Raw genomic sequence first — 55,652 nt, forward strand, 5'->3', positions numbered from 1 at the left:
GGTGGCTGCGGACGACACGCCCTGCACTCTCGCACTGGTGTTCGGAGATGAAAAGTCGGGCGGGGGGTAAGGAGGAGCTTCCGTTGGCGACCGCAGGGTGGCCAAGCGGTAATGGTTAGATGCCCAGGAGAGTTTACGGCTCTGGCGAGGAGGACCGATGGAGCTGTCGCTGGCGACCCGCACCGTGGGCGAGCACACGGTGCTCGAGGTCGGCGGTGAGGTGGACGTCTACACCGCGCCCCGGCTCCGCGAACGGCTCCTCGAACTGATCGACGGCGGCGCCCGGCACGTGGTGGTCGACCTCGGTCGGGTGGACTTCCTCGACTCCACCGGGCTGGGCGTGCTGGTCGGCGCGCTCAAGCGACTCCGCACGGCCGGCGGCTCGTTCGCCCTGGTCTGCGACAAGGAGCCGCTGCTCAAGATCTTCCGGATCACCGCGCTGGACCAGGTCTTCCCGCTGCACCCCACGGTCGACGCGGCGGTCGGCGCGGAACCGACCGGTGCCAGCGCGTGATGGCGACAGTCAAGCTCTCCTTCTCCCCGGCGCCGGTGCACGTGCGTACCGCCCGGTTGGTCGGCGTCGCCGTCGCCCGGCGCGCCGGGGTCCGCGAGGACCTGCTGGACGAGGTGCGCCTGGCCATCGGCGAGGCGTGCACCCGGGCGGTGGCCCTGCACCGCCAGTACGGCCTGGCCGACCCGGTGCTGGTGGAGATGTCCGACGCCGGGTCGTACGCGGTGCGGGTGGTGGACCGGGCGCCGATCGAGGCCGGCATCGGGCTGGCCGCGCTGCCGCCGGACGAGCTGGCCAACGAGTCGCTCACCGATGAGGCGCTGACCACCGGAGTCGGTTTCGCCCTGCTCGCCGGCTTCGTCGAGGACCTTCAGGTGCGTCCGGTCGACGAGGGCGTCGGCACCGAGGTGCGGATGGTGTGGCCGGTCGGCCGCTGACCCGTTCTGTTCCGTTCCGCAGGCCGCATCCCGCTGGGGGTGCGGCCTCCTTGTCATGGACCGCGCCCTATATCAGATTTCGTTTCATAACACAGCGACGAAGATCATCGAGACACGGTGCCACCTCGGTGTGACCTCCGACACTGTGGAGGGCTACAGTACCCGGGTTGTCAGCAAGTGATCCATCCCGCAGCCAGCGGGTATGGGTGTTCATCGCTGGTCCGCTGGGGTGGGTTGGCGCGCGCTTGCGAGTCCGCGTTCAGGCGCCGGTCGGTGCGTCTCCACTCACCGGCGCGAGTGTTCGGTAACAGGAGGACACAGATGTCCGAGACCTTGGCCGCCGATGGCGGCGGGCTTTCCCTTACCGGAAGCAATGTCACGTACGTCGTCATCGCCGCGGTAATCGCGCTGGTGGCGCTCGTCTTCGCCGCCGCCCTGACAAAGGCGGTGCTGGCAGCCGGCAAGGGCACCACCAACATGCAGGAGATCTCGGGGGCGGTCCAGGAGGGCGCCTCGGCCTACCTGCTCCGCCAATTCCGCACCCTGGCGATCTTCGTCGTCATCGCCGTGGTGCTGCTCTTCCTGCTGCCGGTGCACGACACCGACGGCAGCGAGACCGCGGTGAAGTTCGGCCGCTCGCTCTTCTTCGTGGTGGGCGCCCTGTTCAGCGCGTCCATCGGTGGGGCCGGCATGTGGCTGGCCACCCGCGCCAACCTGCGCGTGGCCGCCGCCGCCCGGGAGCGACAGGGTGGCCGCGAGGCGGCCATGAAGATCGCCTTCCGCACCGGCGGCGTGGTGGGCTTCCTCACCGTCGGCCTCGGCCTGTTCGGCGCCGCGCTGGTCGTCCTGGTCTACCGGGGCGACGCACCGACCGTGCTGGAGGGCTTCGGCTTCGGCGCCGCGCTGCTCGCGATGTTCATGCGGGTCGGCGGCGGCATCTTCACCAAGGCCGCCGACGTCGGCGCCGACCTGGTCGGCAAGGTCGAGCAGGGCATTCCGGAGGACGACCCGCGCAACGCCGCCACCATCGCCGACAACGTGGGCGACAACGTCGGCGACTGCGCTGGCATGGCCGCCGACCTGTTCGAGTCGTACGCGGTCACGCTGGTCGCCGCACTGATCCTGGGTCGCGCCGCGTTCGGCGAGGACGGCCTGGTCTTCCCGCTGATCATCTCCACCATCGGCGTGCTGGTCGCGATCTTCGGCGTCTTCATCACCCGGCTGCGCGCCTCCGACCGCAGCGGTCTGACCGCGATCAACCGGGCCTTCTACATCTCGGCGGTCCTCTCCGCGGTGCTGGTGGCGATCGCCGCCTACGCCTACCTGCCGGCGACCTTCGCCGAGCTGGAGGGTGGGCTCACCGACGTCGACCGCAACCCGCGGCTGGTGGCCATCGGCGCGGTGATCATCGGTATCGTGCTGGCCGCCGCCATCCAGGCGCTCACCGGTTACTTCACCGAGACCAACCGGCGCCCGGTGCAGGACATCGGCAAGAGCTCGCAGACCGGTGCGGCCACCGTCATCCTGGCCGGCATCAGCATCGGGCTGGAGTCGGCGGTCTACTCGGCGCTGCTGATCGGGGCCGGCGTCTTCGGCGCGTTCCTGCTCGGCGGCAGCTCCATCACGCTGTCGCTGTTCGCGGTGGCGCTGGCCGGCACCGGCCTGCTCACCACGGTCGGCGTGATCGTCGCCATGGACACCTTCGGGCCGATCTCCGACAACGCCCAGGGCATCGCCGAAATGTCCGGTGACATCGACGAGCACGGCGCCCGGACGCTCACCGAGCTGGACGCGGTCGGCAACACCACCAAGGCGATCACCAAGGGGATCGCGATCGCCACGGCCGTGCTCGCCGCGACCGCGCTGTTCGGCTCGTACACCGACACGTTGCGCACCGCGTACGCGGACGCGGGCGTGGGCGACGTCGGGACGGAGATCCTGAACTCGCTGAACGTGGCCAACCCGCGCAACCTGGTCGGCCTGATCATCGGTGCGGCGGTGGTGTTCCTCTTCTCCGGGCTGGCCATCAACGCGGTGTCCCGCTCGGCGGGTGCCGTGGTGATGGAGGTCCGCCGGCAGTTCCGTGAGCTGCCCGGCATCATGGACCGCACCCAGCGCCCGGAGTACGGCAAGGTCGTGGACATCTGCACCCGGGACGCGCAGCGCGAGCTCATGACCCCGGGTCTGCTCGCCATCCTGGCGCCGATCGCGGTCGGCTTCGGCCTCGGGCCCGGCGCGCTCGCGGCGTACCTGGCCGGGGCGATCGGGGCCGGCACGCTGATGGCGGTCTTCCTGGCCAACTCCGGTGGCGCCTGGGACAACGCGAAGAAGCTGGTGGAGGACGGCGCGTACGGGGGCAAGGGCTCCGAGGCGCACTCCGCGACGGTCATCGGCGACACCGTCGGTGACCCGTTCAAGGACACCGCCGGCCCGGCCATCAACCCGCTGCTCAAGGTGATGAACCTGGTCTCGCTGCTGATCGCGCCGGCCGTGGTGGCGTTCAGCATCGGCGACGACCGGAACACCCCCGTGCGGGTGGGCATCGCGGTGGTGGCCACGCTGATCATCGTGGCGTCGGTGGTGTTCAGCAAGCGCAAGGGCATCGCGATGGACGACTCCGACACCGGTGCGGGCAGCACGGACCACCGGCCGGAGACGGTCAACGCCTGACCGTCCTCGGCACCGGGTCCCCGGTCGGCGTGCCACGCCGGCCGGGGACCGTCGGTTCCTCCTCCGGGCCGTCTGACCGGTGCCACGCCTGGCCGGAGGTCGTACGCTGCAACGCATGCGTACGTGCCAGGCGTCTGCCGCCGGAAAGCTCACGGTGGTCCTGGCCACGTTCGTCGTCGTGCTCTCCGGCTGCGGTGGCGGCCCCAGCCCGCGGGCCTGGGCGGCCACGGTCTGCGGCGCGCTGACCCCCTGGCGCTCCGAGATCAGCAAGTTGACCAGCAGCACCGATGAGCAGATGACCGCGCAGACCACGCCGGCGCAGGCCAAGGAGAACCTGGTGCGGCTCTTCGATGGGGCGGAGCAGGCCAGCGAGACCGCGCGCCGCAAGGTGGAGCGGGCCGGCGTTCCGGAGACGGACAACGGCGAGGCCATCTCCGCCGGTTTCCGCAGCTCGCTGGGGAAGATGCGGGACGCCTACGGCCGGGCCCGGGACACCATCGACGGGTTGGGCACCGGCGAGCCGACCGTCTTCTACGACGGTGTGCGGGCTGCCGTGGACACGCTCAACAAGGAGTACGACGCCAGCGCGCTGGACACCAGCCGGCTCAACTCCGAGGAGCTGAAACAAGCCTTCGACGAGGTGCCGGAGTGTCGCTGAGCGGGCTCGGCGACACCGGAGCGGCGCAGCCGCCCCCGGCGCTGTTCCCCGCGCCCGAGCCCGACGCGCCGGCATCCGAGCCCGCGCGACGGCGGAGCGGGCCGACCCGGTCCGGGGCGAGCGGGACGGCGCAGACCGACGATACGCGGCGCCAACTGGTCTTCTTCGGCGCGGAGGCGGCCGAACCGACGGTCGCCGACCTGGCCGGGCTGCTCGCCGGGCCGGGCGAGGTGGTGCGGATGGGCGGCACCGCCCGCCTCTCGGTGCAGGTGGACGCCGCCTGGCGGGTGCACGTGCTGGTCGCTGAGCTGGCGCTGCGCGGGTTGGCGGCGAGCTGGGAGCCGACCGGGGACGCGCGACACGCCGTCCGTACCTCGTACACCCGGGTCCTGAAGCCGCTCGCGGTCGCCTGGCTGCACGGCCCGGCGAAACGCCCACCGGCCACCTTTCACCTGACCGGCCGGCGGCTGCGGCTGTGGCTCGCCGCCGCCGGGTCGCCGGAGCCGCCCGGCGGCTTCCTGCTGCGGCTCGGCGAGGGCGACCAGGAGTGTTGGGAACCGGTCGGCGCGGCGCTCGCCGCCGCCGGGCTCGCGGGCACGCTGCTCGGCCCGGACGAGGGTGGCCCGGGGTACCGGATCACGGGCCGGCGCCGGTTGGGCCGGCTCGCCGAGCTGGTCGGGGGGCCGCCGCGGGCGGCGCCGACCGACGCCTGGCCGACCTGACCACCAGGGGGACGAACCGGGCCATTCCGCCCACGGCGGAGGGGGAGTCCGGGTCCCCGTCGGCTGTCCGGTCCCGGACAGCCGGCAAGCTGATCCGGGCGGAAAACGGGCGGGTCGGACCTCGGCCGAGGGTCCGCCATCGTCACAGTGACCCGCTTCGAGCCCTACCCACGGTGTACGGTGGCGCCGTCCGGCAGTGCCGAGCGCGGCGGGGCGGGAGTGGACCGCCGCGCCGGAGCGGATTGCCGCCCGCGAAACCCGAAACGCGGACGGCGCGTTACGTTGGACATCCGGACCGCCGGTGCGACGGCGGGGCCGAGGGCGGTCGCTGACCGGGCGCCGGCAGGCCACGAGCAGAAGTGAGGTCGGGGAGAGACGTGCCGAGTAACGCTGGAACCACCCGTCTGGTCATCGTCGAGTCTCCGGCGAAGGCCAAGACGATCTCGGGCTACCTGGGCCCGGGGTACGTCGTGGAGGCCAGCTTCGGTCACGTCCGCGACCTGCCACGCAACGCCGCCGACGTGCCGGCGAAGTACAAGGGCGAGGCGTGGGCCCGGCTCGGGGTGGACGTGGACAACGGCTTCCACGCGCTCTACGTCGTCTCCGCCGACCGGAAGCAGCAGATCAGCAAGCTGGTGAAGCTGGCCAAGGAGGTCGACGAGATCTTCCTGGCGACGGATGAGGACCGCGAGGGCGAGGCCATCGCCTGGCACCTGGTGGAGACGCTCAAGCCCAAGGTGCCGGTCAAGCGGATGGTGTTCCACGAGATCACCAAGCCGGCGATCCAGGCGGCGGTGGCGAACCCCCGGGAGATCGACCGCGACCTCGTCGACGCGCAGGAGGCCCGGCGCATCCTCGACCGCCTCTACGGCTACGAGGTCTCCCCGGTGCTGTGGAAGAAGGTCATGCCGAAGCTCTCGGCCGGCCGGGTGCAGTCCGTGGCGACCCGGATCGTGGTCGAGCGGGAGCGTCAGCGGATGGCCTTCCGCACCGCCGAGTACTGGGACATCCTGGCCTCTCTCGCCGTGGCGAACGCCGGCGAGGGGCCGCGCGCGTTCAACGCCACCCTCATCGCGCTGAACGGCGACCGGATCGCCACCGGCAAGGACTTCGAGCCGACCACCGGCCGGGTGAAGCCCGGGGCCGGCGTCGTGCACCTGGACGAGGGCGGCGCCCGTGGGCTGGCGGCCCGGCTCGAGGGCCGGCCGTTCACGGTCACCCGGGTCGAGGAGAAGCCCTACCGCCGCCGCCCGTACGCGCCGTTCATCACCTCCACGCTCCAGCAGGAAGCGGCCCGCAAGCTGCGCCTGTCGTCGCAGCAGACGATGCGCACCGCGCAGCGCCTGTACGAGAACGGCTACATCACCTATATGCGTACCGACTCGGTGAACCTGTCGGAGACCGCCATCTCGGCGGCCCGCCGGCAGATCGTCGAGCTGTACGGCGAGCGCAGCGTGCCACCGGAGCCGCGCCGCTACACCGGCAAGGTGAAGAACGCGCAGGAGGCCCACGAGGCGATCCGCCCGGCGGGGGACAACTTCCGCACCCCGGGCGAGGTGGCCAAGGAGCTGTCCGCCGAGGAGTTCAAGCTCTACGAGCTGATCTGGCGCCGCACCATCGCCTCGCAGATGACCGACGCGGTCGGCTCCAGCGTCTCGGTGCGTATCCGCGCGGTCTCCACCTCGCAGGAGGAAGCCGACTTCGGCGCCACCGGCAAGACCATCACCGACCCGGGCTTCCTGCGCGCGTACGTCGAGTCCAGCGACGACGAGAACGCCGAGGCCGAGGACGCCGAGCGCCGGCTGCCCACCCTGGTGAAGGACCAGCCGCTGACCGCCGATGAGCTGGCCGCGCAGGGCCACCACACCCAACCACCGTCGCGCTACACCGAGGCGTCGCTGGTCAAGGCACTGGAAGAGCTGGGCATCGGCCGCCCGTCCACGTACGCGTCGATCATGCAGACGATCCAGGACCGGGGGTACGTCACCAAGCGCGGCCAGGCGATGATCCCGACCTTCCTGGCCTTCGCGGTGATCGGCCTGATGGAGCGGCACTACCCCCGCCTGATCGACTACGACTTCACCGCCACCATGGAGAACGAGCTGGATGAGATCGCCGGCGGTGACCACGCCGCGGTCGACTTCCTCACCGCGTTCTACTTCGGCGGCGCCAACGGCGCCGGCGACCAGGGCATCGCCCGCTCCGGCGGGCTCAAGAAGCTGGTCACCGAGAACCTCAGCGACATCGACGCGCGCAGCGTCAACTCCATCCCACTCTTCACCGACGACGACGGCCGGAAGGTCGTGGTCCGGGTGGGCCGGTACGGGCCGTATCTCCAGCGGGAGATGCCCGGCGGCGAGCCGGCGGCACCGGCCGAGGGTGAGGAGGGTGGCGCCCAGGGCGACCGGGCCCCGATCCCCGAGGGGCTGGCTCCGGACGAGCTGACCCCGGAGAAGGTGCACGAGCTGTTCCTCGGTGGCAGCGGCGAGCGCAAGCTCGGCGACGACCCGGGCACCGGCGAGCCGATCGTGCTCAAGGCCGGCCGGTTCGGCCCGTACGTGTCCAGCGGCGAGCGGAAGTCTTCGCTGCTGCGCTCACAGACGCCGGACTCGCTGACCCTCGAGGACGCGCTCAAGCTGCTCAGCCTGCCCCGGCTGGTCGGCGTCGCGCCCGACGGGGTCGAGGTGTTCGCCAACAACGGCCGCTACGGCCCGTACGTCAAGCGGGGCGAGGAGTTCCGGTCGCTGGAGTCTGAGGAGCAGATGTTCACGGTCGGCCTGGACGAGGCGCTGGCTTTGCTGGCCGCCCCGAAGGCCCGCGGACGGCGGGCCGCGGCGCCGCCGCTGCGGGAGATGGGCGTCGACCCGCTGACCGAGAAGCCGCTGGTGATCAAGGACGGCCGGTTCGGCCCGTACGTCACCGACGGGGAGTTCAACGCGTCGCTGCGGCGTGGACAGACGCCGGAGGCGCTGACCATCGAGGAAGCCTCGGAGATGCTGGCCGAGAAGCGGGCCAAGGGTCCGGCGCCCAAGAAGAAGGCGGCGGCGAAGAAGGCTCCGGCGAAGAAGGCCACGGCCACCAAGAAGACGGCCGCCGCCAGCAAGTCCACCGCCGCGAAGAAGACCACCACCGCCAAGGCCACCACCACGGCCAAGAAGACCCCGGCGAAGAAGGCGGCCCCCCGCAGGGCCGCCACCAGCACGGAGTAGCCCGGCCTACCGAGATCTTGGAAGGAAACCGGCCCCTCCGGGGGCAGCTTCCTTCCAAGATCCCTCAGGGCGAGCTGTCAGGCGCCGAGGATGTGGGTCAGGTGGGGGTTGGTGAAGACCCGGTCGGGGTCCAGGCGGTCGCGGAGGGCCTGGAAGTCGGCGAAGCGCGGGTAGGCGGTGGCCAGCGTCGCGGCGTCGCGGTAGTGCAGCTTGCCCCAGTGCGGGCGCCCGCCCAGTCCGGCGGCCACCTCCTCGAAGGCCCGGAAGTACGGCTCGTACGGCATCCCGACGTACTGGTGCACGGCGATGTACGCGGAGTCCCGGCCGTAGCCGTGCGACAGCCAGATGTCGTCGGCGGCGGTGAACCGCACCTCCACCGGGAAGAGCACCTTGAACGGCAGCCCGTCCACGATCCGCCGGAGTGCCGCCAGCGCCTCGGGCAGCGCCTCGCGGGGCAGGCCGTACTCCATCTCCACGAAGCGGACCCGGCGCGGGGTGCAGAACACCCGGTCGGAGCGGCCGGTGTACCGGCGTTCGGTGAGCGCGCGGGCGGAGACGGCGCTGATCCTCGGGGCCAGCGCCGGCACCGCCCGGCCGAGCCGGCAGGCGCTGGCGAAGACGGTGTTGGCCAGGAAGTCGTCGTCCAGCCAGCCGCGCCATCGGGGCAGCGGCCGGTCATTGGTGGGTACCCGGTCGTTGGTCTTGACCTGGACCCGTGCGGTGTAGGGAAACCAGTAGAACTCGACGTGGTCGTGGTTGCCGATCAGTGCCGGCAGTTCGTCGAGCACGTCGGCCAGCGCGGCCGGGCGTTCGTGGGCGTGCAGCACGAAGGCGTCCACGCAGCGCAGGGTCACCTCGACCAGTACGCCGAGCGCGCCGAGCGACACCCGGGCGGCGGCGAAGACGTCGGGGTGCTCGTCGGCGGAGCAGCGCAGCACCTCCCCGGTGCCGGTGACCAGGGTGATCGCCTCGACGAAGGTGGACAGGCAGCCAAAGCCGGCACCGGTGCCGTGGGTGCCCGTGGAGATCGCCCCGGCGACCGTCTGGGCGTCGACGTCGCCGAGGTTGGGCAGGGCGAGGCAGTGTCGGGCGAGCAGGCCGTTGAGGGCGTGCAGGGTCATCCCTGCCGGTACGGTGACGAGCCTGCGCTCGACGTCGACGCTGACGAGGGTGTCGAGCTCGGACAGTTCCATCCGTCGGTCGTCGGCGAGCGCGATGGCGGTGAACGAGTGGCCGCTGCCGGCCACCCGGATCCGGCCGCCGGTGGTGGCGGCGGCCCGGACGGCCTCCGCGACGTCGGTCGGCGAGCCGGGGCGGAGGATTGCGGTGGCGCTGCCACGCTGGTTACCGGCCCAGTTGGACCAGCGGGCGGTGAGCGGTGCGGTGCCGACCATGCGCGCTCCTCGAAGATGAATATGAACTGACTTCATATCAGGAACGTTGTAGCTGGTAAATACCGCAATTGCGGTCCGCTCGTTGTACCGGTAGTCACGGACTCGTGACGTGGAGATATGTTCATCCGTCGAAGGGGGGTGGCGCCGAGTGTCCACACCAGCCGCCACGACCGGGCCGCTGCGCCGCGTACCGGTGCAGGGTCGAAGTGTCGCGCGGGTACAGCGCATGTTGGATGCCTGCGCCGAACTCGTCGACGAGGTGGGGTACGAAGGGCTGACCACGACCCTGCTCGCCGAGCGCGCCGAGGTGGCGATCGGGTCGGTCTACCAGTTCTTTCCGGACAAGCGGGCGATCGTGCAGGCACTGACCCTGCGCACGATGGAGTCCTACCTCCAGCGGCTCGACGAGCGGTTCGCCTCTGACGAGATGACCCACTGGTGGGACGGCGTCGACGCGGGGATCGATGAGTACATCACGATGCACCGCACCGTCCCCGGCTTCCGCACCCTGCACTTCGGCGACGTGGTCGACCTGCACCTGCTCGATGAGCAGCGGGACAACAACGGCGTGATCGCCGACCAGTTGGCGCGGGTGCTCACCGAGCGCTTCGGGCTGACCGACGTCCCGAAGCTCCGCTTCGTCCTGGAGATCGCGGTGGAGGCGGCCGACGCGCTGATCAAGCTCGCGTTCCGGCGGAGGTCCGACGGCGACGAGCGGGTGCTGCTCGAGGCGAAGGCGCTGATCCGGGAGTACCTGCACCGCCAGGTCGACGGCCCGGAGAGTGCGCGGTCGACCGCCGAGCAGCCGGCAGCGGCCACCCAGCCCGCCTGACCCGGTCCGCCGGGCGGGCGGACCGGGCAGCGGGGGGGGGGGGTCAGAGGAACGCCTGCCCCTCGCCCCGGTACGTGGGCACGGTCGCCACGATCGCGTCCCCGTCGACCAGGTGCACCTCGTTGACCCGTTCGCACAGCTCACCCGCCTTGGCATGCCGGAACCACACCCGGTCGCCGATGCGCAGGGTGGCTGCCGCCGCGCCGGCCAGCGGGGTCTGCACCTCGCCGGCGCCCTCGGTGCCGACCAGCTTCAGGCCGGTCGGCAGCCACGGTCGGGGCAGTCGGCTGTCGGCGGCGGGGCCGGAGGCGATCCAGCCCCCGCCGAGCACGGTCGCCAGCTCCGGCGTCGGTCGACGGACCACCGCGCAGGCGAAGAACGCGGCCGGGGTGGGACGCCAGGCGCGGTAGGCGTCGAACAGCGTCGGCCCGTACAGGCCCGATCCCGCGGTGACCTCGGTGACCGCGGGATCGGCGCTCGTCGCGGCCACGCTGCCGGTGCCGCCACCGTTGACGAACTCCAAATCCGCGTGCTCACGGACCGCGTCCACCGCCGCGCTCCGGCGGGCCAGCAACTCGCGGTACGACCCGCGCTGGGCCAGCCGGATCGCGCCGGCCAGCAGCGCCTGCCCCGGCGGGGCGTCGCCCAGGCCGGCGATCTGCGCCTCGTACGACATGAGGCCGACCAGCCGGAAGCCGGCGCGGCCGGCGACGGCGGCGGCGAGCGCGCCGGCCGCTCGGGCGCTGTGCACCGGTGAGCGGCGGACGCCGACGTGCACCCGCCCGCGCAGCGGTCGCCAGGAGGCGTCCAGGTCCAGGCAGAGCCGCAGCTCGGCGCGCTGCCCGGGGGCCTGTACGGCGTCGATGAGGTCGAGCTGCCCGGTGCCGTCGATCATCAGGGTGATCGCGGCGGCCAGCGCCGGGTCGGCGGCCAGCTCGGCGAGCGCCGAGCGGTCCGCACTGGGGTACGCGACCAGCACGTCGTCGCTCACTCCGGCGCGGACCAGCCAGATCGCCTCGGGCAGGGTGAACGCCATCACGCCCCGCCAGCCGGGCCGGGCGAGCGCCCGGCTGATCAGCTCCCGGCTGCGGACCGACTTGCTGGCCAGTCGGACCGGTTTGCCGGCGGCGCGGTCGGCCAGGGCGGCCGAGTTGGCGTCGAAGGCGGTGAGATCCACCACCGCGTACGGCGGGTCGAGGTGGGCGGTCGCCCGATCCAGGCGCTCGCGAAGTTTGTCGCTTTCGATGGCCACGTGTGCACGCTAACTGTCTGACGGCGAATGCGAAACACCCTCGCGTACGGCCCGGGCTGCGGTCGGTGCCTTCGGCGGCCTAGGCTCAGCGAGCAGGAGAATGTCGCGAGTGGGGTGGCTCCCCACCGGGTCTAGAGTGTTCCACCGGGGGTGCCCAGCGATGGGCCGGCACGTGGAGGTACGGCCATCGAAAGCCAGAACAGCGGCGAGTCGCGCGGCGTGTCGCGCTCGGGCGACCAGTCGGGCAACGCCGCCAAGCAGCCCAACGGCGGCCAGGTTGATCCGTCCGGTTATGCCGCGATCCGCTCCGTGCTGCGCATCCGGCCGTTCCGGCGGCTCTGGATCGTGCTCGGCGCGGCCTCCTTCGGCGACTGGTTCGGCCTGCTGGCCACCTCGGTCTTCGCCGCCGCCCAGGTGCAGGGCAGCACCGCGAAGGGCGCGGCCTTCGGTGGCGTCATCGCGATCCGGCTGCTCCCCGCGCTGGTGCTCGGGCCGATCGCCGGCGTGCTCGCCGACCGGTTCGACCGCCGCTGGACGATGGTCATCTGCGACGTGCTCCGGTTCGTGCTCTTCGCCTCGATCCCGATGGTGGCGCTGGCTGGCGCGAGTGGCGCGGTGGTGGTCCTCTGGGCGACCGTCGCGACCTTCCTGATCGAGTCGATCACGCTGATCTGGATTCCGGCCAAGGAGGCGGCGGTCCCCAACCTGATCCCGCGGACCCGGCTGGAGGCGGCCAACCAGCTCACGCTGATCACCACGTACGGCCTCACCCCGATCCTCGCGGCGCTGGTGGCCGCGGCGCTCGACCGCAGCGTCCGGGCCGTCGCCGGCGGCGACCTCGGCTGGGCGGAGCCCGCCCAACTCGCGCTCTGGGTCAACTCCTTCTCCCGGCTGGCCACGGCCCTCGTGGTGGCGTTCGGGATCAAGGAGATCAGCCAGGCGCAGACCGGCGAACGGCAGCGCACCGAGCAGAGCATGCGGCACCAGTTCGCCGAGGGCTGGAAGTACATCAGCCAGACTCGGCTCGTCCGCGGCCTGGTGCTCGGCATCTTCGGCGCGTTCGCCGGCGGCGGCATCGTGATCGGCACGGCCAAGTTCTTCGCCGCCTCGCTCGGTGCCGGTGACGCCGCCTTCTTCCTGCTCTTCGGCGCCATCTTCGTTGGCCTGGCGCTCGGCCTCGGGCTCGGCCCGATGATCGTCAAGGAGATGTCCCGGCGTCGCTGGTTCGGCATGAGCATCGTGCTGGCCAGCGCCGCGGTAATGACCCTCGCATTCGCCATCCACCTGTCCATGGCGATCGTCGGCGCGGTGCTGGTCGGCGCCGGTGCCGGGATGGCCTTCCTGGCCGGCACCACGCTGCTGGGCGGCGAGGTGGCCGACGAGGTGCGCGGCCGGGTCTTCGCGGTGGTGCAGATCGGCACCCGGCTGGTGCTGATCCTGGCCATCGGGCTGAGCAGCGTGTTGGTCGGCGTCGGCGGCTCCCGCCAGCTGACCATCGCCGACCTCGGCATCTCCGTCTCCTCCACGCGACTGCTGCTGCTCGCCGCCGGGGTCGCCGGCATCTTCGCCGGGATCAGCGCGTTCGGCCAGATGGACGACAAGAAGGGCGTTCCGGTCCTCGCCGACCTCTGGGGCTCCATCCGGGGTCGTCCGCTGATGCCGGCCGAGCCGTTCGTCTCCGCCGGGCTCTTCGTGGTCTTCGAGGGCGGGGAGGGCGCCGGCAAGTCCACCCAGCTCGCCGCTCTCGCCGAGCGGCTCCGCGGCCAGGGGCGCGACGTCGTGGTCACCCGCGAGCCGGGGGCGACCACCGTCGGGCAACGGATCCGGTCGCTGGTGCTGGACAACTCCGGCGACGAGGCGCCCTCGCCGCGCGCCGAGGCGCTGCTCTACGCCGCCGACCGGGCGCACCACGTGGCCGCCGTGGTGCGGCCCGCGCTGGTCCGGGGCGGTGTGGTGATCAGCGACCGGTACGTCGACTCGTCCCTGGCGTACCAGGGCGCCGGGCGGACCCTCCCGGTCGACGAGGTCTCCTGGCTCTCCTCCTGGGCCACCGGTGGGCTCAAGCCCGACCTGGTGGTGCTGCTGGACGTCGAGCCGCAGACCGGCCTGTCCAGGGTGGCATCGCGCAGCGAGGGCGCCGACCGGCTGGAGGCCGAGTCGATCGCGTTCCACGAGCGCGTCCGGTACGCCTTCCTCGACCTGGCCGCCGCCGACCCGAAGCGTTACCTGGTGCTCGACGCGTCCCGGCCGGCCGAGGAGATCACCGAGCAGGTGGTCCGGCGGATCGAGGAGACGCTCGGCAAGCCGGGTGGCATCGTGCACCCCCGGCCCGCGCAGGGCCCGGACACCTCGGTGCAGCCTGAGTTATCCGACGCGGAGCTGGTGACGATGGAGCACAAGACCTGATGCCGGACGTCTTCGCCGACCTGGTCGGTCAGGACGAGGCGGTGACCGAGCTGCGCCGGGCCGCCGCCGCAGCGGCATCCGTGCTGCGCGTGGGCGCCGCCGACCGTGCGCCCGCGCTGGTCGCCGCCGGCACGGACGACGGGACCGGTGTGCCGGCCGGGGTCGACCCGAGCGCCGGGATGACCCACGCCTGGATCTTCACCGGGCCGCCCGGCTCCGGCCGTTCGGTCGCCGCGCGGGCCTTCGCCGCCGCCCTGCAGTGCGTCCACGGCACCGGCTGCGGCGAGTGCCCCGGCTGCCACACCACGATGGGCGGCACCCACGCCGACGTCCGGATGGTGGTGCCGGAGGGGCTCTCCATCGGCGTCGGCGAGATGCGCGCGCTGGTGCTCCGCGCGGCCAGCACCCCGTCCGGCGGGCGCTGGCAGGTGGTGGTCATCGAGGACGCCGACCGGCTCACCGAGGCGGCCGGCAACGCGCTGCTCAAGGCGATCGAGGAGCCCCCGCCGCGTACCGTGTTCCTGCTCTGCGCCCCGTCCACCCACCCGGACGACATCTCGGTGACCATCCGGTCGCGCTGCCGGGTCGTACCCCTGCGGCAGCCGCCGGCCGCGGCGGTGGCCGAGGTGCTGGTCCGTCGGGACGGCGTGGCGCCCGACGTGGCGCAGTGGGCGGCGGCGGCCGCGCAGGGGCACGTGGGCCGGGCCCGACGGCTGGCCCGCGACCCGGAGGCCCGCAAGCGGCGCGAGGCTGTGCTCGCCGTGCCGCGCCGGCTGACCGGCGTCGGCGCGGCGTTCGACGCGGCGTCCGCGCTGATCGAGGCGGCCGAGGCGGAGGCCGAGGCGTCGGTCAGTGAGGCCGACACGGCCGAGCGGGCGGCGCTGGAGACCGCGCTCGGTGCCGGCGGCACCGGCCGGGGCGCGGCCGGCGCCATCCGGGGCGCGGCCGGGCAGCTCAAGGACCTGGAGAAGCGGCAGAAGTCGCGGGCCACCCGGGCGCAGCGGGACGCGCTGGACCGGGCGCTGGTCGACCTGGCGGGCTTCTACCGGGACGCGCTCACCATGGCGCTGCGTGCCCCGGTCGCCGCGGTGCACACCGACACCGCCGCGCTGGCCGGCGCCGGGGCGCAGAAGTGGGACGCCGAGGGGTCGCTGCGCCGGCTGGAGGCCGTGCTCGCCTGCCGGGCGGCGATCGAGGCGAACGTCAAGCCACGGATCGCCGTCGAGGCGATGATGCTCGCCCTCTGGAAGGGCTGACCCGCAGCTTTCCTGGCACGGTCCCGTGCGGCGGACCGGTCATCCACAGGCATCGACACGCACGATTGCTGTGCGGTACGGTCCGGTGTGCTGTTGTGACGGTGACGGCACGCTCAGTGATGGGTCATCCGGGAGGAGTCGGCCGATGCCGCGGGGGGAGATCGACGAAGCCTGGATCGAGGAGGCGGTGCGGCGCTACCGCCGGATCGAGTCGCTCCAGGCCGAGTTCGACCAGGCGGTGTCGACCGTCGAGGTCACCGTCCGGTCGCCGGACGGGCTGGTCGAGGTGGTGGTCACCGCCGGTGGGCGGATCACCGACGTCCGGTTCCTCGGGCCGCTGCACAGCCGCAGCCCGCGGGACGTGGCCGGCTCCGTGCAGGCCGCGGTCACCGCCGCGGCCGACGCCGCCGAGTGGGCCCGGGAGAAGCTGCACAACGAGACGTTCGCCGCCTACCGACCGCTCGCGGGGGCCTGAGATGGACGCACTGCGCACGCTCTCCGCCCGGCTGGACGAGGCGAGCGCCACGCTCACCGCCCTGTCCCGCACGGTCACCGCCAGTGATCCGGCCGCGGCCGCCTTCGGCACGGACGCCCCGGGGCGTCCCGGCGAGATCGGCCGCGCCCTGCACCGGCAGTGGACCGCCGCCACCGACGACCGGGCCCGCGAGGCACGCGCCGCCGCCAATCGGCTGGCCGCCGCCGCCTCGGCCGTGCGCGAGGCCGCCGACCGCTACGGCGAGGTCGACCGGGCCGCCCGCCGCCGCATCACCGGGGAGCCCTGATGGACCCGCTGGACCGGCTCGCCGAGCCCGGCCTGGACCTGCTGCGCCGGGTGGACACACTGCTCGCCGCCGGTGTCCCGGAGGGCCACCGGGTGTGGCCGCTGCTGCGCCGGATGCAGGTGCTCCCGGGCGACGCGGTCCGCGGCTTCCTCGACCTCCATCCGGCACCGCTCGCTGGCGCCGGGCACGCGGTGCGCCGGCTGGTCCGGGGGTACGACGACGTCTCCGCCGCGCTCACCGACCCGGTTTTCTGGTCCGGCCCGGCCGCCTCGGCGTACGGGCAGGAGCGGGCTGCGCTGCTGCGCCACCTCGACGAGGGGCCGGAGAGCCTGGTCGGGCGCCTGGAGTCCACCGCCGGATACGCCGACGCCCTCGCCGACTGGGTGGATGGCACCCGCCTCGCCCTGGCCCGCACCCTGGCCGACATTCTTCGCTCGGCCGAGGCGGTTGCCGTGGTCGCCGCCACCGCCACGGGCACGCCACTCCGGCCCGGCCCGGTGGGGCCCGGCGTGGCCGATGCGGCCGAGATCGCCGCCCGGGTGCTGGCGGTGCTCTGCGTCGCGTACGACGGTGCGGAGACGCTGCTGCGCCAGTGGGCGCCGAGCCTGGCCGAGTCCGCCTGGCGGCCGCCGGTGGACGGTCGACCCCGGTACGACCAGGCCACCCGGGTCGGCTGGTAGCCGGCCGCCGCGCCACCGGACAGGCCACGGCGTCGCCCGCGGGCGCTCGGCCTGAGCCGGCACCGGCGGCGACGCCGTGGTCTTCCCCCTGCACCCCCCGCAGGTCTGCCTCCACTCAACGCCGCCCGGACGCGTTTGTCCCCTACCGCGGCCCGGATTCAACCGTCCGGGCGAGGAGTAACGGCACGACGGGTGGCTCGGCAATCGGTCAAGTCGACGGTCATGGATGGCAGCGGGGGGTAGTCGTCCGGCGACGGCCGGCGCGCCCTTCGGCGGGGATCCGTCGTAGGGTGGGTGCATGGGCATGCTCTGCGCGGTCAGCTTCAACCGGTACGGGCGCCTCTACTACCTCGACCCCGGTGAGTTGCGCCCGCAGGTCGGCGACAAGGTGCTGGTGCCGACCGACGACGGGCCCGAGGTGGCCGAGTGCGTCTGGGCCGCGCAGTGGGTGACCGAGGAGACCGAAGGCTTCCCCCGGCTGGTGGGGCTGGCCGGCGACGACGATCTGAGCCGGGACGAGGCGCTGCGTCGGCGCAAGGCCGAGGCCAAGGTGGCCGCGAAGCGGCTGATCCGCGCGCATGGCCTGCCGATGAAGGTGGTGGCCGTCGACCACGTGCTCGGCTCCGCCGAGGGCGGCGGCGAACGCAGCACGGTCTACTTCACCGCGCCGCACCGTGTGGACTTCCGCTCCCTGGTCCGTGACCTGGGCGCCACCCTGCACTGTCGCGTCGAGCTGCGGCAGCTCTCCGCACGGGACTCGGCGCGGGTGCAGGGCGGCATCGGCTCGTGCGGCCGGGACCTGTGCTGCGCCACGTTCCTCACCGACTTCGAGCCGGTGACCATCCGGATGGCCAAGGACCAGGACCTGCCGCTGAATCCGCTGCGCATCTCCGGGGCGTGCGGCCGGCTGATGTGTTGCCTGAAGTACGAACACCCGCTCTACCAGCGCTTCCAGGAGACCGCCCCGGCCGTCGGCAGCCGGGTCTCCACGCCGGAGGGCGAGGGCCGCGTGGTCGGCCACAGCGTCCCCCGTGACGCGGTGACGGTCCGGCTCGACGCCGACGGCTCCCGCTGCTCCTGCTCCCGCGCCTCCGTCTGCGCCCCCCGCCAGGCCCACGACCAGCACTACACCCCCTGACCCCGCCGGCCCCGGCCCCGCCTTCCCCCGGTTGGCCTTCCCCCCGTTGATCATGAATTTATTGCGCGCCGGGGCGGCGCGTCGCCCGCAATAACTTCATGATCAACGGGGCTGTGGGTCAGGGCAGGACTATCGGGGGTTCGGCCAGGCGGGGGGTCAGCGGGGTTTTCGGCGTCAGCCAGCTTGCGGTGGGGGACTGGTCGGGGTTGACCTGCCAGTCGCGGGAGACCCGGTCGACCGCGATCGGATAGATGGTGAGGGTGCCGTCGGGGTCGATGCGCAGCCGCAGGAACGCCTTGGAGTCCTCGATGCCCTGACCGGCGAAGAGCTCGTTGACGTTCACCCCGAACGACCCCGCCACCAACAGGTACGCCGCCACCAGCTGACTGGCCACCAGCCCGCTCACCGGGCCGTAGAGCACCGCCGCGGCGACCACCGGCAGCGGCCACGGCCAGTCGTAGAACGGCAGCGCCAACCAGGCCCAGGTGCCGGCGGCGGCCAGCCCGACGTGTGCCAGGCCGTGGCTGACGCCGAGGATCCAGTGCCGGGCGTGCCGCTTGCCGTTCGCGCTGGGTGGCTTGGCGAACAGGGCCGCCGCCAGCACCGTCACGAGCAGCATCATCACCAGCGGGACGGTGAACAGCCGCTGCTCGGTGGTGTCCGCCCAGTTCGCGGCCGCGCCCGCCATGGCCAGCATCAGGAGCGTGTGCAGGGTGCCGAGCAGTGTGGTGAAACCGGGGTTGCGGAACGGCAGCCGGGGGAAGATGCCCCAGCCGTAGCGACGGGAGCGGGCCGCGTCCGGATAGCGGGCCACCAGGTCGTACGGCTGGGCGCGGCTGGCCCGCCGGGCCAGGGTGTCCCGCGGCGGCACCTCGATGCGCTCCGGCAGCTTGTGCGTCGGGTAGAGGTACGCCCCGCCGCCGCCACAGGTGATCAGCTGCCGGTCCGGTCCCGCGTAGCGGGCGTAGTGGTGCAGGTCGCCCGAGAGCAGCAGCCGGACCTGGGCACCGGTCGGGTCGATGATCGTCCGGATGAAGTAGTCGACCGAGTCGTACGCCGTCGGATGGTCGGCGGCCTTGACCCAGGTCGGCGCCGGCGTCGCGATGATCACCTTCGACTCGGGGCCGAGCCGTCGAGCCACCTCGTCGAAGTACGCCAACTGCGGGTCGTCCAGGTACGAGCCGGACTGGTCGTCCACGCCGAGCAGCCACCAGCCGGCCGGCAGTTCCACCGCGAAGTACGAGCGCGACTGCCCGGTGCCCCAACCGCCGAAGTGCCGGTCCCGGGAGCGGACGAACAACCGCAGGAAGGCGGTCAGGCCGTCGTACCAGTCGTGGTTGCCGGGCACCGCGAAGAGGGTGGGCCGCTCCGGCGGGGTCCCCGGCAGCGCTGCCTGGTAGGGGCCCTTGCACCGGTCCTCGTACGAGGCGTACGCCGCCGACGGGTACACCTGGTCGCCGCCCATCACCAGGGTCTGCGCCCGGGGCAGCCGGTGCCCGTCCAAGGCCAGCTCCGGCTGTGCCAGCAGGTACGCCACCGAGTAGGTGGCGTTGAAGCCGTCGCCCAGGTCGGCCACGTAGTCGAGCCACAGCCCGCCGTCCGGCCCGGCCTGGCGGAAGGCGTCGTCGCCGAACGCGTTCTGCAACTCGCGCTTGTCCAGGTACGCCCCGAAGAGCATCGCCAGCAGCGTCCGGATGCCGGTGCTGATCAGCAGGAAGGGCGCCAGCCACGGGACCGGCTTGCGCGGGGTGAAGCCCAGCTCCAGCGGGTCCGTGGTGCGGGGTCGATGGGCGACCCGCTCGCCGGCCGGCGGGCCGTCGGGACGCCCGTCCGCCGGGTCCTGCTGGTCGGGGGTGTCGAGGGGGGCGTGATCGTCGCTCACCCGCCGCAGCGTAGTACCGACACCTCTGATCCGCTGTCCGGTAAACGTCCAGATGGCGGCCGATGTCCGGTTGGTGGCAGCGGCCGGGGAGGGGGTATCCCGTTCGGGCGACCGCCGTGGGGTGCCGTACACTTGACGATCGTTGCCGCCTTAGCTCAGTCGGCTAGAGCGACGCACTCGTAATGCGTAGGTCGACGGTTCGATTCCGTCAGGCGGCTCGGTACGGAAGCCCAGGTCAACGACCTGGGCTTCGCCGTTTCCCAAGGTCAATCACGCCGCCGTCTGTGGTGCCGGTCCTTAGATAGTCCTTGTCCCGTGCAGTGACCGCCTCGTCCAAGCGGTTGGCGACCGCGTCCAGGTCGTCACCGAACAGGCCGGCATACACGTCCAGGGTCATCGACGCCGAGGCGTGGCCGAGCATCCGCTGCACCGCCTTGACGTTAGCGCCCGCCGCCACGGCCAGACTCGCCGCCGTGTGCCTGAGATCGTGCGGAGTCAACCCGGCCAGCCCGACCGACGCCGACGCCGGCGCGAAGACCCGCGACCGGAAGTTGGTGTTGCGCAGCGGCCCGCCGTTCGGGGCGGTGAACACCAGCGCGGCCCGGCCCTTACCGACGATGTGCGCGGCCAGCTCGTCGACGAGGAAGCGCGGGATCGGCACAGACCGGCGTTGGTGGTTCTTCGGCGTCCCCTCGACCAGGTTCCCGCCGACCTCCGCGAAGGCGACCGCCACTGTCAACCGCCGCCGCAGCAGATCAAGGCGGCCCGCAAGCGGGCCGCGCCGGCCCGGCCCCGGCCTGCTGGCGACCTCCGGCCGGCATCGGCCGGGCCGGCCGGCCATGCTTACGAGCTACAAGAGCTTGAAGACCTCGGGGCTCCGCCCCGAGCCCCGACCCTCCTCAGAGATCAGCCGGACGCGGATCACCTCATCGGGCACCACAAGGGCTACCAGCCTCCCGGGACGGGGACAAGGTGGAGCGCCCTACCGGACGAACGACCTTGGCCCCGTCCCGGGAGGCTGGACGGTCTACGACTGCCCGACGAGGACATCCGCTGGCAAGGCTGGTTCCACCTAACGCCGTCTCATTGATGCACTTGCAGATGGCGGCTATCCTGCCAAAATGCCAACTGCGCGTGATCCGAGGCAGGAAACCTCTCAACGCGGTTCACTCGCTATCTTCGGAGCCGTCGTGATGCTTGTCGGATGCGCGGTCCCTGGTCCTAGTGCGCCTGCTGCGAAAGAGCCGATTCCCATGACGGAATCGGAGCTGGTGGGGACGTGGATCGAAGAGCGGGACGACTCAGTGCTGGTCTTCAAGTCGGACCACCTGTTCACGGCCACGAATTTGCCGCATCACATGTTCGATGCGTTTCCGGAGGATCTTCCGCCGGGATTCCAGCCAGGGCGAGACAAGCTACCGGCGGAAGGTCGTTGGTTTCTAGCGAATCCGGGCCGAATACACGACATCGGTATTGACATCGACGCTCTTGCCGGCAGCGCCAACGGCGGGCGTTACATCTTGAGATGGGAGAGGTCGGACGGCGGTTTAACCGTCAACTACTATGTCGGTGATCCGGACTTGGAAAATCGGATCACGTATCGAAAATGTCAAAAGGACTGCCCCGTAGCCTCCTCCTGACAGTGCCGCCGCAGGCTACGACGGCTTCGCGAGCGTCGCAGCCCGACAGGAGCCTTGATCTTTGCAAGGCAGAGGTCTGCGGCGTGCCATTAGCGTGCCATTCGTCTGGGACAACAGGGGCCAGCCGAGGCCACGCGAGACTACCGAGACCAGGCCGTCAAGCCCGGGGCCTGCCGGAGATCGACAATTCCCAAGCTGACAGTGCGAGGTGGATCCCTGCAGAGCGATCGTCGCCGCCACGGAGACGTTGGGCACGCAGGCCAGGGTCTATGGTGTCGCGGTGGATGATCACACCACCGAGACCTCCGGACACTCGGACCAGCATGAGATGTTCAGATCCCTGCCCTTCCCCTTCAGCGGCGGCCGGTTCCCCGACAATCTGGGGGCAGTGGTACAGCGCACGGTGCTGGAGGGTAGAGAGCCGGCGCGCGAGGTGATCCACAACGACGACAACTCCTGGATGGTCGGCGATGGCGTCAACGATCCGAACCAGCCTGGCGCAGTAGTCGCGACATGCATCAGGCATGTCATCGAGCTGAACTCATCGGTGGCTCAACTCGCCAGCCTCCCGCTTGGTCAGTCGGCTTTCCGGAAGAACCCAGGCGGGCCATGGGTGATCGAACCTCACTCCTGGTCGGAGGAGTAATCTACCGACCACCACATGCCCGCACGTGTGGCCTGCCTCAGTCCTCATCCAGTCCTTAAGAGGCCGGACCGCGACCACCGGCATTGAGAGATGTCGAGAGACATATCAGCAGCTCGGGCGGGGTTTTGCCAGGTAGGCAGATGTAGGCAACTTGATCTCGTAATGCGTAGGTCGACGGTTCGATTCCGTCAGGCGGCTCGGTACGGAAGCCCAGGTCATCGACCTGGGCTTCGCCGTTTCCCGAGGTCGATCAGGGCGGCGCTGGCGGGTCGAGGCCGAAGACCAACGTCGCCCGAAGGTTCACCCATTTGTCCGTGCAGGCAATAGCCGGCCAGCGGCGCGACACGGGATTACGCGACGAGCAGGAGCACGCTGATCGCCAGCATCACCGCGGCGGTGGCCCCGTGGATACCGTAAACGGCCGACTTGGGCCCGTTACTGCGCAGCACGATCAGTGCGTCGCCGACGGGTATGCCGGTGGCGGCCAGCATGAACCAACCCAGCAGGTGGGGTGTCGCTCCAGCCAGCAGGATGAGGATGAAGAGCCCCGAGGCGATGTCCGCGCACGGCCTTGACGGACAGCCAGGCCTGGAAGTTCCGGTCCTCGGTCGGCGTGCCGGGGATACCAAAGCCCGCTGCGGCCTGCGGTGCCCAGAACGCTCGAGCGCCCATGAAGATGATGCCTGCGCCGATCAGTCCGGCGAGCACGTTGGCGACGTTGGTGAGCATGGATTGCTTCCCCTCTCGGCGGCAGCACCCGGAGCGATTCCTGTCGGCGCTAGTAGTGATAGCGACGATAGACCTAGCTTCGAAAGGATGTCTAGCCCTGCTAGGATTCCGTCATGTCCGCCGTCAACGAGCGCCGTGAACGTGAACGCGCCCACCGCCATCAGCTGATCATCACGGCCGCGCGCGAACTCGCGGAAGCCGAAGGCTGGGAGGCGGTGACGACGCGACGACTGGCTGAACGCGTGGAGTACAGCCAGCCGGTGCTGTACAGCCACTTCACTGGCAAGGACGCCATCGTGAGCGCTGTTGCCATCGACGGCTTCAGCGAACTCGCCGCCCACCTGCGGCGCGCGCGGCAGGCCGCCCCGGAGCAGGGGCAGACCCTGCGCGCCGTCTGCCGCGCCTACCTGAATTTCGCGGTCGAACGACCTGCCCTGTACCAGGCCATGTTCGTCCTGCACACCGACTTGAAGTTCGCGAGCGCCGAGACACCGCCCCCGCTACGGGCCGCTTTCGACGAGTTCGTCAGCTGCTTCCGTCCGGACAGCCAGCGCCGTGAACTGTTCGCCGAGGTCACCTGGAGCGCGTTGCACGGCATGGCTGTCCTGTCCGACAGCGGCCGCATCCTCCCGGACGGCCAGGAGGAACGGCTCGACTTCCTCGTCACTCAGATCGCTGACAGCGGGGCGTCAAGGGACGATTGAAAGGTCAGGGATCGGAGCCATGCCCTAGGGCTGGCGGCGTCCGAAGATGATCCCGCCGAGCGAACTCTCGGCCGAGGTGAGGGTCATCTGCGCCTCGACCGCGAATCCGGCCTCGCGCAGCCAGGCCGCCACCTGGGCGGGCTGGCGTCTGTGGACGTGAACCTTCATCGGGTGGCCGCCGTACCCCTGGGTCTTGAGCCTGGTTTCGTCGCCCACGTGGAAGCTGAGCAGAAGCGGGCCGCCGGGCCGCAACACCCGCCGGAAATGCGCGAAGACCGAGTTGACCTGGTCGTCGGGGATGTGGATCAGCGAGTACCAGGCGACCAGGCCGGCGACCGACGCCTCGGCCAGGTCGAGGTCGGTCATGGAACCCACCTCGAACCGCAGACCGGGGTGATCGCGCCGAGCCACATCGATCATTCCCGGCGACAGATCGATCCCGAAGGCGTCGACGCCGAGCCCATGCAGGTGTGCGGTGATCCGCCCTGGTCCGCAGCCCACGTCCGCGACCGGACCGCCACCGGCGGCGTGGACGAGGTCGGCGAACAACGCCAGAGTCGCTCGTTCGTAGGGTGTTTCGGCCAGGAGGTTGCCTACCATACGGGCATAACTGACAGCGACTGTGTCGTAGGAGGCGCGGGTGTCTGCCAACCAGCCTTCAACGTTCATGCGGCAACGCTAGATCAGGAACGTGTTCAGCCGACAGCAGCAGCGCGCCGGTGATCACGATGAAGAGCACGAGCAGCACCCACGGGCCGGCGGGTCCGATGACTTTCGGTGCCCGGCGCCGTCCATCCTGGAGACAGCGTCCGCCCGAAACCCTGGAGCCCGTTCCATGCCCTTCGCGCCCGTGATCATCAGTCTTCCCATCGCCGACCGCCCCACCTCACACCGCTTCTACCGTGACGGCCTCGGCCTGGAGACGGTTGGCGAGTTGGCCGACGACGGCATCCCCGAGCCGTTGCAGTTCGTGGTCAACGACGGGCTGCGGCTGATGCTCATCCCGACCGGCGGCTTCGGGTGGGTGATCGGCCGGCACGAGGTCGCCACGCGGGGGCAGAGCGAGTGCGTGCTCAGCCTCAGCGTCGCCTCTCCCGCCGAGGCGGATGCGATCGTCGAGCGCGCCCGCGCCGCCGGTGCCGAGGTGGTCACCGAGCCGGCAGCACAACCCTGGGGGTACGCGGGCGCCTTCGCCGACCCCGACGGTCACCTGTGGATGGTGTCTGCCGAGCCGGCGTCCTGAGCGGCACGACGGCTTTCGGCGCAGGCTGACCACCGATACGCTCGGCGGTGTGGTGGTAACCGCTCCAGGCTCTCCAGCAGACCCTCGTGCCGCCGGATCAGCCGTGGATGCTGGATCAGACGTAGATGGTTCGGACGTACTCCGGGCCGTAGTGCCGTTCCAGGTCTTCCAGGTTCTCCGTCGGCGCCTCGACCTCCTTGACAAGGCGGGCCCGGGACGGCAGCACCTCCGGCTGCCAGGTCTCCGGCTGCCACAACGCGGACCGCAGGAACGCCTTGGCGCAGTGGTAGAAGATCTGCTCGATCTCCACCACCACCGCGAGTACCGGCTGGTGCCCCTTGACCACCATGTCGTCGAACCAGGGTGCGTCCCGCACCAGTCGGGCCCGCCCGTTGATCCGCAGCGTGTCGGTCCTCCCGGGGATCATGAAGAGCAACCCGACGTGCGGATTGTCGAGGATGTTGCGGTAGCCGTCGGCCCGCCTGTTGCCCGGCCGTTCCGGCAGCGCGATCGTCGTGTCGTCCAGCACCAGGGCGAACCCGGCCGGGTCGCCCTTGGGCGAGACGTCGCAGCTACCGTCCGCGCCGGCCGTGGCCACCAGGCAGAACGGCGAGGCGGCCACCCACTGCCGGTCCCGCTCGTGCAGGCGGGGGCGCTCCTTGTTGGCGGCCCGCGCGTTCGGTACGCCGAGCAACTCGCGCAGCTCCTCGTGCGAGGTGATCTCCACCGTCACGTGATCCTCCCCCAGCCGTTGACCCGGGTGGCGGGTGCCACCGCCGCCAGCCTAGGCCGCGTGGCCAGCGCGAGGTTTGCCCCCGGTTGTCGGGGGTACGGCCTCACCCGACGCGCCCGCAGCACGACCCGTCACGCAGGACGCCGACCAGTGGAGGCTGGAAGAAGATGGAGAGCCGACTCAAGGTGCTGGGTCACCCAGTTCATCCGATGCTGGTCATGTTCCCGGTCGCGCTGCTGGTCACGGCGGTGCTGTTCGACGTGGTGGACGCCGTCGGCGGTCCCGACTTCCTCGGCGAGGTCGCGTACTGGAACATCACGGTCGGTCTGATCGGCGGCCTGCTGGCCGCCGCGGCCGGATCGTTCGACCTGCTGGCGATCCCGACGGGCACCCGCGCCAAGCGGGTGGGCCTGCTGCACGCCGGCGCGAACGTCGCGGTGATCCTGCTCTTCGCCGCCGTCTGGGCGGTCCGGCTCAACGCGGACTCCCGGGCCGCCGGCGGCTCGCTGATCGCCATCGAGGTGGTCGCGGTCGCCATCCTCGGCATCAGCGCCTGGCTCGGCGGGGAGCTGGTCGACCGGCTCGGCGTGGGCGTCGACCGCGAGGCCGGTCTGGATGCGCCCAGCTCGCTGCGGCCACCCGCGGCCACCCAGCGGATCGGAGAGGTGTGATGAGCGAGCAGCAGACCGGTGGCTTCGGCCGGGGATGGCGGGGCCGGCAGCAGGGCTGGGACCCGATGGGCGAGCTGCAGTCGCTGCGCGCCGAGCTGAGCCGGCTGGTCGGCGGCCGGGCCGGGACGTCCGACGTCGAGATGACCGAGACCGCGGACGGCTGGGAGGTCGTCGTCCGGCTGCCCGGGGTGGCACCGGAGGAGGTGGCGGTCGAGCTGGACGACCGGGAGCTGTGCGTACGGGCCCGATCCGAGGCGGAGGTCAACGCCGACCAGGGCATCCCGGGCGGTTTCGAGACCCGCGGCTTCGAATACCGCATCGACCTGCCGTCCCGGGTCGACCCGGAGGGCATCGACGCGGTGATGGACCACGGCCTGCTCCGGGTCCGGCTGCCCCGGGCGGCCCGACCCAGGCCGCGCACCATCACCGTCGGCCGCACCGGGCCGCGCGCCGGCGGCCTCTCCGCTGGTACACCGATGCCGGCCGATCCCGCCGCCGACCGCGAGCTGCACCGTCCGGACACCGTCGGCGAGACCGACCGGCCGTAACGGCACCGCGTGGTCACCCCGTCCCTGCTCGGCCCGACGGCCGGGCGCATCCCCGACGTGCAGCGGATCGCCGTGCTGCGCGCCAACGCGCTCGGCGACTTCCTGTTCGCCCTGCCGGCGCTGGACGCGCTGCGCGCCGCGTACCCGGAGGCGGAGATCGTGCTGCTCGGCGCGCCGTGGCACGCGAAGCTCTGGCGCGACCGGCCGGGCCCGGTGGACCGGGTGCTGGTGGTGCCGCCGGCGCCGGGCATCCGCACGCCGGAAGCGGGTGAGGCGGAGTCGTCGATGGACGACTTCGTGGCGGCGGCCAGGAGCGAGGGCTTTGACCTGGCGGTGCAGATCCACGGCGGCGGCGCCAACTCCAACCCGCTGGTCAGCGGCCTCGGCGCCCGGGTCACCGTGGGGCTGCGCGCCGACGACGCGCCGCCGCTCGACCGGTGGATCCGTTACGTCTACTACCAGCACGAGGTGATCCGCTACCTGGAGGCGGTGGCTCTCGTGGGTGCGCCGGCGACCACCATCGTGCCGGCGCTGGCCGTGACCGACGCCGACCGCGCGGAGGCGACCCAGGTGCTCGGCCCACCGGACCGACCCCGGGTGGCGCTGCATCCGGGCGCCACCGACACCCGACGCCGCTGGCCGGCCGAGCGGTTCGGCGAGGTGGCGCGCGAGCTGCACGGCGACGGCTACGAGGTGCTGGTCACCGGTACCCCCACCGAACGGGAGGTGGTGGACCGGGTGGTCGCGGCGGCGGGGGTGCCGGTCCGGCCGCAGGTGGGGACGCTCAGCCTCGGCGGGTTGGCCGCTTGCTACGCCGGCTGCGCCCTGGTCGTCTCCAACGACACCGGCCCGCTGCACCTGGCCGCCGCGGTGGGCACGCCGACGGTCGGCATCTACTGGGTCGGCAACCTGATCAACACGGCCAACCCGCTGCGCGGCCGGCACCGGCCGATCTGCTCCTGGGTGGTGCACTGCCCGGTCTGCGGGGTGGACTGCACGCCCGGCATCTACCCGCACCGACCCGGCGACGGCGAGTGCCCGCACCGGGATTCCTTCGTGAGCGACGTGCCGACGATCGAGGTGCTGGAGGCCGCCCGAGAGCTGCTCCAGACACAAGGAAGGGCACCTTCTTAACGCGTGCGGTAGAGCAGGGGCCCCTTCTTAACAGAACTCAGGCCGGCTGAGGGGTGTCCTCGTCGGCGAGCACGACCTCCCACGCCTCGACGTCCCGGTCGGTGACCGTGGTGGGGGACTCCAGGTGGTAGGCACCGCTGGGCAGGATGCCGGCCCCGCCATGCCGGGCCAGCACCGAGAGTTGGGCGGCCACGTCCTCGCCCTGGTGCTTCTCCTGCACCTTCCGCCAGAAGTCGAACCCACCGGAATCGACGAGCTTGGCCCGGTCGTAGAGCACGCACCCCCCGATCCAGGAGATTTTGTACGCGCGCCACGCGCCCGGCGGCAGCGCCAACTCTTCGGTGACGTGCAGCAGGTTGGCCGCCGAGTGGATCCGGGCCCGGTTCCACTCCGGGGTACCCGGCCGGATCCGCTCCGGTGTGGGCTGGCCGATCCACTCCTCGTAGTGCCCGTGCGTCTCCGGTCGCCTGTCGTCGGCGTACGAGAGCCCGTGCACGCCGTTGCCGACGAATCCGCAGCCCAGCTCTCCGATCGCGGTGACCAGCCGATGCAGAGCCCCCGGCTCCAGCCAGACGTCGTCGTCGAGGCTGAGCACGTACCGGGCGGTCGAGGCGGCCAGCAGGTACGCCCGGTGCTCGGCCAGCCCCCGCCGGGGCAGTCGGCGGGTCAGCAGCACCGGGTGACCCCGGTGCCGCAGCGCCCGGACCATGGTCGCGGCGGCGGGGTGGGCGTACGCGGGCTCCCCGTCGGACTGGTCGCTGACCACCACCCCGAAGCCGGGCACACCGTCCTGCGTGGCGAGCCCGGCCAGGGTGACCGCCAGCTCGGCGGGCCGGTTACGGGTCGGGATCAGTACGTCGACCAGCCGCTCGGTGCGGAACGCCTCCGCGGTGTCGAGGTCGAGTGGGCGGTTCACGACGCTCGGGTACGGGTGCTGAGTGACGCGTCATGGCCATGCGACAACGGGTCGGGCTCCCGGTCCTGACTGTGCGACCGGATCCGTTCGATGATCGCGGAAGTGGACCGGTCCGGCACGTACCCCAGGGTGCGCACCTGGCCGCCCAGCCGGCGCACCAGCGGCGCCTCAGGCACCAGCTCAGGCGGGTAGTCCCCGCCCTTGACGTAGACGTCCGGCCGGACCGCCTCGATCAGCGCGGCGGGCGAGTCCTCCTCGAAGATCACCACATGGTCCACGCAGGACAACGCGGCGAGCAGGGCACCCCGGTCCTCGACGGGGTTGACCGGCCGGTCCGGCCCCTTCAGCCGGCGTACGCTGCCGTCCGAGTTGACCGCCACGATGAGCAGGTCCCCCAGGGCGCGGGCCTGCTCCAGGTAGCGCACGTGCCCGCGGTGCAGCACGTCGAAGCAGCCGTTGGTGAACACCACCGACCGTCCGGCGTCGCGATACTCGGTGACGATCGCGTCGAGCTCGTCGGCGCCGACCAGCACCGGGTGCCCGGTGGTCTCCGGTGGCAGGTCGAGCGCGGTGAGCAGGTCCTCCCGCCGGCACACGCAGGTGCCGGTGTCGGACACGGTGATGGTGGCCGCCAGCTGGGCGAGCTGCGCGGCGGTGGGCAGCGGCGCGTCGGCGGCCAGGGCCAGCGTCATCGCCGCCAGGTACGCGTCACCGGCACCCACGGCGTGGCTCGCCGGCACCGGGGTGCTGTGGCTGCGGCGCGGCTCCCCGTCGGCGCCGCCGACCACCGCGCCCTCGGTGTCCAGGGTCACCGCGACGACGTCGGCGCCGGTGTGCGCACGCAACTCGGCAAGGCGCGCCTCGGCCAGCACGGCCCGGTCGACGCCCTCCCCGGCCTCGGTGTTCACGGTCACGCCGGCGCCGGTGACGCTGAGCCCGTCGCCGGTGAGGGCCACCTGGCCCTCGCTGAGCGTCGGCTCGCCGACCGGCCCCGGGTGGCCGGCCCGCGTCGGGTCCGGAATCATCCCGGCGCTGACAGCGTCGGCCCGGGCCCCACCCGGGGCGGCACCCACGCTGAGCTCGGACGGTCCGTCAGTCGGGTCGCTGTCGGGGTGTTCCAGGTGCAGTTCGGTGCCGGCCTTCGGGCGGGTCGCGCCGCTGGCGCGGGCCAGCAGCCGGGTCGCCTCGGCGAAGCTGGGAGTTACCACGGTCGGCGCGAGCCCCCGCCAGTCGGCCAGGTCATGGGCGTCCAGCGCGACCGTGGCGTAGCGCTCCCGCTGCTCGACCAGCCAGGCGCGGACCGGCGCGGGCAGGGCGCCCAGGCCGTAGTCGCAGACCACCAGGGTCGGCGCCTCCCCACCGGCGGCGGCGCGCAGCTCCTCGGTGGCACAGTCCAGCGCGGTGAGCAGCCGGCTCACCCCGTCCGGGGCGAGCGCGTCGTCCGGGTCGCCGGAGTCCTCCCGGAGCAGGATCTGGTTGCCGGCCAGCATCCGCCGCTTCACCGGGGTGGGCCGGCCGGGCTGGTTGACCGTACGGTCCCAGACGCCGGCGCGGTCCAGACAGTCGTGCAGTTCGTCGCCGGCGACGTCGGCGCCGACCGGTGCCACCAGCACCGCCCGTCCACCGAGGGTGGCGACGTTGACGGCGGTGTTCGCGGCCCCGCCAGCGGCGGAGATCCGCCGCCGCAGGGTGAGGACCGGGGCGGGCGCCTCCCGGCAGAGCCGGTCGGAGTCGGCGAACCGCCATTCGTCCAACAAGGCGTCGCCGACGATCAGGACCGGGCGCCCCAGCCAGCTCTCCACGACGGTGGCGAGCCGGCGGTGTTCCGCTGCTGCTCCTGCCATGCCTCCCCGGGTCCCCAGCGGCCTCGGGGCCAAACCTCCGCGGTGATCCACCCCGGCGGTCGTGAGGCTCTTTGTTAAGAAGGGCACCTTCCTCTACCAGAGGCGTTAACAAGGTGCCCTTCCTTACTGTTGGCGGCTGTGGGGGCGTTTCGGGTGTCGGGGTGCGGGAAGGGAGTTCAGGTACCCCTCGGAGAGGAGATGCATCGAGATGACAGCTACGACACTTCAGGGCAAGCGGATCGCCTTCCTGGCCACCGACGGGGTCGAGGAGGTCGAGTACGTCCAGCCACGCGAGGCGGTGGAGAACGCCGGCGCGACGGTCGAGCTGGTCTCGCTCAAGCCCGGTTCCATCCAGGCCTGCAACCATCTGGACCAGTCCAAGACGTACGACGTGGATGTCACCGCGGACAAGGCGGATGCCGGCGGCTACGACGCGCTGGTGTTGCCCGGTGGGGTGGCGAACCCGGACTTCCTGCGTACCGACGCGGATGCGGTGCGGTTCGTGCGGGCGTTCTTCGACGCGGGCAAGCCGGTCGGGGTTATCTGCCACGGCCCGTGGACGCTGGTCGAGGCGGACGTGGTGCGCGGCCGGCGGATCACCTCCTGGCCCAGCCTGCGTACGGACCTGACCAACGCCGGAGCCACGTGGGTCGACGAGGAGTGCGTGACCGACGGCAACCTGACCAGCAGCCGCAAGCCGGACGACCTTCCCGCCTTCTGCCAGAGAATCACCCAGGCCTTCGCCGCCTGAACTGCTCACCCTCCGGTTTGATCATGGGTCTGTCAGGGCGCGACGCGCCGGGTGGGCCCATGAGCAACCGGAAGGGGGCCGGGGCCGTTTTCCCGGTTCGACGCATGTTCCGCGTTGGCCGGGAATGAAGGGCCCATGACCACCGAAGCCTCTGCCGCGCCGGTGCTGAATCGCCAGCAGATCCGGCTGCTCATGATCGGTCTGATGACCGGCATGCTGCTGGCCGCCCTCGACCAGACCATCGTCGGCACGGCCCTGCCGACCATCGTCGGGGAGCTGGGCGGGATCAACCACTACTCGTGGGTGGTCACCGCGTACCTGCTCGCCTCGACCGCGTCGACCCCTCTGTACGGCAAGATGGCCGACCTGTACGGGCGCCGCCCGGTTTTCCTCTTCTCGATCGGCACGTTCCTGGTCGGGTCGTTGCTGGCCGGCCTGTCGCAGAACATGACCCAGCTGATCATCACCCGGGGCATCCAGGGTGTCGGCGCGGGTGGTCTGTTGACGCTGGCGTTCACGATCATCTCGGACGTCGTCTCACCCCGGGAGCGGGGCCGCTACCAGGGGCTGTTCGGCGCCGTCTTCGGGATCTCGTCGGTGGCCGGTCCGCTGGTCGGTGGTTACTTCGCGGAGACCGACTGGCGGTGGATCTTCTACATCAACGTGCCGCTGGCGATCCTGGCCATCGTGGTCTGCTACCACGTGATGCGGCTGATCCCGTTCGAGCGTCGGAAACACGCGATCGACTGGCTCGGCGCCGGCCTGCTGGTCGCCGGGGTGAGCTGCCTGCTGCTCGCGCTGAGCTGGGGTGGCAACGAGTACCGCTGGGGCTCCGGGGTGATCATCGGCCTGTTCGTGGCCGGTGCGGTGCTCGCCGTGCTCTTCGTGCTCCAGGAGGCCCGGGTCGCCGAGCCCATCCTCCCGCTGCGGCTGTTCCGCAGCGCCACCTTCGCGCTGGCCAACTCGGCCGGCTTCGTGCTCGGCCTGGTCATGTTCGGGTCGATCATCTTCATCCCGCTGTACCTGCAGATCGTCAAGGGCGCCTCGCCGACCCGCAGCGGTCTGCTGATGCTGCCGATGATGACGGGCATCATCGTCACCTCGATCCTCACCGGGCGGGCGATGAGCCGGATCGGCCGGTACAAGTGGTTCCCGGTGGCCGGGTCGGTGACCCTGCTGGTCGGCATGTTCCTCTTCACCCAGCTGGCGGTGGGCACCTCGCTCTGGATCGCCTTCGGCTACATGGTGGTGATCGGCGTCGGCCTGGGGCTGTGCATGCAGTCCCTGGTCCTCGCGGTGCAGAACGCGGTCTCCGTGCGCGACCTGGGCGCCGGCACCTCCTCGGCCACCTTCTTCCGGTCGCTGGGCGGTTCGTTCGGGGTGGCGATCCTCGGCGCGGTGCTCTCCTCCCGGCTCGCCGGAGGGCTGAGCGACCGGCTGCCCGGCGCGATCGCCCAGCTCCCGCCGCAGCAGCAGGCCGAGGTGGCGGCGAGCGGCGGCGCGAACATCTCGATCAACGATCCGGCAACCATCATGGCCCTCCCCGGGCCGGTGCGGTCGGCGATCCAGAACGCGTTTGTCGACGCGCTGGACATGGTCTTCCTGACCGCCGGCCTGATCGCCATCGTGGCGGTGCTGGTGACCGTGGCGCTGCCGAACGAGCAGTTGCGGGGCGCCGGCCCGCAGGGCGCCACCGGCGGTGCCGACCCGCTCGGCGGTGAGGCCCCGGCGCCGGGCGGCAAGGCGCTGACCCGCGAGTCGAAGGAGGAGGCGGCTGCCGACATGGAGGCCAAGTCCCAAACGATGATCTGACCGCGTCCACCTCGACCGCCCCGGACCGGCTCGGGGCGGTCGGTGGTCAGGCGGGGCGGCGGTAGGCGCCGTACCACCAGGTCGCGGCCAACTCCCGGGCGGCCGCGGCATCGGCCTCGGGGTCGGCCGGGGTCAGGGCGACATGATGGGCGAGGAATCGGTCGCCGCCGAGCACGATCAGCCGGGTCGCGGCCGGCGGGTCCAGGTTCGCCGGGGTGCGCCCGGCCCGCTGCTCCGCGCGGAGCGCCTCCTCGGTACGCGCCATGAACTGCTCGAAGCCGGCCGCCCAGTACTCCCGGACCGCCGCGTCGTATGCGGCGACCTCGGTGATCGCCGCCAGCACCGGGGCGTACGTCCGGTAGATGCGGATCACGTCGGTGAAGACCTCGGTGAGCGCTTCGAGCGGGTCGCCGGGACCGGCCGGATCCCACTCTCGGACCCGGTCGAAGGAGGTCTCCCGCATGCTGCCGGCCAGCCGCATCAGCAGCTCGCTCTTGTCCCGGAAGTGGATGTAGAAGGTCGACCGGGCCACCCCCGCCTCGGCGGCGATGCGCTGGACGCCGAGGTCGGTGAAGCGGACCCCCTCCTGGAGCAGCCGCTCGGTGGCGGCCAGCACCCGGGCTTCGACGGCGGCCCGGCCGTCGGGGTTGCGTGGGCGGCGTCGGGTGATCGAGGGCATGGTCCGAATCCTAGGTGGGCAGGGGCGGGACCGACGACGTACGCTTGCGTCGGACACACTGTCCGACATAGTGACCACGTGGTGGCCGACGCCGGCCTCCGATCGACGAGGAGTAACGCGTGAAGTACCGACTGCTGGGCAACACCGGGGTGTACGTCTCGGAGATCTCGCTCGGCACGATGACCTTCGGCGGCAGCGGACACCCGATCTGGGGCGGCCTCGGCGCGCTGCCGCTGACCGACGCCCAGCGGTTGGTGGACACCGCGCTGGACGCGGGCGTGAACTTCGTCGACACCGCCGACACGTACAGCGAGGGCGAGAGCGAGGAGTTCCTCGGCCAGGCGCTCGGCAAGCGGCGTCGCGACGTAATGTTGGCGACCAAGGTACACGCCCGAACCGGGCCCGGCCCGAACGACGTCGGCACCTCCAGGTTGCACATCATGCAGGCGCTGGAGGACAGCCTGCGGCGACTGGGCACCGATCACATCGACCTCTACCAGATCCACAACTTCGACCAGGTCACGCCGATGGAGGAGACGCTGCGCGCGCTCGACGACGCGGTCCGGCAGGGCAAGGTCCGCTACATCGGTTGCGCGAACTTCGCCGCCTGGCAGATCTCCAAGGCGCTGGGCATCTCCGCCCGGGAGAAGCTGGCCGGCTTCGTCTCGGTGCAGTCGTACTACTCGCTGCTGGGCCGGGACGTGGAGCGCGACGTGGTGCCGATGGCGCTCGACGAGGGTGTCGGACTGACCGTGTGGAGCCCACTGGCCGGCGGCTTCCTCTCCGGCAAGGTCGGCCGGGACAGCGCGGTCGCCGACAGCGGCTCGCGCAGCGCCCAGCCCGGCTACACCAACTTCACCCCGTTCGACCCGGAGCGTGCCTTCCCGGTCGTCGACGTCCTCAAGGCCATCGGCGAGCGCCACGGGGTCAGCCCGGCCCGGGTGGCGGTCGCCTGGCTGCTCTCCCGGCCGGCCGTGACCAGCGTGATCGTCGGTGCCCGCAAGCAGGAGCAGTTGGTGGACAACATCGCCGCCACGGACCTCACGCTGACCGCGCAGGATCTCGCCGAGCTGGACGAGATCAGCAAGCTGCCGGTTGCGTACCCGAACTGGATCCAGGAGGCGTTCGCCGGGGTCCGCTACCCGCAGTGAGGCATTCGCCCGGCCCGGCCCTCACCGGCCGGGCCGGGCGAGGCCGGCCTACTTGAGGATCATTCGGTTGGTCTGTTCGAAGACGTCCAGGTCGGCCAGGGTCTCGGCGACCGAGGCGGAGAGCGGGGCGGGGAACCGGTCCCGGGGGAAGAAGCCGGCGTCCGTGGTCTCGTCGGTGACCCGCGCCAGCTGCCCGTCCCACTCCTCCACCCGGAACGCGGTGGTGAAGACCTGGTAGGTGTGCCCGTACATGTTGGTGCTGGTCCGGTCCGGGCCGGTGTAGAGGGCGAACGCGCAGACCCGCAACGCCCGGAGCCCGGTCTCCTCACGGACCTCCCGCACCGCGCAGTCCGCGATCGACTCGCCCAGCTCCATCGCCCCGGCCGGCATGGCCCACTGGCCGTTGTCCGAGCGCTGGATCAGCAGGATGCGTCCGGCGTTGTCACGGACCACGGCGCGGGCGCCGACGAACATCAGCGTCCGGTCCCCGGCCAGCGCGCGCAACTGCCCTACGTATGAGTCGGCCCAGGAGATGCTCACCTGCGACAATTTACGGGGGTTCCCAAGCTGTGACCGGCGACACTAACTTGTTACCCATGCGTAGCACGATGATGGACGCCCCTCTGCAGGTCTCCCGGATCCTCGACCACGGCGCCACCGTGCACGGCACGGCCGAGGTGGTCACCTGGACCGGCGCCGAACCGCGCCGGATGACGTACGCCGAGGTGGGCCGCATGGCCGCTCGGCTGGCACACGCGCTGCGCGACGAGTGCGGGGTGACCGGCGACGAGCGGGTCGCCACCTTCATGTGGAACAACAACGAGCACCTGGTGGCCTACTTCGCGGTGCCGAGCATGGGCGCGGTGCTGCACACCCTCAACATCCGGCTCTTTCCCGACCAGGTCGCCTACATCGCCAACCACGCCGAGGACCGCGTGGTGCTGGTCGACAGCACGCTCATTCCGCTGCTGGCCCGGGTGATCGGCGAGCTGGTCACCGTGCGACATGTGGTGGTGGTCGGCGGTGGCGACCCGGCGCCGCTGGTGGGGGCGGCAGGCGACCGGATCACCGTGCACCACTGGGACGCGCTGCTCGCCGACCGGCCGGAGGTGTTCGACTGGCCCGAGGTGGACGAGCGCGACGCAGCGGCGCTCTGCTACACCTCCGGCACCACGGGCAACCCGAAGGGCGTGGCCTACTCGCACCGGTCGATCTATCTGCACTCGTTGCAGGTCTGCATGCCGGAGGGCTTCGGCCTCGGGCCGACCGACCGGGAGCTGGCCATCGTGCCGATGTTCCACGCCATGTCGTGGGGGCTGCCGTACGCGGCGTTCCTCTCCGGCGCGTCGCTGATCATGCCGGACCGGTTCCTCCAGGCCGCGCCGATCGCCGAGATGATCGCCGCCGAGCGGCCCACCCTGGCCGGCGCGGTGCCGACCATCTGGACCGACCTGCTGGCCCACCTGGACAGCCACGACGTGGACACCTCCTCGCTCAAGGAGGTGATCGTCGGGGGTTCGGCCTGCCCGCCGGCGCTGATGCACGCGTTCGACGAGCGGCACGGGATCGACGTCATCCACGCCTGGGGCATGACCGAGATGTCCCCGCTGGGTTCGGTCTCCCGTCCGCCGGCCGGTGCGACCGGTGAGCAGGCGTGGCGCTACCGCTACACGCAGGGCCGGGTGCCGGCCGGGGTGGAGGCGCGGATCGTCGGCGCGCTGGGCGAGCTGCTGCCCGCCGACGGCACGGCCGTGGGCGAGCTGGAGGTCCGCGGGCCGTGGGTGACCGACCGGTACGTCGGCGACGACGCCCCCGACGAGGAGAAGTTCCGGGACGGCTGGCTGCGCACCGGCGACGTGGGCACCCTCTCCCCGGACGGCTACCTGACGCTGACCGACCGCGCCAAGGACGTGATCAAGTCCGGCGGTGAGTGGATCTCGTCGGTGGAGCTGGAGAACGCGCTGATGGCCCACCCGGCGGTGCTGGAGGCGTGCGTGGTGGGTGTGCCGGACGAGCGGTGGGACGAGCGGCCGTTGGCGACCGTGGTGGTCCGGGAGGGCGCCACGGTGACCGCTGAGGAGCTGCGCGACTTCCTGGCCGGCTCGGTGGCCCGCTGGCAACTGCCCGAGCGGTGGGCGTTCATCGACACGGTGCCGAAGACCAGTGTGGGCAAGTTCGACAAGAAGGTCGTCCGTTCGCGGTACGCCGGGGGCGAGCTGACTGTCCGGGAGCTGACCGCCCCGTAACGTTTTACCGGGCACCGTCGCCTGTTGGGACAGAGGATTCTCCTGAACCTTCCTCCCCAGGAGGGCGGCCCCGGCGTTCGCACCGCGCCGGGGCCGCCCTTTACATGCGGGGCGACCCGCACCGTCATTGTTGCGAAAGTTGTTCGCCTCTGTCCTGATGATGGGGAAATCGCGTGGCCAGCGACCCGATCAGGCGTCGCTCGTGGTGATCAGCACCTTGCCCACCACCGAGTTCTCCACCGCCTGGTGCGCCGCCGCCGTCTCGGCTAGGGGGTGGTAGTGCAGCGGCAGGCCGGCGTCCACGCCGACCCGGATGCCGCCCTGGGTGGCCGCCGCGGCCACGTCCCGCACGGCATGGGCCTTGGCCACCGTCGGCTCCGTGTAGACCAGCACGAACTGCCACCGGACGTTCCGCATCATCGACGGCCGGACCGGGATGCTCACCTCGGGCTCGTCGTCGGCATAGACGCAGACCGCGCCAGCGTTCCGGAGCACCTGAACGTCCGTCGCGGCGTTACGGGACGGGGACACCTCGACGATCGTGTGCACCCCGTCGGGAGCGATCTTGCGGACCTCCTCGACGACGTCCTGCTCCCGGTAGTTGATCACGACGGAGGCACCTGCCGCCGCCGCGAGCTGCGCCTTCTCCGCACTGCTCACCGTGGTGATCACCGTGGCGTCGGCCCACCGGGCGAGCTGGATCGCGGCGTTCCCGACCGCACCCGCCCCGCCTTGCACCAGCACGGTGTGGTCGGCCAGCGCGCCGGGGCGCAGCGAGTCCGGCATGAACTCGCCAGCGGTCAGGCAACGGTGCGCGGTGAGGAACGGGATGCCCAAGCTGGCCCCCAGGTCGAACGAGGCGTCGCCGAGGCGGACCACCTGCCGGACCGGCACCAGCGTGTACTCCGCCGAGGTGCCCCACGGCCGCTGCCAGGCCGCCTCCCAGATCCAGACCCGTTCGCCGATCAGCTCCCGGTCCACCCCCGTGCCGACCGCCTCCACCACTCCCGCGCCGTCCTGCCCGGGGATCTGCCACCCCGCTGGCAGGGGGAACGACCGGCGGGCCTTCCAGTCCGTCGGGTTCACCCCGGAGACCGCCATCCGGACCAGGACCTCGCCCGCCCCCGGTTCCGGCACCGGCCGGTCGACCAACTTCAGCACCGAAGGATCGCCGGTGCGCTCGTACACGATGGCTTTCATCCGTGGTCTCCTCACCCGTCCGGCGGGTGGCACCCGGGTCGAGCACCGCTGGCTGCGGTACCCCGCTCAGTCCCCGTCATGCCGGCCCCACCGGTCACTGGAGAACCGTATAACCACGCGCGAGGCGGGAGGGACCGGACAGCGGGTGACGCGGCGTACATCAACCAGCCAACTCACCGACCAGTTCGGGGGTCAGCTCACCGATCGCGCCCAGCGTCACCGTGGCCAGCCGGGCGGCGTCCGGGTCCAGCGGGTACGACCCGTGCGGTACCGCCACCACCCGCATCCCCGCCGCCGCGGCCGACCGGACCCCGTTGGAGGAGTCCTCCACGGCCACGCAACGGTCCGGGTCGACGCCCAGCCGCCCCGCGACGCTCAGGTACACGTCCGGCGCCGGCTTGCCCCGCTCGGTCTCCTCGGTGGACAGGCTGGTGACGAACGCGTCGGTCAGGCCGGTGGCGGCCAACGCCGCCGCGATCAGCCGGGTCGGCGACGAACTCGCCAACCCCAGCGGCCATCGCGAGGCCAGCCGGCGCACCACCTGGTCGGCGCTGTCGATCAGCGGTACGTGCTCCCGGTAGCGCCGGGTCATCTCCTCGACCACCTCGTCGGCGACCTGGTCAGCGGTGCGCGTCACGCCCAGTTCGCCGCTGAGATAGCGGGCCCACTCGCCGGTGCTCATGCCCATCAGCCGGCGCTGGGTGTCCGGCTGCCAGGCTCCGCCGTGCGTCGCCACGTACGCCCGCCGGACCTCCTCCCACACCGGTTCGGAATCCACGATCACGCCGTCCAGGTCGAAGACCACCGCATCCACCACGGGCCCATCCTGCCCGACGGGTGGGCCGCTGGTCAGCCGGGCAGCGCGGGCAGCCCGATCGGGCTGCCCGCCGGGATCACGCTGTGGCAGGCCCGGGCCATCGGCTCCAGCAGCTCGCGCAGCCGGTCCGTGGCGTCCGGGCCGAGCGCCCGCCACGGGTGCTCGGCTGCCCGGTCGGTGGCATCCTCGACCGCCTGGAAACCGGCCCGGCCGTGGCCGGTGGCCGCGCCGTCCGGGGTCAGCCAGCCCCGCTGCGCCAGCCGCTCGCGGGCGGCCCGCCACTGCTCCTCGGACCAGCCCCGGCCCAGCAGGTTCTGCGGCGACATGTCCACCGCGACCCGCCAGGCCAGCGTCTCCACCGGGTCCAGGCCGGCGGCCACCAGCGCCGCCACGTGCCCGTCCCCCCGGTGCTCGCGCAGCGTGGTGGCGGCCTGCCAGAGCCGGGCCAGCGGGTACTCCCCGAGCGGCAGGGCCGCGTTCACCGCGCCGAGCACCCGGCCGGCGGTCTGCGTCGCCGACGCGGCCCGCTCCAGGAGATCGGCGGCCTCGGCCAGGTGGGCCTCCGGCAGCTCGTACGTCAGCTCCGCGAGAGCCTGCACGGCGCCGGTCAGCCGGGCACGTAACGCCTCCCGCGGGGTCGCCAACCGCCACACCGCCGGCAGCGCCCGGCTCACCATCGGCGGTGCGAAGTTGAAGAAGGCGGCGATCACCGGGGCGGCCTCGGTGGCGCCCATTGGCGCGGCCCGGCCGGCGAAGTAACCCCGCCAGTAGCCGCGCAGCCCGACCGCCTCGTACGCCGCGCGCGCTCGTGGGTGGAAGTAGGTGACGGCGTGCACCGGCTCGAAGTGCGTCCACATCAACCGGGCGACCCGCCCGGGCCCGTCCAGCGCCGTCACGTGCACCTCCGCGTCCCGTCCGGATGCTCACCCCGGGCGGGCGAGCCGCCCGGGGTGACGCCGAACCTACTGCCGGTGGGTGACGGGCCGGAAGCCCCATGTGAACAACTCCATCACGCCCGGGCGACAACCGGGGCGATCCGGACGGGTCACTGGGCGGCGAGCACGTCCACCACGAAGCGCAGCGGGCCGGTCGGCCGGCCACCCGCGGCGGCCTCGTCGTTGCCGTACGCCAGCTCGCCCGGAATGTCGAGCTGCACCCGGCTGCCCACGGTCACGCCGACCAGGCCCTGGTCCCAGCCGGGGATGACCTGGCCCACGCCGATCGCGAAGGTGGCCGGCTGGCCGGCCTTCCAGGAGGAGTCGAACTCCTTGCCGTCCTTGTAGAAGACACCCACGTAGTTCGTGGTGATGGTCTGGCCCTTCTTGACCGCCGGGCCGGTGCCCTTGATGACAGGCGTCACGGCGAGCTTCTTCAGCTCGCCCTTGCCCGCCTCGACGGTCGGCTTGCTGCCCAGCGCCGGGTCGGCGCCCGCCGGCAGCTGCGGGGCGGGAGGTGCGTCGGCAGCGTCCTGGGCCGGGGCGGATGCGGACGCGGAGGGGGTCGCGTCGGCCTGGTTCGCGGGCTTGTCGTCGTCGCCCCCGCCGACCAGCACGAAGACGGTGATCAGCACCGCCACCACGGCGACGCCGGCCAGCCCGCCGGCCCACGCCTGACGGCGCCGCTTCGCCTCGGCCGCCTTCTGCGCTGCCAGCTGGGCGGCCAGCCGCCGCCCCGCCTTGGTTGCCGGGCTCTGGCCCTCCGACCGGTTCTGCTGCGTGCGCTCGCTCACGTCGTCGACTCCCTGCTGCGAAGGTGTGGCCGGCACGCGGTGCCGGGGGGAAAGCCGACGCACACGGTACCCGCCCGGCGGCCCACCGTGCCCACCCCGGACGGCCCGGATCGCTCCGCGGGCACTCGTCCCGAGCCGGCGCGACGGTTATTCCGGCACCACCATGAAGTCGGTCACGAACGATGTCACCCGGCCGTCGGCGGCGCGCCCGACCCAGGTGCCGTAGCAGCCGTCGCCCCAGCCAGTGGCGACGGTGACGACGTTGGCGCCGGTGGCCTCGTCCAGCACCGCGGTGATCAGCCCCGGGACGGGCGAGGCGGGCAGCTCGGCCGGGATGAACACCGCTTCCACCCGGTCGTAGTCCCAGCCTTCCAGGGCGCTGAGCGCAGTCGGGTCGGCGAGGGTGCCGGCACCGGCGTCCACCCCGTACCCGAAGTAGTCGTCCGCGCCGAGCGTGGCGACGTCCTGGTCGCCGGCGACGGCCGGCTCCCAGCGGACCGTCGGTGCGTCCTGGACCACCAGCTCCAGCGCGGCCACCCGGCGGTCCACCTCGGCGTCCTCCCGGAGCACCACGGCCACCCAGGCGCGGGCGGGATGCCGCCCCGGGGGCACAGTGACCGTGAACGGCTCGGCCTCCGGGCAGACCAGCGGGTCACACCCGACCACCTGGCCGGTCGGGAGCACGATGTCGCCCACCGGGTGGGCCTCGATCAGGTACGAGCCGTGCTCGTCGGTGAAGCGGGCGCCGGGCGTCAACAACCGGTCCAGGTCAGGGGTGTACGGCATGACGGCTCCTCCGGTGGCCAGCGGCCGGCGGAGCGTACCCGGTCCGGCCGACGCCTCCGTCGCTGCCGTGCGGTCAGGCGGTCTTGCGGGGCGCGGTCTTCCGGGCCGCCGTCTTCTTCGCCGGCTCCGCCTTCTTCGCGGGGGTCTTCTTGGCGGCCTTCTTCGCCGGTTCGGCCTTGGCAGCGGCCGTCTTCTTCTCAGCGGTCTTCTTCGCCGCGGCCTTCTTCGCGGGCGCCTTCGCCGCCTTCTTCTCGGCCGCCTTCTTGGCCGAGCGTGCGGACGAGATGGGCGTCGGCTCGCCGCCGCCGCCACGGGCCGGCTGCTCGCCGCGAGCCGCCCGAGCCCGGTCCACCGATGCCTTCAGCGCGGCCATCAGGTCGACCGCCGCGGCCGGCGCCTCCTCCACCTCTTCCGGCTGGACGACCTCCCGACCCTCCACCTTGGCGTCGATGACCTCCTGCAACGCCGCCCGGTAGTCGTCGGTGAAGACGTCCGGCTCGAACTCGCCGGTCATCGAGTCGATCAGGGAACTGGCCATCGCCAGCTCCGGCGGGCGCACCTTGAGGTCCTCGTCGAGGAAGCCGAAATCGGCCGTCCGGATCTCGTCCGGCCAGAGCATGGTGTTGAGCAGCAGCACGCCCTCGCGGACCCGCAGCGTGGCGAGCTGCTCCCGCTGGCGCAGCGCGACCTTGACGATGGCCACCCGCTCCGAGTCGATCAGCGCGTCGCGCAGCAGCACGTACGGCTTGGTCGCCGTGCCCTCCGGCTCCAGGAAGTACGCCTTGTTGTAGAGGATCGGGTCGACCTGCTCGGCCGGGACGAACTCCAGCACGTCGATCGCGCGAGAGCTGGTCAGCGGCAGGTCGGCGAAGTCCTCGTCGGTGAGGATCACCATCTCCCCGCCGCCGATGTCGTAGCCCTTGGCGATGTCGTCGTAGGTGACCTCCTCGCCGCAGACCGAGCAGGTGCGTTTGTACCGGATCCGGCCACCGTCCTCACGGTGCACCTGGTGGAACCGGATGTCCTTCTCCTCGGTCGCGGAGTAGAGCTTCACCCCGATCGAGACGAGCCCGAACGACACGGCTCCCTTCCAGATGGCCCGCATCCTCTGCTCCCTTCCCCGGTATCGACCATGCTCGCATCCAAAGGAACCGGACGCGAGGTGTTCGGCCTGCTACTACAGTCGGGTCGTGCCCGGCGCGCCGCTCAAGCCGATGCTCGCGATGACCGGGCCGCTCCCGGCGGGTGCCGGCTGGGCGTACGAGTTCAAGTGGGACGGGGTTCGTGCGCTGGCCGACATCTCCACCGGCGGTCAGCACCTGTACGCCCGTTCCGGCGTGGAGATCACCGCCGCGTACCCCGAACTGGCCACCCTGTTCGAGCAGGTCGACGACGCGCTGCTCGACGGTGAGGTGGTGCTGCTCGGTGCGGGCGGGCAGCCCTCGTTCACCGCTCTCGCCGAACGGATGCACGTGCGGGACCGGAACAAGGCGGCCCGGTTGGCGGCGGTCATGCCGGTCACGTACATGATCTTCGACCTGCTCCGGCTGAACGGCGACGACCTGACCGGCTGGCCGTACGAGCGCCGTCGGGAGGTCCTGGACGGGCTCGCCCTCGGCGGTGCCCGGTGGGCGGTGCCGCCGGTCTTCGCCGACGGCCCCGCCACCTACGAGGCGGCCGGCGAGCACGGCCTGGAGGGGGTGATGGCCAAGCGGGTCGGCGCCGTCTACCGCCCGGGGGTGCGCTCGCCGGACTGGGTGAAGGTCAAGCTGGAGGTGACCGGCGACTTCGTCATCGGTGGCTGGCGACCGGGCGCCCGCCGGATCGGTGGGCTGCTGGTCGGTGTGCCCGGCCCGGACGGCCGGCTGATCTACCGGGGCCGGGTGGGCGGCGGGATCGGCGCGGCCATCGAACGGCAGCTTCTCGCCGAGCTGGAACCGCTGCGCTCCGGTGTGTCGCCGTTCGCGCCGGGTGTGCCGCGCGAGGATGCCCGGGGTGCCATCTGGGTAACTCCCCGGGTGGTGGTGGAGGTGAAGTACGGCCAGCGCACTCCGGACGGCCGGCTGCGCTTCCCCCGGGTGCTGCGGTTGCGCCCGGACAAGCCGCCGGAGGAGGTCGACGATGCCAGCTGACCGGTTGCGGGTGGACGTCGAGGGCCGCGCGTTGGAATTGTCCAATCTGGACAAAGTGCTCTATCCGTCGGCGGGCTTCACCAAGGGTGAGGTGATCGACTACTACACGCGGATCTCCCCGGTGCTACTGCCGCACCTGCGGGACCGGGCGCTGACCCGGATCCGGTTCCCCAACGGGGTGAGCGGCGGCTCGTTCTTCGAGAAGAACGCTCCGGCCGCCACCCCCGACTGGGTACGGCTGGAAACGCTGCCCGCCCCCGGGTCGAGCAAGGGCCGGGAGACCATCGACTACGTGGTCGCCGATGACCTGCCCACGCTGGTCTGGTTGGCCAACCTGGCCGCACTGGAGCTGCACACGCCGCAGTGGAAGGTCGGCGAGCACCCGGACATGATGGTGGTGGACCTGGACCCGGGCCCGCCGGCTGGGCTCGCCGAGTGCTGCCCGGTGGCGGTGCTGATGCGCGACCGGCTCGCTGACGACGGGATCGAGTCGTACCCGAAGACCTCCGGCAAGAAGGGCATGCAGCTCTGCTGCCCGATCGCCGGCACCCAGTCGTCCGATCTTGTCTCTGACTACGCCAAGCGCATCGCGCAGGAGCTGGAACGCGCCCACCCGAAGCTGATCGTGTCGAAGATGGCCAAGAACCTGCGCCCCGGCAAGGTCTTCATCGACTGGAGCCAGAACAACGCGGCGAAGACCACGGTTGCGCCGTACTCGCTGCGGGCCCAGGACGTGCCGTCCGCCTCAACCCCGTTGACCTGGGACGAGGTGGAAGCCGGTGCCCGGGGCCGGAAGCCGGCCGTCCGCCAGTTCACCGCCGCCGAGGTGCTGGACCGGGTCGAGGAGCATGGCGACCTGCTCGCCGCGCTGCTCGAAGGTGGCCCGGAACTGCCCGTCTGAGGCGATGCCGTTGCTCGGTGACGACCTGGCCAGCCAGTTCGGCACCTCGGTGGTGCACAACGCGTTGCTGCGGTTGCTCGAGGAGCGGGGGCTCACATTGGTGAGTTCCTATCAGGTCAATTTGGGAGGTACCGAAGACTTCCGCAACCTGGTCGAGAACTCCAACACCAAGAAGCAGTCCAAGCTCAATGCGCTGTCGGCGGCTGACAAGGTCGAACTGGCTCCGCTCGGATACCTGCCGCAGCTGAGGTCACAGAAGGTGGCCATCGAGGCGCAGGGTTGGGGTGAGACGGCGATAAGCCTTGACGTGAAGCTGAAGGTGCATGACCCGAGTGGTGCCGCCGGCGTCAACATCGATCTGGTTCGCATGGCGGCGAGTGCGCTCCGAGCTGGGCGTGGTGGTTATCTCGCCGAAGCGTCGTCGCTGCTCAAGTCCCCACCTGGCACGGCGATCTGACCCTCTGCTTGCTCGCCTGCCTCGACCGCGGCGGCGACGGGCTCGGCCTCGCCGAGGCGCCGTCCGCCAGGTCGCCGTGACGGTGGGTGTCCGGATGGCGAGAGCGGTGCTCATCACTGAGCGCGACGGGCATCGGTGCCCCCCGGTCGGGCCACTCAACCCCTTTGCTCTGCTTACACGGACGCAACACCCCTTGAGCCGCGGCTTCATCGTGGCTTCCGAGGGCGGTAGCGATAGCTGTGCTCGCGGAGCGTGAGTGTTGCGTACAGGTAAGCAGAGCAAAGGGGCTGGGGTGGGCGCGGCGGCCGGGGTCTGGAATCACCTTGCGTGACCGGCCCGGCGCCCACTTGCGGTGGATGCCGGGCCGGGAGGCACGCGGGGAGGGTCAGTCGCGGCCGAAGACCCTGCGGCTCGACCCGAGCCGCAGGAGCGCCGTCTCGCCGGTGGCGTCCTGGACCGCGTCGTTGTCGGTGATGGCATAGACCTCGCCGTCACCGGCCACGGTCAGGCCCTCCAGCTTTTCCTGCGTCCAGCCGTTGGTGGCACACAGTGCGGGCAGCACGTCGACGGCGAGTCTGCTGGTACCCGGACGGAGGCTGACACCCGAGGGGAGCATCAGCTTGCGCGGACGTGAACAGCCGGCGAAGTGCGGCGCAGCCGCCACCAGGCGCCACCGATCAGGGCCACGGTGACCACGCTGACCGCGACGTCGCCGGCCAGGGCCGCCGCCGGGGTCGCGGGGGAGTACGGCGGCACCAGGTACGCGAACGCGGCGGCGGTGACCAGACTCGCCGTGCCGGCGACGAGCACGTGCCGCTGCCCCCAACCGGCACGGGAGGACCAGAACGCGATCAGACTCGCGGTGGTGGCGGCGAGCGCCAGCGCGATGGCCACCCCCGGCCAACCGGGTGTCAGATCGGTGCCGAAGTGGACGAGGACGACCACCAGGCCCACCCAGATCGGGCGCGGCGCCCTGCGGACGCGTCGGGGGCGAGCGCGCCGCCAGCGGGGCAGCAGGGCCGCCGCGACAAGGGCGAGGACCACCGTGGCGGCGAAGGCCAGCTGGAGCGGGCTGGCCAGGAAGCCCTTCCGCCCACTGTCAGAGAAGATCAGCAGACTGCCGAGCAGGTAGATCACGCCGACCACGGCGAGCCCGGGTCGGCCGAGCCACGGCCGGAGCCGGCGGCCCGGCCCGAGGAACGACTCGACGAGAACGACCGGCGCGCAGATGGTCAGCACGATGTGGTTGCCCACGTAGTCGAAGGCCTGGCGGACGCTGAACTCGAGCCCCGGCACCAGCGTGGCCTCGGCGGCGGCCCGGGTGTCGGCGTACTCCGTGTCGTCCAGATAGCCCGGGTTGAACAGCGACTGGTCCACCAGGCCGGCCTGGAGCACGCCGAACGCGGCGGCGAGCAGCACGATCACCGGCCAGCCGGCGCCGAGATGCCGGGCGGTCTCCCGGATCAGGATGGCGGCCCCGCCGTACATCGGGCCGAGGAAGATCAGCACCGGGAGGAAGTCGTCGAGAGTGAAGCCACCCCAGGAGCACTCGGCGGCCCAGGGCGCGAGCAGCAGCAACGCGACCACCGGCAGGAGCCGGCGGCGCAGCGGAAGACGGTCGACGGCGGCAGGGCGAGGCTCGGTCAGCACGGACGCTCCTCGGCGGCGCTTCGGGGTCACCCCTACCGTGCGCCGGCCACCCGGACGGCCGCTACGGCCATCGGCCGACGACCGGCGCGACCAAAGTCGTTGAGTAGGGTGGATCGAGCCGTCACTCGGGGAGCGTGGAGATGCAGCCAACCGTCATGGCCGACCTCTCGGTCCGGCCCGCCGACGCCGAGCGCCCGTTGCTCAGCTACCGCGACGAGGCGACCGGCGAGCGGGTCGACCTGACCGCGCACCAGGTCGGTGCCTGGGCGGCGCGTAGCGCCAGTCTGCTGCGGGACGGCTGCGGGCTCGGCCCGGGCAGCCGCGTCGCGGTGCTGCTGCCGCCGCACTGGCGTACCGCTGCGGTTCTGTTGGGCGCCTGGGCCTCCGGACTGGCGGTGTCGTTCCGGCCCCGGGCCACCGCCGGCCTGCCGGTCCTCGAGCCGGGCGGCGACCGGCCGTTCGACGCGGTCTTCGTGACCCCCGAACGGCAGGACGACTGGCTGGAGGACGTGCCGGACGCTCCGCACCGCTACCTCGTCGGCACCGGGCCGGGGCGGCTGGCCGACGTGCCGTTGGGCTGGCTCGACTGGTCCGCCGAGGTGCTCCGGTACCCCGACGCCACGCCCGACCACACCGCCATCCACCCGTCCGACCCGGCCAGCGCGGACGGCACGACCTACGGCCAGTGGGGTGCGCTCGCCCAGGAGATCGCCAAGATGCTGGACCTGCGCGCCGGCGACCGGCTGCTGGTCGACGCCGCCGAGCACGAGCAGCCGCTGAAGTGGCTGCTCGCGCCGCTCTCCGCTGGTGTCTCCGTGGTGATCAGCGCCAACCTCGACCCGGCAGGGCGGGACGCGGTGATCTCCGCCGAGCAGGTCACCCGGGTCCTCTAGGGCCCGCCACCCGGTGCGGCCGACCCAGGATCGGATGATCCCGGGCCGGCCTGGTTCCGATTCAGTCGAACGCGGCGGCGAACATGCCCGGCTCGTAGGAACCGCCCCGCTGGTGCACGATCACGGCGAGCCGGTTGGCCGCGTTGATCAGGGCGACCAGGGCGACCAGCGCGGCGATCTGGTCGTCGTCGTAGTGCTTGCGCACCTCAGCCCAGGTCTCGTCGGACACGCCCTGGTAGGCGTCGGCGAGTCGGGTGCCCTCCTCGGCGAGCGCCAACGCGGCCTGCTCGGCCTCCGTGAAGACGGTGGACTCGCGCCAGGCGGCGACCAGGTTGAGCCGGACCGCGCTCGCACCGGCCGCTGCGGCCTCCTTGGTGTGCATGTCGATGCACCAGCCGCACCCGTTGATCTGGCTGGCCCGCAGGGACACCAGCTCCTGCGTGGACTTCGGCAGCGGCGACTGCTGGATCACCATGCCGGCGTTGGCGAACCGCTTGGCGAACCTCATGGCGATCTCGTTGTCGAACATGTTGAAACGTGCGTCCATGGTTCCGTCCCTCACTCCCGGTGTTCGATCGGACGAACATGAGATGCCGGCGAGCAGAGCTCTGTGACAGCGCGGCAGGGTGACGACTGCCACAGCCGGAGGTGTCACAAACGGCGATAACAGCGCTCCCCGGTGCCCTGCCGTTACACCCCACATCAGGGCTGTACGCAGGCCTTTTGCCGGTGCCACCGACGTGGTCTCATACCGGGAAGACGACGTCGTCGACCTCATCATGGCGACCCCGCGCCGTCTCCATTCTCCCGAGAGGTGCACCGATGCACAGGAGACCAATCTTCCGACTGGCAGTCCTCACCGCCACCGCCGCGACGCTCCTGGCGTCCGGTGGCGGCTACGCCGCGGTGGCGGCACCCGTTCCCGTCTCCCCGGGTGTCGGCGCGTGTGAGCCGGGTGCCGACGAGCACAGCGTGGCCCGGGTAGCCGAGGGCGCCACCGCCCAGGAGCCGGAGCTGTACTCCAAGAACGAGGCGAACGCCTACGGGGTGATCGAGGATGCCCCGCGCCTGGCCAACGGCAGTGTCACCGTGCCGACGGTCTTCCACATGGTCTCCGACCACCCGCTCAGCGCGGCCGAGACGGCCAGGTGGAACACCCTGATCGCGGCGCAGATGACGGTGCTCAACGACTCGTTCGCGGGGCGCACGGCGGCGAACGCCTCCAACACGCCGTTCCGGTTCGACCTCGTCGACACGACGTGGACGGTGAACAGCGCCTGGTACACCGTCGAGCCGGGCAAGAACGAGCGCGACATGAAGAAGGCGCTGTACACCGGCGACTCGGAGACCCTCAACGTGTACGCGGCCAACATCGGCGGCGGCCTCCTCGGCTGGGCGTACTTCCCGAAGGGCTACAACAACGGCCGGGACTACATCGACGGCGTGGTGATGCTCGACGAGTCGATGCCGGGCGGCACGGCCGGCAAGTACTCCCTGGGCGACACGCTGACGCACGAGGTGGGGCACTGGCTGATGCTGGAGCACACCTTCGCGCACGGCTGCTCCGCGGCCGGCGACTTCGTCGCGGACACTCCACGGGAGGCGGCGCCGCAGTTCGACTGCCCGGTCGGCGCGGACAGCTGCACCGCACCCGGGCTGGACCCGATCCACAACTTCATGGACTACACGCAGGACTCCTGCATGAACATGTTCACCGTCGGACAGGCGGACCGGATGAGTGACGCCTGGGTGGCGTTCCGGGCCGGCGGCGCCGGGTAGTTCACGGGTACGCATCGGGGTCGACGGACCGCTGGATGGCGGCTCGTCGACCCCGTTGCTTCACCCGTCCGGTGGAGCCGACGCGATCCTTCACGTCTCACATTTTGCCTGCTCATACGCTTCGCCGAAGGCACGCGCGCTGTTCGAGCGCCGGCTACTTTCCACACCGGCGGAGGGGAAATGGCGTCGACGCGTACACGTCGGACACTGGTGTCGGCGGTCGCCGGCGGCCTGTTCGCCCTTGGTGTGGTCGCGCCCGGTCCGGCGGCCGCGCCGCCGCTGCCCCGTGCGGCTCAGGCCGACGGTGCCACGGCTGACGATTCGAGGGAGCCACGTCCGCCGCAGCTTCCGGCGGACTTCCAGGGCGCCGGCCGGTACATCGTGCGCGACCTCGGCATCGACGTGCCGTTCAGCTGGCAGGGCAGGGACGGCAACAGCCAGATGACCGCCGGGGGTCCCGAGCACCCGATCTGGTTCACCAACCTGATCTACGAGAACACGCTCTACACGCTCACCTACAAGTGGCCCAACATCCCGCTGTACCCGCCGCGCCCGTGCAGCAAGGTCCCGGGGTTCTTCAACCGGCAGATCTTCAACGACAAGTTAAAGACCGCGCGCTTCGTCGGACCCGAGACCCTGCAAGGGGAGAAGGACCGGCACGTCGACCACTGGCGGGTCGGGGTCGTCGGGGGTTCCACCGTGCCGGGGGAGCAGTTCCGGTTCCCGATCGCGCTCGGCGACATCTACGTCAACCAGCGGGATCCGAGCCAGTGGTGGCAGGTGTTGCAGTTCGGCTTTCAGAACCTCTTCGATCCGGAGCTGGACGAATGGTTCACGATGACGACGTTCGAGCACCGGTCTGGGGTGGTCACGCTCCCCGACCGGTGCCCACCCCCGACGTCCTGACCCCACACCTGCTCAACCCTCCGTCGGGCTGCGCGGGGCGGGCCGATCAAGGGCTGTCGGCTCAGTCGACCGTCGGGAGCTTCGGGCCGAGGACGTCGTCGGCGTCCACGATGGTGTACGCGTAGCCCTGCTCGGCCAGGAAGCGCTGCCGGTGTGCGGCGTACTCGGTGTCGATCGTGTCCCGGGAGACCACCGTGTAGAAGTGCGCCTGCCGGCCGTCGGCCTTCGGTCGCAGCACCCGGCCGAGCCGCTGCGCCTCCTCCTGGCGGGAGCCGAACGTCCCCGAAACCTGGATCGCCACCGCCGCCTCGGGCAGGTCGATGGAGAAGTTGCCGACCTTGGAGATGACCAGGGTGCGGATCTCCCCGGAGCGGAACGCGTCGAAGAGCCGTTCCCGCTCCTTGTTGGTGGTCGAGCCCTGGATGATCGGGGCGTCGAGGTATTCGCCCAGCTGGTGCAGCTGGTCGATGTAGGCGCCGATCACCAGCACCTGGTCGTCCGGGTGCCGGTCGACCAGGGCCCGGACCACGGGCAGCTTGGTGCGTGCGGTCGCCGCCATCCGGTAGCGCTCCTCGGCCTCCGCGGTCGCGTACGACATCCGCTCCGCGTCGGTCAGCGTCACCCGGACCTCGGTGCACTCGGCCGGGGCGATCCAGCCCTGCGACTCGATGTCCTTCCACGGCGCGTCGTACCGCTTCGGGCCGATCAGGCTGAACACGTCACCCTCCCGGCCGTCCTCGCGGACCAGGGTGGCGGTCAGGCCGAGCCGGCGGCGCGCCTGAAGATCGGCGGTGAACCGGAAGATCGGCGCGGGCAGCAGGTGCACCTCGTCGTAGACGACCAGGCCCCAGTCGCGGGCCCCGAACAGGTCCAGGTGGGTGAACGCGCCGCCGCGCCGCGAGGTGAGCACCTGGTACGTGGCGATGGTGACCGGGCGGATCTCCTTGCGCTCGCCCGAGTACTCGCCGATCTCCTCCTCGGTCAGCGAGGTGCGGGCGATCAGCTCCCGCTTCCACTGCCGGCCGGCGACCGTGTTGGTCACCAGGATCAGCGTGGTCGCCTTCGCCTCGGCCATCGCCGCCGCGCCCACCAGGGTCTTGCCGGCGCCGCAGGGCAGCACCACCACGCCCGACCCGCCGGCCCAGAACGCCTCCACGGCCTCCCGCTGGTACGACCGCAGCGTCCACGGCTTGCTGCCGTCCTTGCCGGCCTCGGCCAGCTCGATCGGGTGCGCCTCGCCGTCGACGTAACCGGCCAGGTCCTCCGCCGGCCAGCCCAGCTTGAGCAGGGCCTGCTTGAGCCGGCCACGCTCGGACGGATGCACCTGGATGGTGTCGTCGTCGATCTTGTTGCCGAGCATGCCGGCGAGCTTCTTGCTCTTGGCCACCTCGATCAGCACCAGCCGGTCCAGTGCCCGCAGCACCAGGCCGTACGCCGGGTCGTTGGCGAGCTGGAGCCGGCCGTACCGGTCCATCGTCTCGGCCACGTCCACCAGCAGCGCGTGCGGCACCGGGTAGCGGGAGTACTTGATCAGCGAGTCCACCACGCCCTCGGCGTCGTGCCCCGCGGCGCGGGCGTTCCACAGCCCGAGCGGGGTCAGCCGGTAGGTGTGCACATGTTCGGGAGAACGCTCCAGCTCGGCGAAGGGCGCGATCGCCATTCGACAGGCCTGCGCGTCCGGGTGGTCGATCTCCAGCAGCAGGGTCTTGTCCGACTGCACGATCAGTGGTCCACCGCTCACGCCAGGGTCCTCTCCTCCGGTTGGCCGTCCGGTCGTGGCGCCTGCTTACCCGCCGCTGGCCGACCATCCAGTGTTGCACGGTGCGGACTGTCGGAAGAAAGATGCTCAGCGGGTGCAACCGACACGGCACTTACGAACGTCTAGCAAAGGGACGACGGTCCAGGGGAGGTCCCATGAAGCATGTCCGGATCACTTCCCGACTTGTCGCCCTGATGGTGGTCGCGCTGGTCGGTGCCGGTGCGTGTGCGTTCGATCCGCAGGCCGGCGGGGGTGGCGGCGGGGGAGCCGCCCCGGAAGGTGCGGCGGAACAGTCAACGGGGGCGAGCGGCACGCCCGGGCCGGACCAGCGCGGCCGGCCCGCGCCGACCGCGCCGACACGGACACCGACGCCGAAGCCCACCCGGAGCGCCACGCCGAAGCCGACCCGCAGCACACCGCCGGCACCGGCCCCCAGCACCGCCGCGCCGGCCGCGGGCTGCCCGCAGGGTGAGCACCAGCGCGCGGTGGAGACCTACCTGGCCCGGTTGGGCGGGTTCGGGCCGGTGACCGTGGACGGCCGCCAGTCCGCCGCCGACTGCGCCGCGATCAAGAAGTTCCAGCGCCGGTACGGCATCCGCCCCGTCCAGGGTCGCGCCGGGCCGACCACCTACGACGTGGCCCAGCGACTCGCCACCACCGACCCGGCTCGCTGCAAGGCCGGCACGGGCACCACGTTCTGCGTCGACCTGACCCGGCAGACCGTCTGGGCCGTCCGGGGCGGCAAGGTGATCATGGCGCCGACGGTGACCCGCACCGGAATGTCCGGCTACCGCACCCCGGCCGGCACGTACACGGTCAACTACCGCAACCCGAAGGAATGGTCCGACCCGTACGAGGTGTGGCTGCCGTACTGGCAGCACTTCACCCAGGGGATGGGCTTCCACGAGACCACCACCTACCTGCATGAGAAGTCGATCGGTTCGCACGGCTGCGTCAACCTGCTGCACACCGACGCCGTCCGCATGTGGGAGCTGGGGAAGGTGGGCACCCGGGTGGTGCTGATCGGCCGCCGCCCCGGCACCTGAGCGACCCGACCGGATCGGGGTTTTAACCCCTGTCACACCCGTCCCGCGAGTGACACCCTGGGAGTCCAGGGCCGGACCGGGCGGGGAGGCTGGGCATGACGGTCGACCGTGACGTGATCGAAGCGCACGACCAGGTTCAACCCGACGAGGTGTCCCGCGCGACCGTGGTCGCGTACGCCGTCGCGGCAGCGCTCCTCGTCGGGTGGTTCCTGTTCGGTTGGCTGGTGCTGCGGCAGGGTTTCGTCGACTCGGTCGGGGAGTCCGCCGGCGCCGGCTTCGCGCTGCTGCTGATCATCTCGGTCGTCGGCACCGTACGCCGCAGCCGACGCTGACCGGCGCGCACACCGACCGGCGCCGGCCGGGCTCCGGTCAGTCCGCCACCACCGCCGCGGTGATCCGGTGCAGCGCGAACGTGTGCAGCATCTCGGTCCGCTCGTCCTCGGCGCGTAGGTAGCCGGCGCCGATCGAGACCGGCTTGACCAGCCGGGACGCGGTCGCCCCGTGCGCGTCCACGTATCCCACCCAGACCAGCGCCCGATCCCGCACCGCCTGCTGGAGCACGGCCAGCGCCTCGCTGTGCGTGTGTGCCGGCACCGGGCCGCCGCCGAGGCCGGCCGCCCCGCCGCGCACCACCGCCGGTGCCCGTCGGGCCGCCCGCGCCGCCGCCTCACCCCGCCGGATGTGCTCCACGACGCCCAGCAGCCGGGGCATGGGCAGCTTCGGGGTAGCCAGCGGATCCAATGTCCGGGTGGTCACCGGCACCCGGGCCGGGGCCCGCCGGATCCGTGGCCGGGACAGCACGGTGCTACCGCTGCCGTCCTCCTGCGCGGGGGCGTACCCGGCGTCGCGCAACGCGCCCAGCAGCCGACCGACCTGGTACGGGGTGGTCAGCACCGTCGGGGCGAGCCGGCGCAGCGTCAGCGACTCCAGCCGCCGGTCGGCCAGCACCTCGCTGAGCAGCGTCTCGTCGTCGCTGCGCAGGTACGCCCCGGCCAGGCCGACCCGCAACCCGCCGTGCCTGCGGGCCACGTCGTCAACCAGGTAGGTCAGCCCCTGCGGCACCGGGGTGCGGGACCGCCGCCGGAACACGTCGTGCAGGTCGTCGGCCGAGTAACCGGCGTCCAGGGCCCGCCGCACGCTCGCCGTCGTGACCCGGTGCACGCTGGCCCCGCCGGCCGACTCGGGTTCGGTCATCGCCTCCAGCTCGGCGGCGAGCGCCGGCTCGGGTGGCCCGGGCACCACCACCGTCAGGTCGGCCTGCACCAGGAAGTGGTCGACCGGGGCGGGCAGCAGCGCGTCCAGCGCCCGTGCCGCGCTGGACGGGTCGCCGCTCTCGGCGTCCGCGTGCAGCCCCAGCGGGTCGTCGCCGCCCGGCTCGTCGGCCGAGGTCAGGTCGGCCAGCAGCAGCCGGCCGTACGAGGTGAGTGCACCCAGGCCGGTGACGCCGAGCTGCGCAGCCTCGGCCAGCACCTCCCGGTGCGCGGCCTCCCGGCCTCGGCTGCGGCGCGGCGCCCGCCAGTCCAGCAGGTCCTGCACCTCCTCCGGAGTGGGTGAGGTCGCCGGTTCCAGGTCGGCGAGCACCGCGAGCACCGCCCGCCGGGTGCCCGGCGCGCCGGCCCGCTCGGCCTCGGCGGAGAGCGCGGTGATCGGCCGGTCCCGGTCGTCGCGCCGGCCGACCAGCCCGACCTGCCGGGTCATGGTGAGCCACGCGCGGGCCAGGTGCTCCCAGCGTTGGGCCAGCGAGGCGGCCCGCCACACCTCGTACCCGCCGGTCGGCAGCACCTGCTGATCCGCCCCGTACCGGGTGGTGGTCGCGCCGGGCAGCTCCAGCTCGCCGGCCAGCCCCGCCGCGTACGCCACCTCCAGCAGCAGCGCGGTGGTCGGCTCGTCCAGCCCGGCGGTACGGGCCAGCCGGCGCAGGTCCCGTACCCCGATGCCGCCCGAGCGCAGCACCGGCGCGGGTTCGGCGGCGAGCTGCTCCAGCAGCCCCTCGGTGTGCCGGACCACCTCCATGGTCTGTCCGGCCCCGGCGGAGTCGACCGCCTTCGCCTCGCGCGGCGCGGCGGCCACCGGCGGCGGGCTGGTGCGCAGCGGTCCGAGCGGACCGCTGTCGCGGCGCAGCAGCAGGCCGACCTCGCGAGGCAGCTCGACCGTGCCGGTGGTCGTCGACGAGCCGGCCGAGACGGGGACCAGCAGCCGGTTGTCGACCAGCCAGCGCACCGGGGAGCCGGCCGGCGCGCCACCGTTGGTCGGGTCCGAGAGCAGGGCGTCCTCCGCGCCGAGCGGCGGTGCCTGCAACGCGCCCGGGGGCACGCTGCCCA

56 protein-coding genes and 1 tRNA gene (2 of these 57 running past the window's edge) are annotated in these 55,652 nt (G+C 71.7%); 33 read left to right on the top strand and 24 right to left on the bottom strand.

The annotated features are described in order from the left end of the window. On the bottom strand, positions 1-18 hold the 5' end (the start) of the coding sequence (locus tag KBX63_RS11880; protein ID WP_210911067.1) for a DEAD/DEAH box helicase. The gene continues 2,361 nt to the left of window position 1, outside the view; only the first 18 of its 2,379 coding nucleotides appear in the window; its start codon is at positions 16-18; its stop codon lies beyond the left edge, outside the window. A 139-nt stretch (positions 19-157) separates the two neighbouring features. On the opposite strand from KBX63_RS11880, the gene KBX63_RS11885 reads away from it, so the two are divergent. The 6 genes from KBX63_RS11885 (at position 158) to topA (ending at position 8,207) form a co-directional block, all read left to right on the top strand. After that, on the top strand, positions 158-514 hold the full coding sequence (locus KBX63_RS11885) for an STAS domain-containing protein (RefSeq protein ID WP_074316127.1): 357 nt from the start codon (positions 158-160) through the stop codon (positions 512-514). Beyond that, on the top strand, positions 511-948 hold the full coding sequence (locus KBX63_RS11890) for an ATP-binding protein (protein WP_089018050.1): 438 nt from the start codon (positions 511-513) through the stop codon (positions 946-948). Before KBX63_RS11885 ends, KBX63_RS11890 begins: the two co-directional genes overlap by 4 nt. 321 nt (positions 949-1,269) lie before the next feature. After that, positions 1,270-3,618: a sodium-translocating pyrophosphatase gene (locus tag KBX63_RS11895; protein ID WP_210911068.1), complete on the top strand. Its 2,349-nt coding sequence runs from the start codon at positions 1,270-1,272 to the stop codon at positions 3,616-3,618. Positions 3,619-3,733: 115 nt separating this feature from the next. Next, entirely contained in the window at positions 3,734-4,276 is a 543-nt protein-coding gene (locus KBX63_RS11900; protein WP_210911069.1) for a hypothetical protein, read from the top strand. Beyond that, positions 4,267-4,998 (top strand): hypothetical protein, encoded by a 732-nt coding sequence (locus KBX63_RS11905; protein ID WP_210911070.1) that lies wholly within the window; start codon positions 4,267-4,269, stop codon positions 4,996-4,998. Before KBX63_RS11900 ends, KBX63_RS11905 begins: the two co-directional genes overlap by 10 nt. A 377-nt stretch (positions 4,999-5,375) precedes the next feature. Beyond that, positions 5,376-8,207, top strand: coding sequence for a type I DNA topoisomerase (gene topA / locus KBX63_RS11910; RefSeq protein ID WP_210911071.1), 2,832 nt, complete (start codon positions 5,376-5,378; stop codon positions 8,205-8,207). Positions 8,208-8,284: 77 nt separating this feature from the next. Here topA and KBX63_RS11915 read toward each other — a convergent pair whose 3' ends face one another. Next, positions 8,285-9,601 (bottom strand): D-arabinono-1,4-lactone oxidase, encoded by a 1,317-nt coding sequence (locus KBX63_RS11915; RefSeq protein WP_210911072.1) that lies wholly within the window; start codon positions 9,599-9,601, stop codon positions 8,285-8,287. A 226-nt stretch (positions 9,602-9,827) separates the two neighbouring features. Here KBX63_RS11915 and KBX63_RS11920 point away from each other — a divergent pair, with 226 nt between their 5' ends. Then, positions 9,828-10,433: a TetR/AcrR family transcriptional regulator gene (locus KBX63_RS11920; RefSeq protein ID WP_210911234.1), complete on the top strand. Its 606-nt coding sequence runs from the start codon at positions 9,828-9,830 to the stop codon at positions 10,431-10,433. 43 nt (positions 10,434-10,476) lie between these two features. Here KBX63_RS11920 and KBX63_RS11925 read toward each other — a convergent pair whose 3' ends face one another. Continuing rightward, a complete protein-coding gene (locus KBX63_RS11925) occupies positions 10,477-11,685 on the bottom strand; it encodes an amino acid deaminase/aldolase (RefSeq protein ID WP_210911073.1) in 1,209 nt (402 codons plus the stop codon). Positions 11,686-11,994: 309 nt separating this feature from the next. Between KBX63_RS11925 and tmk the strand changes: the two genes are divergently transcribed. The 6 genes from tmk (at position 11,995) to KBX63_RS11955 (ending at position 17,947) form a co-directional block, all read left to right on the top strand. Beyond that, positions 11,995-14,091, top strand: a complete 2,097-nt coding sequence (gene tmk, locus KBX63_RS11930) for a dTMP kinase (RefSeq protein WP_210911235.1) — start codon at positions 11,995-11,997, stop codon at positions 14,089-14,091. Next, a complete protein-coding gene (locus KBX63_RS11935; RefSeq protein ID WP_210911074.1) occupies positions 14,091-15,347 on the top strand; it encodes a DNA polymerase III subunit delta' in 1,257 nt (418 codons plus the stop codon). Before tmk ends, KBX63_RS11935 begins: the two co-directional genes overlap by 1 nt. 145 nt (positions 15,348-15,492) lie before the next feature. Further along, a complete protein-coding gene (locus KBX63_RS11940) occupies positions 15,493-15,822 on the top strand; it encodes a YbaB/EbfC family nucleoid-associated protein (RefSeq protein ID WP_053659404.1) in 330 nt (109 codons plus the stop codon). Between the two features lies 1 nt (position 15,823). Beyond that, complete coding sequence (locus tag KBX63_RS11945) at positions 15,824-16,129, top strand: hypothetical protein (RefSeq protein WP_210911075.1); 306 nt, start codon at positions 15,824-15,826, stop codon at positions 16,127-16,129. Further along, the gene (locus KBX63_RS11950) at positions 16,129-16,809 is read left to right on the top strand and encodes a hypothetical protein (protein WP_210911076.1); all 681 of its coding nucleotides are present in this window, start codon (positions 16,129-16,131) and stop codon (positions 16,807-16,809) included. Before KBX63_RS11945 ends, KBX63_RS11950 begins: the two co-directional genes overlap by 1 nt. Positions 16,810-17,107: 298 nt before the next feature. Continuing rightward, entirely contained in the window at positions 17,108-17,947 is an 840-nt protein-coding gene (locus KBX63_RS11955) for a regulatory iron-sulfur-containing complex subunit RicT (protein ID WP_210911077.1), read from the top strand. 118 nt (positions 17,948-18,065) lie between these two features. Here KBX63_RS11955 and KBX63_RS11960 read toward each other — a convergent pair whose 3' ends face one another. After that, positions 18,066-19,961, bottom strand: coding sequence for a metallophosphoesterase (locus KBX63_RS11960; protein ID WP_374102213.1), 1,896 nt, complete (start codon positions 19,959-19,961; stop codon positions 18,066-18,068). A gap of 12 nt (positions 19,962-19,973) precedes the next feature. Here KBX63_RS11960 and KBX63_RS11965 point away from each other — a divergent pair. Next, positions 19,974-20,047 (top strand) — tRNA-Thr (locus KBX63_RS11965). Positions 20,048-20,064: 17 nt separating this feature from the next. Here the strand turns inward: KBX63_RS11965 and KBX63_RS11970 are convergent. After that, a complete protein-coding gene (locus KBX63_RS11970; RefSeq protein WP_307871695.1) occupies positions 20,065-20,562 on the bottom strand; it encodes a tyrosine-type recombinase/integrase in 498 nt (165 codons plus the stop codon). Positions 20,563-21,082: 520 nt separating this feature from the next. Between KBX63_RS11970 and KBX63_RS11975 the strand changes: the two genes are divergently transcribed. Beyond that, positions 21,083-21,469 (top strand): hypothetical protein, encoded by a 387-nt coding sequence (locus KBX63_RS11975; protein ID WP_210911079.1) that lies wholly within the window; start codon positions 21,083-21,085, stop codon positions 21,467-21,469. A gap of 280 nt (positions 21,470-21,749) precedes the next feature. Further along, positions 21,750-22,115: a hypothetical protein gene (locus KBX63_RS11980; RefSeq protein WP_210911080.1), complete on the top strand. Its 366-nt coding sequence runs from the start codon at positions 21,750-21,752 to the stop codon at positions 22,113-22,115. Between the two features lie 350 nt (positions 22,116-22,465). Here the strand turns inward: KBX63_RS11980 and KBX63_RS36700 are convergent, their stop codons facing one another. Both KBX63_RS36700 and KBX63_RS36705 read right to left on the bottom strand, forming a co-directional pair. Further along, the gene (locus KBX63_RS36700) at positions 22,466-22,606 is read right to left on the bottom strand and encodes a DUF4267 domain-containing protein (RefSeq protein ID WP_374102214.1); all 141 of its coding nucleotides are present in this window, start codon (positions 22,604-22,606) and stop codon (positions 22,466-22,468) included. Beyond that, positions 22,551-22,844 carry a DUF4267 domain-containing protein gene (locus KBX63_RS36705; RefSeq protein ID WP_374102215.1) on the bottom strand — a complete coding sequence of 98 codons (294 nt, stop codon included), beginning with the start codon at positions 22,842-22,844 and terminating at the stop codon, positions 22,551-22,553. Before KBX63_RS36705 ends, KBX63_RS36700 begins: the two co-directional genes overlap by 56 nt. A 113-nt stretch (positions 22,845-22,957) precedes the next feature. Between KBX63_RS36705 and KBX63_RS11990 the strand changes: the two genes are divergently transcribed. Next, positions 22,958-23,548 (top strand): TetR/AcrR family transcriptional regulator, encoded by a 591-nt coding sequence (locus KBX63_RS11990; protein ID WP_210911082.1) that lies wholly within the window; start codon positions 22,958-22,960, stop codon positions 23,546-23,548. A 24-nt stretch (positions 23,549-23,572) separates the two neighbouring features. On the opposite strand, the gene KBX63_RS11995 is transcribed toward KBX63_RS11990, so the two are convergent. After that, a complete protein-coding gene (locus tag KBX63_RS11995; protein WP_210911083.1) occupies positions 23,573-24,217 on the bottom strand; it encodes a class I SAM-dependent methyltransferase in 645 nt (214 codons plus the stop codon). A gap of 166 nt (positions 24,218-24,383) precedes the next feature. Here KBX63_RS11995 and KBX63_RS12000 point away from each other — a divergent pair, with 166 nt between their 5' ends. Then, positions 24,384-24,791 (top strand): VOC family protein, encoded by a 408-nt coding sequence (locus KBX63_RS12000; RefSeq protein ID WP_210911084.1) that lies wholly within the window; start codon positions 24,384-24,386, stop codon positions 24,789-24,791. 115 nt (positions 24,792-24,906) lie between these two features. On the opposite strand, the gene KBX63_RS12005 is transcribed toward KBX63_RS12000, so the two are convergent. Continuing rightward, on the bottom strand, positions 24,907-25,524 hold the full coding sequence (locus tag KBX63_RS12005; protein WP_210911085.1) for a pyridoxamine 5'-phosphate oxidase family protein: 618 nt from the start codon (positions 25,522-25,524) through the stop codon (positions 24,907-24,909). Between the two features lie 167 nt (positions 25,525-25,691). Here KBX63_RS12005 and KBX63_RS12010 point away from each other — a divergent pair, with 167 nt between their 5' ends. From KBX63_RS12010 to KBX63_RS12020, 3 genes are read left to right on the top strand one after another with little or no spacing between them, the layout of a single operon-like run. Beyond that, complete coding sequence (locus KBX63_RS12010; protein WP_210911086.1) at positions 25,692-26,195, top strand: DUF2231 domain-containing protein; 504 nt, start codon at positions 25,692-25,694, stop codon at positions 26,193-26,195. Continuing rightward, positions 26,195-26,743 carry an Hsp20/alpha crystallin family protein gene (locus KBX63_RS12015; RefSeq protein WP_210911087.1) on the top strand — a complete coding sequence of 183 codons (549 nt, stop codon included), beginning with the start codon at positions 26,195-26,197 and terminating at the stop codon, positions 26,741-26,743. The genes KBX63_RS12010 and KBX63_RS12015 overlap by 1 nt, the downstream gene beginning before the upstream one ends. A 9-nt stretch (positions 26,744-26,752) precedes the next feature. Continuing rightward, positions 26,753-27,877: a glycosyltransferase family 9 protein gene (locus KBX63_RS12020; protein ID WP_210911088.1), complete on the top strand. Its 1,125-nt coding sequence runs from the start codon at positions 26,753-26,755 to the stop codon at positions 27,875-27,877. Between the two features lie 37 nt (positions 27,878-27,914). On the opposite strand, the gene KBX63_RS12025 is transcribed toward KBX63_RS12020, so the two are convergent. After that, on the bottom strand, positions 27,915-28,793 hold the full coding sequence (locus KBX63_RS12025) for a glycosyltransferase family 2 protein (protein ID WP_210911089.1): 879 nt from the start codon (positions 28,791-28,793) through the stop codon (positions 27,915-27,917). After that, positions 28,790-30,637, bottom strand: a complete 1,848-nt coding sequence (gene rfaE2 / locus KBX63_RS12030; protein WP_210911090.1) for a D-glycero-beta-D-manno-heptose 1-phosphate adenylyltransferase — start codon at positions 30,635-30,637, stop codon at positions 28,790-28,792. The genes KBX63_RS12025 and rfaE2 overlap by 4 nt, the downstream gene beginning before the upstream one ends. A 208-nt stretch (positions 30,638-30,845) precedes the next feature. Here rfaE2 and KBX63_RS12035 point away from each other — a divergent pair, with 208 nt between their 5' ends. Both KBX63_RS12035 and KBX63_RS12040 read left to right on the top strand, forming a co-directional pair. Next, positions 30,846-31,388 (top strand): type 1 glutamine amidotransferase domain-containing protein, encoded by a 543-nt coding sequence (locus tag KBX63_RS12035; protein ID WP_210911091.1) that lies wholly within the window; start codon positions 30,846-30,848, stop codon positions 31,386-31,388. A 135-nt stretch (positions 31,389-31,523) separates the two neighbouring features. After that, on the top strand, positions 31,524-33,200 hold the full coding sequence (locus KBX63_RS12040; protein WP_210911092.1) for an MDR family MFS transporter: 1,677 nt from the start codon (positions 31,524-31,526) through the stop codon (positions 33,198-33,200). A 46-nt stretch (positions 33,201-33,246) separates the two neighbouring features. On the opposite strand, the gene KBX63_RS12045 is transcribed toward KBX63_RS12040, so the two are convergent. After that, complete coding sequence (locus KBX63_RS12045) at positions 33,247-33,879, bottom strand: TetR/AcrR family transcriptional regulator (RefSeq protein ID WP_210911093.1); 633 nt, start codon at positions 33,877-33,879, stop codon at positions 33,247-33,249. A gap of 119 nt (positions 33,880-33,998) precedes the next feature. Here KBX63_RS12045 and KBX63_RS12050 point away from each other — a divergent pair, with 119 nt between their 5' ends. After that, on the top strand, positions 33,999-35,030 hold the full coding sequence (locus KBX63_RS12050; protein ID WP_210911094.1) for an aldo/keto reductase: 1,032 nt from the start codon (positions 33,999-34,001) through the stop codon (positions 35,028-35,030). Between the two features lie 48 nt (positions 35,031-35,078). On the opposite strand, the gene KBX63_RS12055 is transcribed toward KBX63_RS12050, so the two are convergent. Continuing rightward, the gene (locus tag KBX63_RS12055) at positions 35,079-35,570 is read right to left on the bottom strand and encodes an NUDIX domain-containing protein (RefSeq protein WP_210911095.1); all 492 of its coding nucleotides are present in this window, start codon (positions 35,568-35,570) and stop codon (positions 35,079-35,081) included. Positions 35,571-35,626: 56 nt separating this feature from the next. Between KBX63_RS12055 and KBX63_RS12060 the strand changes: the two genes are divergently transcribed. After that, positions 35,627-37,276, top strand: a complete 1,650-nt coding sequence (locus tag KBX63_RS12060; protein WP_247662167.1) for a fatty acid--CoA ligase — start codon at positions 35,627-35,629, stop codon at positions 37,274-37,276. A 189-nt stretch (positions 37,277-37,465) separates the two neighbouring features. Here the strand turns inward: KBX63_RS12060 and KBX63_RS12065 are convergent, their stop codons facing one another. The 6 genes from KBX63_RS12065 to KBX63_RS12090 form a co-directional block, all read right to left on the bottom strand. Beyond that, positions 37,466-38,476, bottom strand: a complete 1,011-nt coding sequence (locus KBX63_RS12065) for an NADPH:quinone reductase (RefSeq protein ID WP_210911096.1) — start codon at positions 38,474-38,476, stop codon at positions 37,466-37,468. A 160-nt stretch (positions 38,477-38,636) separates the two neighbouring features. After that, on the bottom strand, positions 38,637-39,293 hold the full coding sequence (locus KBX63_RS12070; RefSeq protein WP_210911097.1) for an HAD family phosphatase: 657 nt from the start codon (positions 39,291-39,293) through the stop codon (positions 38,637-38,639). Between the two features lie 32 nt (positions 39,294-39,325). Beyond that, a complete protein-coding gene (locus tag KBX63_RS12075; RefSeq protein WP_210911237.1) occupies positions 39,326-40,150 on the bottom strand; it encodes a hypothetical protein in 825 nt (274 codons plus the stop codon). Between the two features lie 188 nt (positions 40,151-40,338). After that, a complete protein-coding gene (locus KBX63_RS12080; RefSeq protein WP_210911098.1) occupies positions 40,339-41,058 on the bottom strand; it encodes an FKBP-type peptidyl-prolyl cis-trans isomerase in 720 nt (239 codons plus the stop codon). 111 nt (positions 41,059-41,169) lie between these two features. Further along, positions 41,170-41,808 (bottom strand): DUF4241 domain-containing protein, encoded by a 639-nt coding sequence (locus KBX63_RS12085; RefSeq protein WP_210911099.1) that lies wholly within the window; start codon positions 41,806-41,808, stop codon positions 41,170-41,172. Between the two features lie 73 nt (positions 41,809-41,881). Next, a complete protein-coding gene (locus KBX63_RS12090) occupies positions 41,882-42,913 on the bottom strand; it encodes a Ku protein (protein ID WP_210911100.1) in 1,032 nt (343 codons plus the stop codon). An 85-nt stretch (positions 42,914-42,998) separates the two neighbouring features. Here KBX63_RS12090 and ligD (KBX63_RS12095) point away from each other — a divergent pair, with 85 nt between their 5' ends. The 3 genes from ligD (KBX63_RS12095) to KBX63_RS12105 are packed head-to-tail and all read left to right on the top strand — an operon-like array spanning position 42,999 to position 45,298. Next, entirely contained in the window at positions 42,999-43,940 is a 942-nt protein-coding gene (gene ligD / locus KBX63_RS12095) for a non-homologous end-joining DNA ligase (protein WP_210911101.1), read from the top strand. Beyond that, positions 43,930-44,841 (top strand): non-homologous end-joining DNA ligase, encoded by a 912-nt coding sequence (gene ligD, locus KBX63_RS12100; RefSeq protein WP_210911102.1) that lies wholly within the window; start codon positions 43,930-43,932, stop codon positions 44,839-44,841. The genes ligD (KBX63_RS12095) and ligD (KBX63_RS12100) overlap by 11 nt, the downstream gene beginning before the upstream one ends. A 10-nt stretch (positions 44,842-44,851) precedes the next feature. Beyond that, the gene (locus KBX63_RS12105) at positions 44,852-45,298 is read left to right on the top strand and encodes a hypothetical protein (protein ID WP_247662168.1); all 447 of its coding nucleotides are present in this window, start codon (positions 44,852-44,854) and stop codon (positions 45,296-45,298) included. Positions 45,299-45,683: 385 nt separating this feature from the next. Here KBX63_RS12105 and KBX63_RS12110 read toward each other — a convergent pair whose 3' ends face one another. Both KBX63_RS12110 and KBX63_RS12115 read right to left on the bottom strand, forming a co-directional pair. Then, positions 45,684-45,860: a hypothetical protein gene (locus KBX63_RS12110; RefSeq protein WP_247662169.1), complete on the bottom strand. Its 177-nt coding sequence runs from the start codon at positions 45,858-45,860 to the stop codon at positions 45,684-45,686. Between the two features lie 53 nt (positions 45,861-45,913). Continuing rightward, entirely contained in the window at positions 45,914-46,948 is a 1,035-nt protein-coding gene (locus KBX63_RS12115; protein ID WP_210911103.1) for a hypothetical protein, read from the bottom strand. Between the two features lie 140 nt (positions 46,949-47,088). Here KBX63_RS12115 and KBX63_RS12120 point away from each other — a divergent pair, with 140 nt between their 5' ends. Next, positions 47,089-47,841, top strand: a complete 753-nt coding sequence (locus tag KBX63_RS12120; RefSeq protein WP_247662170.1) for a TIGR03089 family protein — start codon at positions 47,089-47,091, stop codon at positions 47,839-47,841. A 61-nt stretch (positions 47,842-47,902) separates the two neighbouring features. Here KBX63_RS12120 and KBX63_RS12125 read toward each other — a convergent pair whose 3' ends face one another. Next, positions 47,903-48,388: a carboxymuconolactone decarboxylase family protein gene (locus tag KBX63_RS12125; RefSeq protein WP_210911104.1), complete on the bottom strand. Its 486-nt coding sequence runs from the start codon at positions 48,386-48,388 to the stop codon at positions 47,903-47,905. Positions 48,389-48,663: 275 nt separating this feature from the next. On the opposite strand from KBX63_RS12125, the gene KBX63_RS12130 reads away from it, so the two are divergent. Both KBX63_RS12130 and KBX63_RS12135 read left to right on the top strand, forming a co-directional pair. Next, positions 48,664-49,620: a zinc metalloprotease gene (locus tag KBX63_RS12130; protein ID WP_210911105.1), complete on the top strand. Its 957-nt coding sequence runs from the start codon at positions 48,664-48,666 to the stop codon at positions 49,618-49,620. Between the two features lie 180 nt (positions 49,621-49,800). Beyond that, complete coding sequence (locus KBX63_RS12135) at positions 49,801-50,526, top strand: hypothetical protein (protein WP_210911106.1); 726 nt, start codon at positions 49,801-49,803, stop codon at positions 50,524-50,526. Between the two features lie 61 nt (positions 50,527-50,587). Here KBX63_RS12135 and KBX63_RS12140 read toward each other — a convergent pair whose 3' ends face one another. Continuing rightward, positions 50,588-52,267, bottom strand: a complete 1,680-nt coding sequence (locus KBX63_RS12140; RefSeq protein WP_210911107.1) for a DNA repair helicase XPB — start codon at positions 52,265-52,267, stop codon at positions 50,588-50,590. A gap of 173 nt (positions 52,268-52,440) precedes the next feature. On the opposite strand from KBX63_RS12140, the gene KBX63_RS12145 reads away from it, so the two are divergent. Together KBX63_RS12145 and KBX63_RS12150 are read left to right on the top strand one after the other, a co-directional pair. After that, the gene (locus KBX63_RS12145; protein ID WP_210911108.1) at positions 52,441-53,331 is read left to right on the top strand and encodes a L,D-transpeptidase family protein; all 891 of its coding nucleotides are present in this window, start codon (positions 52,441-52,443) and stop codon (positions 53,329-53,331) included. 95 nt (positions 53,332-53,426) lie between these two features. Further along, the gene (locus KBX63_RS12150; protein ID WP_121655791.1) at positions 53,427-53,663 is read left to right on the top strand and encodes a hypothetical protein; all 237 of its coding nucleotides are present in this window, start codon (positions 53,427-53,429) and stop codon (positions 53,661-53,663) included. 37 nt (positions 53,664-53,700) lie between these two features. On the opposite strand, the gene KBX63_RS12155 is transcribed toward KBX63_RS12150, so the two are convergent. Then, positions 53,701-55,652, bottom strand: partial view of a helicase-associated domain-containing protein gene (locus tag KBX63_RS12155; RefSeq protein ID WP_210911109.1) — the 3' portion only. Its footprint extends 535 nt past the window's final position; only the last 1,952 of its 2,487 coding nucleotides appear in the window; the start codon falls outside the window, past its right edge; it ends in the stop codon at positions 53,701-53,703.

This window comes from Micromonospora sp. U21 (assembly GCF_018070045.1).
Classification (GTDB): Bacteria; Actinomycetota; Actinomycetes; order Mycobacteriales; family Micromonosporaceae; genus Micromonospora.

Coding starts and splice junctions, on each gene's coding strand:
- ligD (WP_210911102.1), top strand. CDS start 43,930: ATGCCAGCTGACCGGTTGCGGGTGGACGTCGAGGGCCGCGCGTTGGAA.
- KBX63_RS11995 (WP_210911083.1), bottom strand. CDS start 24,217: ATGAACGTTGAAGGCTGGTTGGCAGACACCCGCGCCTCCTACGACACA.
- rfaE2 (WP_210911090.1), bottom strand. CDS start 30,637: ATGGCAGGAGCAGCAGCGGAACACCGCCGGCTCGCCACCGTCGTGGAG.
- KBX63_RS12125 (WP_210911104.1), bottom strand. CDS start 48,388: ATGGACGCACGTTTCAACATGTTCGACAACGAGATCGCCATGAGGTTC.
- KBX63_RS36705 (WP_374102215.1), bottom strand. CDS start 22,844: ATGCTCACCAACGTCGCCAACGTGCTCGCCGGACTGATCGGCGCAGGC.
- KBX63_RS12130 (WP_210911105.1), top strand. CDS start 48,664: ATGCACAGGAGACCAATCTTCCGACTGGCAGTCCTCACCGCCACCGCC.
- KBX63_RS11990 (WP_210911082.1), top strand. CDS start 22,958: ATGTCCGCCGTCAACGAGCGCCGTGAACGTGAACGCGCCCACCGCCAT.
- KBX63_RS12060 (WP_247662167.1), top strand. CDS start 35,627: ATGCGTAGCACGATGATGGACGCCCCTCTGCAGGTCTCCCGGATCCTC.
- KBX63_RS12145 (WP_210911108.1), top strand. CDS start 52,441: ATGAAGCATGTCCGGATCACTTCCCGACTTGTCGCCCTGATGGTGGTC.
- KBX63_RS12085 (WP_210911099.1), bottom strand. CDS start 41,808: ATGCCGTACACCCCTGACCTGGACCGGTTGTTGACGCCCGGCGCCCGC.
- KBX63_RS12075 (WP_210911237.1), bottom strand. CDS start 40,150: ATGTGGACGCACTTCGAGCCGGTGCACGCCGTCACCTACTTCCACCCA.
- KBX63_RS11920 (WP_210911234.1), top strand. CDS start 9,828: ATGTTGGATGCCTGCGCCGAACTCGTCGACGAGGTGGGGTACGAAGGG.
- KBX63_RS11915 (WP_210911072.1), bottom strand. CDS start 9,601: ATGGTCGGCACCGCACCGCTCACCGCCCGCTGGTCCAACTGGGCCGGT.
- KBX63_RS12010 (WP_210911086.1), top strand. CDS start 25,692: ATGGAGAGCCGACTCAAGGTGCTGGGTCACCCAGTTCATCCGATGCTG.
- KBX63_RS11895 (WP_210911068.1), top strand. CDS start 1,270: ATGTCCGAGACCTTGGCCGCCGATGGCGGCGGGCTTTCCCTTACCGGA.
- KBX63_RS12120 (WP_247662170.1), top strand. CDS start 47,089: ATGCAGCCAACCGTCATGGCCGACCTCTCGGTCCGGCCCGCCGACGCC.
- KBX63_RS11955 (WP_210911077.1), top strand. CDS start 17,108: ATGGGCATGCTCTGCGCGGTCAGCTTCAACCGGTACGGGCGCCTCTAC.
- KBX63_RS11885 (WP_074316127.1), top strand. CDS start 158: ATGGAGCTGTCGCTGGCGACCCGCACCGTGGGCGAGCACACGGTGCTC.
- KBX63_RS12135 (WP_210911106.1), top strand. CDS start 49,801: ATGGCGTCGACGCGTACACGTCGGACACTGGTGTCGGCGGTCGCCGGC.
- KBX63_RS12035 (WP_210911091.1), top strand. CDS start 30,846: ATGACAGCTACGACACTTCAGGGCAAGCGGATCGCCTTCCTGGCCACC.
- KBX63_RS11950 (WP_210911076.1), top strand. CDS start 16,129: ATGGACCCGCTGGACCGGCTCGCCGAGCCCGGCCTGGACCTGCTGCGC.
- KBX63_RS11975 (WP_210911079.1), top strand. CDS start 21,083: ATGACGGAATCGGAGCTGGTGGGGACGTGGATCGAAGAGCGGGACGAC.
- KBX63_RS12000 (WP_210911084.1), top strand. CDS start 24,384: ATGCCCTTCGCGCCCGTGATCATCAGTCTTCCCATCGCCGACCGCCCC.
- KBX63_RS12150 (WP_121655791.1), top strand. CDS start 53,427: ATGACGGTCGACCGTGACGTGATCGAAGCGCACGACCAGGTTCAACCC.
- KBX63_RS12015 (WP_210911087.1), top strand. CDS start 26,195: ATGAGCGAGCAGCAGACCGGTGGCTTCGGCCGGGGATGGCGGGGCCGG.
- KBX63_RS12045 (WP_210911093.1), bottom strand. CDS start 33,879: ATGCCCTCGATCACCCGACGCCGCCCACGCAACCCCGACGGCCGGGCC.
- KBX63_RS11940 (WP_053659404.1), top strand. CDS start 15,493: ATGCCGCGGGGGGAGATCGACGAAGCCTGGATCGAGGAGGCGGTGCGG.
- KBX63_RS11935 (WP_210911074.1), top strand. CDS start 14,091: ATGCCGGACGTCTTCGCCGACCTGGTCGGTCAGGACGAGGCGGTGACC.
- KBX63_RS12040 (WP_210911092.1), top strand. CDS start 31,524: ATGACCACCGAAGCCTCTGCCGCGCCGGTGCTGAATCGCCAGCAGATC.
- KBX63_RS12065 (WP_210911096.1), bottom strand. CDS start 38,476: ATGAAAGCCATCGTGTACGAGCGCACCGGCGATCCTTCGGTGCTGAAG.
- KBX63_RS11900 (WP_210911069.1), top strand. CDS start 3,734: ATGCGTACGTGCCAGGCGTCTGCCGCCGGAAAGCTCACGGTGGTCCTG.
- KBX63_RS36700 (WP_374102214.1), bottom strand. CDS start 22,606: ATGCTGGCCGCCACCGGCATACCCGTCGGCGACGCACTGATCGTGCTG.
- KBX63_RS12090 (WP_210911100.1), bottom strand. CDS start 42,913: ATGCGGGCCATCTGGAAGGGAGCCGTGTCGTTCGGGCTCGTCTCGATC.
- KBX63_RS11945 (WP_210911075.1), top strand. CDS start 15,824: ATGGACGCACTGCGCACGCTCTCCGCCCGGCTGGACGAGGCGAGCGCC.